Raw genomic sequence first — 57,671 nt, 5'->3', positions numbered from 1 at the left:
GAAGCACGTCGCCAGCGGCAAGCTCCGCTTCACCTCCGACATCGCCTCGGCCGTCGCGGCTGCGGACGTCCACTTCGTCTGCGTCGGCACCCCGCAGAAGGCCGGGTCGCACGCCGCGAACCTGGCCTACGTCGAGAGCGCCACCCGTGGCGTCGCCGAGAACCTCACCCACCCGGGCCTCATCGTCGGCAAGTCGACTGTCCCGGTCGGCACGGCAGCGCGGCTCCGCGGCATCGTCCGCGAGTTCACCCCCGCCGGCATCGACGCGGAACTCATCTGGAACCCCGAGTTCCTGCGTGAGGGCAAGGCCGTCGAGGACACCCTGCACCCGGACCGTCTGGTCTGGGGTGGAGCCTCCGAGGCAGCCGACGCCGTGATCCGCGAGGTCTACGCCGCACCGATCAGCGAGGGCACCCCGGTCATCACGACCGACCTCGCCACCGCGGAGCTCGTCAAGGTGAGCGCCAACGCGTTCCTCGCCACGAAGATCTCGTTCATCAACGCGATCTCCGAGATGTGCGCCATCACCGGCGCCGACGTCTCCACGCTCGCCGATGCCCTCGGCCACGACGCCCGCATCGGCCGGAAGTTCCTGAACGCCGGCCTCGGCTTCGGCGGCGGCTGCCTGCCGAAGGACATCCGGGCGCTCATGTACCGCGCGAACGAGATCGGTGCCGGCCAGGTCGTCGGCCTCATGCAGCAGGTCGACGAGATCAACATGGGGCAGCGCCAGCGGGTCATCGACATGGCGATCGACTCGGCCGGGGGATCGGTGCTCAACCGTCGCGTGGCCGTCATCGGTGCCGCGTTCAAGCCCCTGACCGACGACGTCCGGGACTCCCCGGCGCTCAACGTCGCCGCCGCGCTGCACCTCCGCGGCGCCCAGGTGACGCTCTGGGACCCGGAGGCGATGGAGCCCGCGAAGCGCTCGTTCCCGACGCTGAGCTACGCCGCGTCGATGACGGACGCGATCGAGGGCGCCGACGTCGTCCTCGTGCTCACCGAGTGGGACGACATCATCACCGCCGACCCGGTCGCCCTCGGCGACCTCGTCGGGCGCCGCGTCGTCATCGATGCGCGCAACTGCCTCCCGGTCCTCGACTGGGTGAAAGCGGGGTGGACCGTCCGTTCCCTGGGACGTCCCACGCCGGTCACGGGTGCACCCGTGAGCGTCGCAGCGGGGACGAACGACGCGTTGGCCACGAGCCGCTAGTCACCGTTCGCGAGACGGGGTCCGTGCCGGGCGGCGCGGGCCCCGTTCCCGTGCGCCCGGGGGCTGGTCTGTCCGGGCGGTTCCGGGCGTACCTGGTCGAATCGGGCGTCCCTGGTCGAATCGGGCGTACCTGGTCGAATCGGGCGTAGCTGGTCGGGACTTCTGACCAGGTACGCCCGATTCCGCTTTCCAGTCCGGCTGCGATGGGAAGGAACGTGCGTCGCGACCGCCTGGAGGCCCGGTGCCCGCCCGCCGGACCGGCACCGGGCCTCCAGGCGGTCGCGTCCGTACCCCGCGCGCACGGTGGCAGCGTCGTCACGCGCTGAGCGACCGCTCACGGGCGGCGCAGCCCGTGAGGTGTCGCCCACCCCCTAACGTGGCCGGCACAGCGAAGGGCCCCGCACCTGACGGTGCGGGGCCCTTCGTGTGTCAGCGAGACTCAGACGCCGAAGTACAGCTCGTACTCGAACGGGTGCGGGCGCTGGGCCAGCGGGAGGATCTCGTTCTCACGCTTGTAGTCGATCCAGGTCTGGATGAGGTCCTCGGTGAAGACGTTGCCCTTCGTGAGGAACTCGTGGTCCGCCTCGAGCGCGTCGAGCGCTTCGTCGAGGGAGCCGGGGACCTGCGGGATGCCCTTGGCCTCCTCGGGCGGGAGCTCGTAGAGGTCCTTGTCGACCGGCTCGTGCGGCTCGATGCGGTTCTGGATGCCGTCGAGGCCCGCCATCAGCTGCGCGGCGAAGGCCAGGTACGGGTTGCCGGAGGCGTCGGGCGCGCGGAACTCGATGCGCTTGGCCTTCGGGTTGGTGCCCGTGATCGGGATGCGGATCGCCGCCGAGCGGTTGCCGGCCGAGTAGACCAGGTTGACCGGAGCCTCGAAGCCCTTGACCAGACGGTGGTACGAGTTGATCGACGGGTTGGTGAACGCGAGCAGCGCCGAGGCGTGCTTCAGGATGCCGCCGATGTACCAGCGGGCGAGGTCCGACAGGCCGCCGTAGCCGTTCTCGTCGTAGAAGAGCGGCTTGCCGTCCGACCAGAGCGACTGGTGGGTGTGCATGCCCGAGCCGTTGTCGCCGAAGAGCGGCTTCGGCATGAACGTGGCGACCTTGCCCCACTGGTCAGCCGTGTTCTTGACGATGTACTTGAACTTCAGGATGTCGTCCGCGGCGTGGACCATCGTGTCGAACTTGTAGTTGATCTCCTGCTGGCCGCCGGTGCCCACCTCGTGGTGCGAGCGCTCGAGCTCGAAGCCCGCGTCGATCAGCTTGAGGGTGATGTCGTCGCGCAGGTCGGCGGTCTTGTCGACCGGCGACACGGGGAAGTAGCCGCCCTTGTACGGGGTCTTGTTGGCGAGGTTGCCGCCCTCTTCGTCACGACCGGTGTTCCAGGCGCCCTCTTCGGAGTCGACCGCGTAGAAGGACTCGTTCTGCGTGACCGAGTAGCGGACGTCGTCGAAGATGTAGAACTCGGCCTCGGGGGCGAAGAACGCGGTGTCCGCGATGCCCGTCGACGCGAGGTACTTCTCGGCCTTCTTCGCCACCTGGCGCGGGTCGCGGCCGTAGATCTCGCCGTTCCGCGGGTTGTAGATGTCGAAGATCATGATGAGCGTGCGCTCGGCGCGGAACTGGTCGACGTACGCCGTGGTGACATCGGGGATCAGCTGCATGTCGGACTCGTGGATCGACGCGAAGCCGCGGATGGAGGAGCCGTCGAACAGCTGGCCGACCGAGAAGAAGTCCTCGTCGACGGTGGATGCCGGGATGTTGAAGTGCTGCTGCACACCGGGCAGGTCCGTGAAGCGGATGTCGAGGAACTTGACGTCGGTGTCCTTGATGAAGGCCAGGACCTCGGAGGAATCGCTGAACATGGGGCCGATCTCCAATGGGTTGGGTGATGTCGGAGGCACCGGTCAAGGCACCTCCGACGAGGCTATTGACACGGGGTTTCCCGGACATGACTGGTTTGTTTCGGGCGTGTTACGCCCGGGCTGTCGCCTACGCTGGGGACCATGGCCCGCAGCACCCCCAGTCCGTCCGCGCCCTCCGAGCACCCGGACGGATGGCCGGGCAAGGACCTCGGTCTGCCCGAGTCCGGGCCCCGGAGTGTGGGGCGGATCGGGCGGCGGGTCGTTGCGCTCCTGATCGACGGCGCACTTGCTGACCTGGTCGCCTACGTCACCGGGGTCTGGTCGCCGGTGAACGGTTCGGGCGACATCGCGCACTCCTGGGTCCAGATCGCCATCTTCGCCGTGCTGCAGATCGTGTTCATCTGCCTGCTGTCCGGGTCGTTCGGGCACATCTGCGTCGGACTGCGGGTCGTCCCGATGCGCGGGGGCTACGTGGGGGTGTGGCGGCCGATCCTCCGGACGGTGCTGCTCTGCCTGGTGGTTCCGGCGCTCATCATCGACCGCGACAGCCGTGGTGCGCACGACCGCATCGCCGGGACGGTGCTCGTCCGCCGCTGAGCCGGGGCTCGGCTGGTCGGCTGGTGCGGCGCGCGGGCGGTGGCCGTCGGCACCGTGAGAGGTTGCTCGTCGGGTGCGAGGTTGCGTACTCCGTGCGTGCTCCGTCCATTCGCACCGAGTACGCAACCGCGCACCATGCAGGGCCTCCGCCGATCGCCCTGGCACCGTGCGAGGTAGGGCGCCGGGCATGCGCCGCTCGCCCTCGCACCGTGCGAGGTTGCTCATCGGGTGCGAGTTTGCCCGTCCCGTGCGCCGTCGGAGTCTCGCACCGAGCCGACAACCTCGCACGGTTCAGGGCCGGTGTCGCGCCCTCGCACCATGCGAGGTTGCGCGCCGGGCCTCCGTCGATCGCCCTCGCACCGTGCGAGGTTGCGCGCCGGGCCTTCGTTGATCGCCCTCGCACCGTGCGAGGTTGCGCATCGGGTGCGAGCATGCCGTCCCCGTGCGCCGTCGGAGTCCCGCACCGAGCTGGCAACCTCGCACGGTCCAGCGAAGGTCGCACGGTGCGGGCCTCGCGCACACCCCCCCCACGGCCTAAACACACGAGAACGCCCCCGACCAGATCTGGTCGGGGGCGTTCTCGTTCCGAGGGGCTTCGGTCAGCGCGGCCGTCCGGCGCGAGCCCGCATCGGGTCCATGCCCTTCGGGATCGAGGCCGCAGGGCTCTGCGTCAGCGAGTCGAGACGGTTCGCGACCGCCAGGACCTCGTTGCGGTTGAGCGACTTCTTGAGCTTGTTCATGGCACGGGGCAGCTTGTGCAGCGTCAGGCTCTCACCGGTGCCGTCACCCACGTGCAGCACGTGTACGGCGACGTTCGGGACGATGCGCTGCACCTTGCGGCGCTCCTCGTCGACCTGGCGGTTGAGGTTGCCACGCTGACCCTCGGTGATCAGGACGACACCCGGGCGACCCACGGCGCGGTAGACCGCTGCCTGCGAGCGACCGTGCACCGCGACGGGCATCTCGCTCGAGCGCCACTGGCGACGGAGCGAGTTCGACAGCACGGCACCGACGGCGCCGGGCTGGCCTTCGATCTGCGAGTACGCAGCGCGTTCGGCCAGACGACCGAGCACGATGAGGAAGAGCAGCACACCGAGCAGCACACCGGCGACGATCCACAGGACGATCGCGAGCCAGTTCTGCCCCGGCAGGAGCAGCGCCAGCAGGACACCGAGGACGACCGGGCCGACGAAGGCGAGGGCGAACCACCAGACCGACGACGGGTCGGCCTTTCGGGTCATCTGGAAGACCTGGAACATCTGCTTGAGACGCCCCGGCTCCTTCGCCTTCTTGTCTGTGGAAGAGCTGCGTGCCATGCGAACAGGATACGGCCTCCGTGCGCCGGGGGAGACCGTCGCGTGTCCGGCTGTGCGCGAACACGTCTTGTCCACAGGTGGTGCGGGAAAGCCTGGAGGCCCACCGCGCCACCGCCACGCTGGTCACCATGGAGACGAGCACCGACCACCACCCGGATCGCTGGATCGCGACCGGCAACGAGCACGACGTGCTCACCTGGGTCGCCGACCGCTCCGCGGCCGCCGAGCGGCACCTCGTCCCGGTGGCCGCGGTCGGCCGGACCCCGACGGGGCATCTCGTGGTCGACCTCGACCGGCCGACCGGCACACCGCTCGTGGCGGCGCTCGACCGGCTCGGCACGCCGACCACCGGCGTCGCGGTGACCCTGACGGTCCCGCTCCTGGAGCTCCTGGTGGCGGTGCACGACGGCGCGGTCCTGCTCGGTGCTGCCGGCATCGACGACGTGCTGGTGGACGACTCCGGTGCCGTCGTGCTCTGCGACCGCCCGACGAACGCGGCGAGCCCGGCGAGCCCGACGAACCCGACGAACCCGACGAACCAAACCAACGCGAGGACCCCGACGCGCACCGCACCCCCGACGCGCACCGTGCACTCGACCGACGCGACCCGGACCCTCGTGCTCGCAGCCCGGACGGTGTGGGACCGCGTCGACCCGGCCGATCCCGCTCAGCAACCGGTGCTCGACGCGCTGCAGGACGCCCTCGACGGTGACGGACCGAGCGCACGAACGGCACTCGACGTCGTCCACGGCACCGCCGCGCCCCGGCCGTTCCGCTGGACCCCTGTGCCGAGCGACCTCGTGTTCGCCGAACCGCCGACACCGGACGGGCAGGACGGACTGCTCGGGCGCCTGCGGGACGTGGTCGAGCACGGTGTCCCACTCGGAGCGGACCGACGGCTCCCGCTCCGCCGCGTGCTCGTGGGGCTCGTCGTCGCCGTCGGGTCGGTGGTCGCCGCCCTGACCCTGCTCGGCGGCGGGTGACGCCGAACCCGCCCGAGAACGGGAACCGGAACGGGAACGGCCCCGGCTCCCACGAGGGGAACCGGGGCCGTCGGCCGTGCTGCTGGGATCAGTACCCGAGGTTCGGGGCGAAGTTGCCCTCTTCGAGACGGTTCTTCACCGCGACGAGGTACCGCGAGGCATCCGCACCGTCGATGATCCGGTGGTCGTACGACAGCGCCAGGTAGACGAACGAGCGGATGGCGATGGCCTCCTGGCCGTCGACCTTCACGACCGCCGGGCGCTTCGTGACGATGCCGGTGCCGAGGATCGCCGACTGCGGCAGGAACACCACGGGGGTGTCGAACAGCGCGCCACGCGAACCGGTGTTGGTCAGCGTGAACGTGCCGCCGGCCAGCTCGTCGGGCTTGAGCTGGTTGTTCCGGGTGCGCTCGGCGAGGTCCGCGATGGACTTCGAGAACTGCGCCAGGTCCAGCGAGGCCGCGTCCTTGATGACCGGGGTCAGCAGGCCGCGCTCGGTGTCCACCGCGATGGAGACGTTCTCGGACTCCGGGTAGACGATCTCGTCGCCCTCGACCGTGGAGTTGATCTTCGGGTGGGCCTTCAGTGCCTCGGACGCCGCGAGGGCGAAGAACGGCATGAAGGAGAGCTTCGAGCCGGTCTTCTCGAGGAACTCCGCCTTGTGGGCGTCGCGGAACTGCGCCACCTTCGTGACGTCGACCTCCACGACGCTCGTGAGCTGTGCGGTCGAGGTCATCGACTGCACGGCACGCTCGGCGACCACCTTGCGCAGGCGGGTCATCTTCTCGCGGGTGCCGCGCAGCGGCGAGACCTCGGCGACGAACGGGCCGGACGCGGCGGCGGGTGCTGCTGCTGCCGAGGCGGCCGGGGCCTTCGCGGCGGCGGCGAGGACGTCCTCCTTGCGGATGCGCCCCCCGACACCGGAGCCGGTGACCGTGGACAGGTCCACACCCTGCTCGTTGGCGAGCTTCCGCACCAGCGGGGTGACGTAGCCGGAGGCTGCGCCGTCCTGCGTGGGGTTCGGCACCGCAGCGGCGGCCGTGGTGCTCGGCGCGGACGCCGGAGCCGGAGCGGCCTGGGCCGGCACGGCTGCCGGCGGAGCGGCTGCGGGCGGCGGGACCGGTGCGGCGGCCGGGACCGGCGCTGCCGCGGGCGGGGCGGACGGTGCCTGCGGGGCGGCGGGCTGCGTCTGTCCGGCGGGGGCGGGCTCGGGCTCGGTGGGCTCAGGTGCGGGGGTCTCGGCCTCCTGCTCCGTGCTCGGAGCGGCCTCGGGCTCCTCGGCGTCGGCAGCGGCGGCGTTCGCGTCGTCGGCGCCGGAGTCGGACGAGTCCGAACCGCCGTCGGACGAGCCGGAGCCGTCACCGATCTTCACGAGGGCGGTGCCGACCTCGACGGTCTCGTCCTCGGGAACGAGGATCTCCTCGACGACGCCGGCGATCGGCGACGGGATCTCGGTGTCGACCTTGTCGGTCGAGACCTCGAGCAGCGGCTCGTCGACCTCGACCCGGTCACCGACGTTCTTCAGCCATCGGGTCACCGTGCCCTCGGTGACGCTCTCGCCGAGCGCCGGGAGGTTGACGGATTCGCTCATCGGGTGGACTCCTCTTCGCGGGGGATTGCAGTGGTTGTTGATGTCATTGTCACAGTGCGGCCGGTGCCGGTCACAGCGCGTGCAGCGGCTTGCCCGCGAGGTGCAGGAACGCCTCGCCGAGGGCTTCGTTCTGGGTCGGGTGACCGTGCACCAGGGGAGCGATGTCCTCCGGGTAGGCCTCCCAGTTCACGGCGAGCTGGGCTTCGCCGATGAGCTCGCCGACGCGGGCACCGATCATGCTGACCCCGACGACGGGGCCGTCCACGACGCGCACGACCTTGACGGAGCCGGAGGTCCCGATGATGTGGCTCTTGCCGTTGCCGGCCAAGTTGTACTCGTACGAGTCGACCTTGTCGGCGCCGTACTGCTCCTCGGCCTTGGCCTGCGAGAGCCCGACCGACGCGACCTCGGGGTCGGAGTAGGTGATCTTCGGGATGTTCTTGTCCTCGATGACCACCGGGTTGAGACCGGCGATCTCCTCGGCGACGAAGATGCCCTGCTGGAAGCCGCGGTGCGCGAGCTGCAGGCCGGGGACGATGTCGCCGACGGCGTAGACGTTCGGGATGTTCGTGGCGAGACGCTCGTTCGTGGTGACGAACCCGCGGTCCATCGCCACGCCGACCTCGTCGTAGCCGACGTTCTGCGTGACCGGGCCACGGCCGACGGCGACGAGCAGGACGTCACCGTCGAAGGTCTTGCCGTCCTCCAGTGTGACGACGACACCGTTCTCGTGCTGCTCGACGCCCTGGAACCGGACACCGAGCGAGAACTCGATGCCGCGCTTGCGGAACGCGCGCTCGAGCTGCTTCGACATCGACTCGTCCTCGGCGGGGACCAGGTGCGGCAGGCCCTCGACGATGGTGACCTCGGCCCCGAAGGACTTCCAGACGCTGGCGAACTCGACGCCGATGACGCCGCCGCCCAGGATGACGACCTTGTTCGGGACGTAGTCCATGCGGAGCGCGGTCTCGCTGGTGATCACGCGGCCGCCGATCTCGAGCCCGGGCAGGGACTTCGAGTAGGAGCCGGTCGCGAGCACGATGTTCTTGCCGGTGACGGTCTGGTCGCCGACCTGCACGGTGTTCTGCGAGGTCAGACGACCCCAGCCCTCGACCACGGTGATGCCGCGGGCCTTGATCAGGCCCTGCAGGCCCTTGTACTTGGAGTTGATGACGCCCTGCTGGTAGTCGATGACCTTGGGCACGTCGACACCGGCGAACTCCGCGATCACGCCGTACTTCTCGGCGTCACGCGTGCCGTCGGCGATCTCCGCGGCGTGCAGCAGCGCCTTGGTCGGGATGCAGCCGCGGTGCAGGCACGTCCCTCCGAGCTTGTCGCCCTCGATGAGCGCGACGCTCATGCCGAGTTCGGCGGCCCGGAGCGCAGCGGCGTACCCACCACTCCCGCCACCGAGGACAACGACGTCGTAAGTCTGTTCCGTCACCTGGTGCAACTCCCTCGTGCGTGTCGGGCCGATCGGGCCCTACGTGGACACCGCGGAGGGCGGCGTCCGACGGTCGGACCGCGTGGTTCCGGTCCCGTCCCGTGCAGTACCGGTGGGAGGCGCGTCGGTGCGCCGTTCCCACCGGTACCAAACCTACTACTCGGACTGGAGGTCTTCTGCGAGAGCGATGAGCGTCCGGACCATCACGCCCGTCGCACCCTTGCCCAACCAGGCGTACCCGCCGCCCTTGTTCTCCGACGGACCCGCGATGTCGAGGTGCGCCCAGGGGACACCCTCGCCGGCGAAGCGCTCGAGGAACTTGCCCGCGAGCAGCATGCCGCCGGCCGGGTTGCCGACCGTGGCGTTGACGATGTCGGCGACGTCGCTGGACAGCCGGGCCTCGAGCTCCTCGGGCAGCGGCATCGGCCAGATCGGCTCCGCGACGCCCTCGGCGACGGCACGGACCTTCGCGACGAGGTCGTCGCTGCCCATCAGGCCGGTGGTGCGGTCGCCGAGCGCGACGACCTGGGCACCGGTCAGCGTGGCGACGTCGACGAGCGCGTCGGGCTGCTCGAGCGACGCGGCGGCCATCCCGTCGCCGAGCACGAGGCGGCCCTCGGCGTCGGTGTTCGTGACCTCGACCGTGGTGCCGTTCTTCAGCGTCAGGACGTCGCCCGGGCGGGTCGCGGTGCCGGAGGGCATGTTCTCGGCGAGGGCGAGCCACGCGGTCACGCGCACGTTCAGCCCCAGGCGGGCGGCGGCGACGGTCGCGGCGAGCACCGTGGCGGCACCGGTCATGTCGGTCTTCATGCCGAGCATCGACGCCGCGGGCTTGAGCGAGAGGCCGCCCGAGTCGAAGGTGATGCCCTTGCCCACGAGGGCGAGGTGCTTCGTGGCGGTCTCCGGCGCGTACCGGACGACGACCAGGCGCGGGGGACGCGCCGAACCGCGGCCGACACCGAGGATGCCGCCGAAGCCCTGCTCCTCGAGCGCCTGCTCGTCGAGGACCTCGACGGTGAGCGGCAGGTCCGAGGCGAACCCGGTCGCGACGTCGGCGACGTCCTGCGGCCCGAGGTCGCCCGCGGCGGTGTTCACGAGGTCGCGCACGAGCGACGCGGCGTCGGCGACGATCGCGGGGCGCACGGCGGCGTCGGCTGCGACGTCGGCGGGGGCGACGACCTCGATGCGCTGGTCACCGCGGGCCGGGGCCTTGGTGCCGGTGCCCTTGTGCCGGGTGAAGGCGTACGCGCCGAGCGCCGCGCCCTCGAGGGCGGCGTCGACGAGCTCGGCCGAGTCGGTGGGCAGGGCGAGCGTGATCGAGTCGACCCGGGGGAGCTGTCGCACGGCGCTGCCGGCCGCAGCGCGGATCGCCGCGGCACCCGTGGCGGAGCCGAGGCCGATGAGCGCGACCGACTTCGCACCGACGCCGGCGGCGGGCAGGCGGACGAGCTGGTCCTTCGCGCCGGTGACCCCGATCGCGGCGAGGTCGAGGCCGGCGAGGGCATCGAGCGTGCCGAGGGCGGTGGGAGCGAGCACAGCGGTGCTGTCGGCCTCGCCGGACGGGCCCGGGCGGACCCCGACGACGAGCACGTCGGCGGTGGTGGTCTCGGGGGGTGAACTGGTGGTGGAGAGCGTCGGTCGGACCATGCTCCAACCCTACCGACGGCCTGTTCGCTGTCGGCGTGGTCGTCGCGCACCGGGGACGTCGGAGGCCCCGCCTAGCATGGGGACGGTGAACCACCCCGAGGAGCTCTACACGTTCGACGCGGACGCCCCGACCGTGCCAGCAGGGTTGCACCTGATCGCCGGGTTGACCGGCTTCGCCGATGCCGGATCGGCCGTCGCGCAGGTGACGAACTCGATCCTCGAGGACCTCGACACCGAACTCGTCGCCGAGTTCGACCCGGACGTGCTGCTCGACTGGCGGGCCCGTCGGCCGGTCATCACCTTCGAACACGACCACATCAGCGCCGTCGAGCCGCCCCGTCTGGCGCTGCACCTGGTGCGCGACGAGATCGGCCAGCCGTTCCTGTTCCTGTCGGGCTACGAGCCGGACTTCCAGTGGAACCGCTTCGTCCGCGCCGTCACCGGGCTCGCCGCCGACCTGCAGGTCGCCGACACCACGTGGGTGCAGTCCATCCCGATGCCGGTCCCGCACACCCGTCCGATCAGCCTGACCGTCTCCGGCACCCGGGCCGACCTCGTCGAGCAGATGAGCATCTGGAAGCCCGAGACCCAGGCGCCGGCGAACGTCCTGCACCTGGTCGAGCACCGCCTCGCCGAGACGGGTGCCCAGGTCACCGGGCTCGTGCTGCTCGTGCCGCACTACCTGTCCGACACCGAGTTCCCCGACGCCGCAGTCGCAGCCCTGTCCGGCATCGCCGCCGCGACCGGGCTCATCTTCCCGACCGACGCCCTGCGCGAGTCGGGTCGCGAGTTCCTCACCCGCGTCGAGGAGCAGGTGGCCGGCAACCCCGAGCTGCAGCGCCTGGTCTCCGTGCTCGAGGAGCGGCACGACACGTACATGGAGGGCAACCCCGTCGCGTCGCCGCTCACGGGCGTGGACGGCGAGGTGCCGACCGCCGACGCGATCGCGGCCGAGCTCGAGCGCTTCCTCGCCGACCGGCGCACCCAGGGCGACGCGACCGACTGACCGTCGCGGGATCCGGACGTGCCCACAGGGCGGCCTGGAGGCCCGTGGCGGCCCCGCACCGCGCCTCCAGGCCGTCCTCCGGTCGCCCGCACGACGTGACGCACCTCGACGACGCTCGTCGCGTATCGACGCGGGGACGCGTCGGTAGCCTGGTCCGGTGAACTCCCGTCGTGCCTTCCTGATCTGGGGCGTCGCGGTCCTCGCGTACGTCCTCGCCGTGGTGCAGCGGTCCTCGCTCGGGGTGTCCGGCGTCGACGCGCAGGACCGGTTCGCCGTCTCCGCCGCGGTCCTGTCCACCCTCGCCGTGGTGCAGATCGCCGTCTACGCGGGGCTGCAGATCCCGGTGGGGATCGCCCTCGACCGGGTGGGCCCGCGCCGGCTGGTGCTCCTCGGCGCCGCGCTGCTGGTCGTCGGACAGGCGATCGTCGCCGTGTCCCCGTCGATCGGGCCGGCCATCGCGGGGCGGGTGCTCGTCGGTGCCGGTGACGCGATGACCTTCATCTCGGTGATCCGCCTGGTTCCGATGTGGTTCAGCGGCCGGATCCTGCCGCAGATCTCGCAGTGGACGGGCAACCTCGGGCAGATCGGCCAGATCCTGTCGGCGTTCCCCTTCGCGGTGCTCCTGCACACGGTGGGCTGGACCCCGGCGTTCGGCGTCGCGGCCGCGGCCAGCGCTGTCGGCCTGGTGCTCGCCGCGGTCTTCGTGCGGAACGGTCCCGTGCCGGTGCGGACGGACACGATCCCGCTGCCGCACTCGTGGGGTGCCGCCTTCAGCACCTTCGGGCACGCGCTCCGGCGCCCGGGCACGCAGCTCGGGTTCTGGTCGCACTACGTCACCCAGTCCTCGGGCACGGTGTTCTCGCTGCTGTGGGGCGTGCCGATGCTCCGGGGGCTCGGGTACTCCCCGGGTGAGGCTGCCGGGTTCCTCACGATCATCGTGGTCGTCGGGTTCGTCGCCGGTCCGGTGCTCGGCGTGCTCTGCGCGCGGTTCCCGATGCGCCGGTCGAACCTGGTGCTCGGCGTGGTCGTCCTGCTCGCGGTGCTCTGGACGGCGATCCTGCTCTGGCCCGGGCACCCGCCGACGTGGTTGCTCGTGCTGCTCGTCGTCGCGATGGGGATCGGCGGGCCCGGTTCCCTGATCGGCTTCGACTTCGCCCGGACCTTCAACCCGGTCGGATCGCTCGGCTCGGCGAACGGCGTGGTGAACGTCGGCGGCTTCCTGGCGGCCTTCGTGATGATGTACCTGATCGGCGTCGTCCTCGACGTCGCTGCGCGGGCTTCGGGCACCGAGGTGTTCGCCTGGGAGAACTTCCGGATCGCCCTCACGGTGCAGTACGTCGTGGTCGGTTTCGGCGTCGGGATGCTGCTGCACGCCCGCCGTCGGACCCGCCGGGTGCTGCACTCGGAAGAGGGAATACGCGTCGGGCCACTCTGGGTTGCACTCGTTGCACGCCTGCGGAAGCGGCACGTGCAATAATGATCACGGACCCGTTCGGGACCCCTGTCTGTCGGAACACTTCGGTGCGCCGGTGAACTCGGGGGACTTGACATGGGTCCTAGTGCTGCCCGGAACGGTAGGACTCGTACGACGCGGGGGACTGCGGCGCGGGACCTGGGCGGCGAGGGAGGCCACGACCCCACGAACGTGGCACGACGAGAGAGGTGATCGCATGGCTGCCCGGAGCACGACGATCGATCCCACGAAGGACACCGAGCCCGAGGGCGCTGTGGCAGAGGACGCCACGGACACCGAGGGCACCGCAGCGCCGAAGAAGCGCGCCACGAAGGCCCCCGCCAAGAAGGCGCCCGCCAAGAAGGCGGCGCCCAAGGCGAAGAAGACCGACGCCGTCGACGAGGCGATCGCCTCCGACGAGCCCGTCGAGGAGCCGACCGACGAGGCCGACGACACCGACGACAAGACGGCCAAGCCGGACGCCGCTGCCGCGGTCGCCGCCGGTGCGCTCGTCATCTCGCAGACCGACGACGACGAGGCGCCGGTCTACTCGACGACCATCACTGGTGCCACCGCCGACCCGGTGAAGGACTACCTGAAGCAGATCGGCAAGGTCGCCCTGCTCAACGCCGAGCAGGAGGTCGAGCTCGCGATGCGCATCGAGGCCGGCCTGTTCGCCGAGGACAAGCTGCAGCACGCGACGGGGCTCTCGAAGCCCGCCGAGCGTGAACTGCGCTGGGTCGCCCGTGACGGTCAGCGTGCGAAGTCGCACCTGCTCGGTGCGAACCTCCGCCTGGTCGTCTCGCTCGCGAAGCGCTACACCGGTCGTGGCATGCAGTTCCTGGACCTCATCCAGGAGGGCAACCTGGGCCTGATCCGTGCGGTCGAGAAGTTCGACTACACCAAGGGCTTCAAGTTCTCGACCTACGCGACGTGGTGGATCCGTCAGGCCATCACCCGCGCCATGGCCGACCAGGCCCGCACCATCCGCATCCCGGTGCACATGGTCGAGGTCATCAACAAGCTCGCCCGCGTCCAGCGGCAGATGCTGCAGGACCTCGGTCGCGAACCCACTCCGGAAGAGCTCGCCCGCGAGCTCGACATGACCCCGGAGAAGGTCGTCGAGGTCCAGAAGTACGGCCGCGAGCCGATCTCGCTGCACACGCCCCTGGGCGAGGACGGCGACTCGGAGTTCGGTGACCTCATCGAGGACACCGAGGCGGTCGTGCCGGCCGACGCGGTGGGCTTCACGATGCTGCAGAAACAGCTCGAGAGCCTGCTCGACTCCCTGTCCGAGCGCGAGGCGGGCGTGATCCGCATGCGCTTCGGCCTCGGTGACGGCCAGCCGAAGACCCTCGACCAGATCGGTGACACGTTCGGCGTGACGCGTGAGCGCATCCGTCAGATCGAGTCCAAGACGATGGCGAAGCTCCGCCACCCGTCGCGGTCGCAGTCGCTGCGCGACTACCTCGAGTAAGCCGGCATGCGCTTCTTCATCCCGATCCTGATCGGGCGGATCCTCCGTGCCCTCGCTCGTGCGCGGGGCGGCGGGTCCGCCTACCCGGGGTTCATCGTCCTGAAGCTCGTGCCGGACTTCCTGCAGCACGTGACGAAGCAGTTCCCGAACGGCGTCGTCTTCGTGCTCGGCTCGAACGGCAAGTCGACGACCACGCACATGATCTCCGACATCGTGCGGGCCCACGGGCTGCGGGTCTTCACGAACCCGTCCGGCGCGAACCTGCCGCAGGGCATCGCGTCGGCCCTGCTGTCCGAGGTCTCGCTGACCGGTCGCCTGAAGGCGGACATCGGCATCCTCGAGGTCGACGAGGCCTTCGCGGTCGAGCTCGCCGGGATCCTGTCGCCCTCGACGGTGACGATGCTCAACGTGCAGGTCGACCAGCTGTACCGGTTCTTCGAGACCGAGCGCGTGGCGACGATGATGCTCGACACCGCCGCACTGTCGAGGGCGAACGTCATCACGAACCACGACGACCAGTTCCTCGACGGCTACTCCGGTACCCCCGGGCAGCGCGTGCTGCGGTTCGGTGCGAGCGACGAGGTCATCGCCGCAGCCCCGAACGGTCTGCAGAACGCCGACTCGTTCGACGCCGGTGACCGTGCCCAGCACACCGCCGACGCCGAGGTCGTGGCCCACACGGGCGACGGCGCGACGATCCGCTTCGACGGCGCCGAGATCCCGGTCCGGCTGCCCGCACGCGGCCTGCACTACGCGGTCGACGCCGCTGCGGCCACCGCCACGGCGAGTGCGGCCCTCGGCGCGCAGTTCCGCGCCGATGCCGTGACCAAGGCCTTCGGCACGATGAAGCCGGCGTACGGCCGCGGAGAGCGACTGCCCATCGCGGGCGAGTCCGCCGAGTTCACGATGTTCAAGAACGCCGCGAGCCTCCAGCTCAACCTCGACGCCCTGCCGGACCAGCCCGAACAGGTCCTCATGGCGATCGACGAGGGCACGCCCGACATCTCCTGGATCTACGACATCGACTTCTCGAAGCTCGACCACGTGGACGTCGTCTCCGGTGACAAGGCGTGGCAGATCGCGATCGCGCTCGAGCACGCCGGTGTCCGCATCGGCCGGGTCGAGCCCGACGTCGAAGCGGCCATCAAGCACATGGAGCAGCTCGGCTCGACGACCCGCGGGACGAAGAACTTCATCGTCAACTACGAGATCATGATGATCGCCCGCAAGGCCCTCGGCCACCCGGACATGGAGAAGACCGCATGACGGCCGATCGGCTGACGATCCTGCACGTCTACCCCCGGCAGATGGGCGTCTCGGGCGACCGTGGCAACGTCGCGGCGCTGGTCCGCCGTGCGGCCGCCGCGGACATCGAGACCCAGGTCCTCGAGTACGCGCCCGGTGACGACCTGCCGACCACGGCGGACGTCGTCGTCATCGGCAACGGTCCGCTCAGCGCGATGCGTTCCCTGGGCGACGACGTCACACGCATCGGTGGCGCGCTCCGCGCGTTCGCGACCGACGGTGTGCCGGTGCTCGCCGTCGGCGGTGGGTTCGACCTCGCGACGAACGAGGTCGTGCCGACCGAGGGTGCGCCGGTCGCCGGCTTCGGCGTGTTCGACGCCCGAGCCGTCCGTGGTGCCGAACGTCGCGTGAACTACTTCGTCCTCGAGACCCGGTACCCGCTGCTCCCCGGAGCACCGAAGCGTCTCGCCGGCTTCGAGGACCACGCAACCCGCATCGAGCTCGCAGCCGGGGCCACCCCCTTCGCCGACGTCGTCTCCGGCGGCGGCAACCAGGCCGGCTCCCCGGTCGAGGGCGCGATCGTCGGGAACTCCTTCGGCACGCACACCCAGGGTCCGGTCCTGCCGCTCAACCCGCAGCTGACCGACGGTGTCCTCGCCGCAGCGACCGCGCGCCTCGGCCGCGAGTACGCACCGGACGCCGAGCGCACGGCGACCATCGACCGCTACGCACGCGAAGCGCGCGCCACGGTCGACCGCTACGTCGACAAGGCGTTCAAGCGCATCGCCTGACGCACGAAGACGAAGGCCGGGTCCCGAGGGGGCCCGGCCTTCGTCGTCTCCGCGCGTTCTGAACGGGGCTGCAGACGGACAGGAGGCGCGGTGCCAGCTGGCACCGCGCCTCCTGTCCGTCTGTCGGTCGCGACTACTTCGACTCGTAGAGTCGGCTGCTCTCGTCGTGCCACTCGATGGCGGTCGCCGCGAGCTTGTCCTTGAACTCGGCGCCGTGGTGGGCGCAGAAGTAGAGCTCGCCGCTCGACATGGTGGCTCGGATGTAGGCCTGCGCCCCGCAGCTGTCGCAACGGTCGGCGGCGGTCAGCTGGTGGTTGCTGACTTCGTCGATGGAGGGGTCCTGCACGGTCTGGGTCATTGCTGTGCTCCTCACGGATCGCAGGTGGTGCCGGGTGGTTGCACCATTTCAACACGTGATGCCTGAGAGCGACGCATTGTCGGGGCCTGTTTCGCTCAGCGCGGATCGCTTGGCCCCAGTGCGAGTGTCCACACGGTGCTGTCGGTGCCGCTCGGTAAACTCCGACGGTGAGCTCCGACTACTCCGCACGCCATCTCTCCGTCCTCGAAGGGCTCGAGGCGGTCCGGAAGCGGCCGGGCATGTACATCGGCTCGACGGACTCCCGGGGCCTCATGCACTGCCTGTGGGAGATCATCGACAACTCGGTCGACGAAGCACTCGCGGGACACGGTGACGAGATCGGTGTCGTGCTGCACGCCGATGGCTCGGTCGAGGTCCGGGACACCGCCCGCGGCATCCCCGTCGACGTCGAACCGAAGACCGGCCTCACCGGCGTCGAGGTCGTGTTCACCAAGCTGCACGCCGGCGGCAAGTTCGGCTCGGGGTCGTACGCGGCCTCGGGCGGCCTGCACGGGGTCGGCGCCTCGGTCGTGAACGCGCTGTCAGAGCGCCTCGACGTCGAGGTCGACCGGGGCGGCAAGACCTACGCCATGTCGTTCCACCGCGGCGAGCCCGGCATCTTCGACGACAGCAAGGGCATCGGCCCGGATGCGCCGTTCGCGCCCTTCACCTCCGGCAGCGAACTGCGTGTGGTGGGCAAGGTCAAGAAGGGCGTCACCGGCTCCCGGATCCGGTACTGGGCGGACCGCCAGATCTTCACCGCCGACGCCCGGTTCAGCACCGATGACCTGGTCACCCGTGCACGCCAGACCGCGTTCCTCGTGCCCGGGCTCGGCATCACCATCACCGACGAGCGCGCGGCGTCGATCGAGGCTGCTGCTGCCCGGGCCGAGGCGACGGGCACCACCGTGGCCGCCGGGCCGGTGGTCGAGCGCTTCCGGTACGAGGGCGGGATCGGCGAATTCGTCGAGCACCTCGCCGTCGACAGCCCCCTCACCGACGTCTGGCGCGTGCAGGGGACCGGTACCTTCACCGAGACCGTGCCGATGCTCGACGACAAGGGCCACATGGTCTCAACCTCGGTCGAGCGCGAGTGCGAGGTCGACCTGGCGCTCCGCTGGGGCAGTGGCTACGAGACGGTGTTCCGCAGCTTCGTCAACATCATCGCGACGCCGAAGGGCGGCACGCACCAGGCCGGGTTCGAGTCGGGGGTCGTCAAGGCCGTCCGTGCCCAGGTCGAGGCGAACGCCCGCAAGCTCAAGGTCGGGCAGGACAAGCTCGACAAGGACGACGTGCTCGCCGGCATGACCGCCGTGCTGACCGTGCGGTTGCCCGAGCCGCAGTTCGAAGGACAGACGAAGGAGATCCTCGGCACCCCGGCGGTCCGCAAGATCGTCGACCAGGTCGTGTCGAAGCGCATCACCGAGATCCTCACCTCGACGCAGCGCACCGAGAAGGCACAGTCGGCCGCCCTGCTCGAGAAGGTCGTGTCCGAGATGAAGACCCGCATCTCGGCGCGGGCACACAAGGAGACGCAGCGCCGCAAGAACGCGCTCGAGAACTCCTCGCTGCCGACGAAGCTCGCCGACTGCCGCTCGCAGGAGACCGAGGGCACCGAGCTCTTCATCGTCGAGGGTGACTCGGCGCTGGGCACCGCGAAGCTCGCCCGCAACAGCGAGTACCAGGCGCTGCTGCCGATCCGCGGCAAGATCCTGAACGTGCAGAAGGCGTCCGTGTCGGACATGCTCTCGAACGTCGAGTGCGCGTCGATCATCCAGGTCATCGGCGCCGGTTCGGGCCGCACGTTCGACATCGACCAGGCCCGCTACGGCAAGATCATCATCATGTCGGACGCCGACGTTGACGGCGCCCACATCCGCACGCTGCTGCTGACGCTGTTCTTCCGGTACATGCGGCCGATGATCGAACAGGGCCGGGTCTTCGCCGCCGTGCCGCCGCTGCACCGGGTCGTCGTGGTGAACCGCGGCAAGCCGAACGACACGCTCTACACGTACTCCGAACAGGAGCTGCAGACGGTGCTGAAGAAGCTCGAGAAGACGGGCAAGAAGTACCAGGAGCCGATCCAGCGGTACAAGGGCCTCGGCGAGATGGACGCCGACCAGCTGGCGGAGACCACGATGGACCGCGCGCACCGCACCCTGCGCCGGGTGAACGTGACCCATGCCGAGGGCGCCGCGAAGGTCTTCGAGCTGCTCATGGGCAACGACGTCGCGCCGCGCAAGGAGTTCATCCTGGCCGGCGAGGGCCTGGACCGCGACCGCATCGACGCGTAGCGCGTCTTCACGCCCGGGCCGCGCAGCGGCCTGGCGTGCTCACGCGCTGGGCGACAGTCCACGCGGCCGCCGGTCCGTGAGGTGTCGCTCAGCGCGAAACCGCGCCGCGTCCGCGACACGGCGATGGCGGACGGGAGGCCCGTGGCGGGGCCGCCCCGCGCCTCCAGGCCGGTGCGCCCTGCGTGCTCACGCGCTGGGCGACACCTCACGGGTGTCGCAGGGTGTGAGGTGTCGCCAGGCGCGAAAGGTGGCGCGCGCCAGCGGACGCCAGCGCGCGCCAGCGCGCGCCTACGCCTCGCCGGCGGTGCCGTCGAGCGTCGCGGCGCTGCCGCCGATCGAGCCGATGACGGCCTCGAGCGGGGCACCCGACCCGTCGCGCTTCGACAGCCAGTCGGGCAGGGTCCGCGCGGCGCCGTCCGTGCCGACGGCGTGCGGCGGCGCGATGCCCGCCCAGCCCACGGTGAGCCCGTCCTCGCCCTTCAGGAACGCGTGCGCACGGACACCCTGGGTGGCACGGCCCTTCGCCGGGAACTCCGACAGGGCGGAGACCTTGGCGCGGCCGGCGTCCGTGCCGGGCAGGGCGGTCGAGGTGGTGGACACCGTGGCGACCACGGCGTCGTCGGAGCGTGCGACCGAGCCGAACCAGATCACCGAGGCGCCGTCGGCGAGGGCCATGCCGGCCACACCACCGGCGGGCAGCCCCTGCGCCCGGACGACCGACGCCGGGAACCGCAGCAGCTGCGCGTTCGAGCTGATGAACACGAGGTCGTCGGACTCCGGGGCCTGGGCAGCGCCGACCACGTGGTCGCCGGGCTTCAGGCCGATGGCGACGAACTCGGGCTTGTCCGGCCAGGCACCGGGGACGACGCGCTTCACGACGCCGTGTGCGGTGCCGATCGCCAGCGAGTCCGAGGACGCGCCGGACAGGTCGACGATCGCCACGACCGTCTCGCCCTTGGTGAGCGCCAGGAAGTCGGTGACCCGGACGCCGGCGTCGAGCCGGACCGCGGCGGGCGGTACGGCGGGGACGTCGACGGGGGAGAGCCGGAGGACACGACCGGTCGAGGTGATCGCGCCGATCTGCCCCCGCACCGTGCTCACCACGGCGGAGCGGACGGCGTCGTGCTTCGAGCGCTTCGGCACGCGGACGATGCCGAGCTCCGACGTCGGGATGTCGACGCGGATGAGCCGTCCGGTGGTGGAGAGGAGCACGCGGCAGGGGGAGTCGGCGATCTGCAGGGACTCCGGGTCGACCGCGGCCTTCCGACCGCCCTTCACCGGGGCGTCGGCCTCGGTGAGCAGGGTGCGGCGCGGGGTCGCGAACTTGTCGGACACCTCGGTGAGCTCGAGGGCGACCTGCACGCGGAGCCGTTCGTCGGACGCCAGCAGTTCTTCGAGCGCGGCGATGTCCGCGAGCAGCTGGTCGCGCTCGGCCTCGAGCTCCATTCGCGAGAACTTCGTCAGGCGGCGCAGGCGCAGCTCGAGGATGTACTCGGCCTGCACCTCGGACAGGTCGAAGACGTCGCGCAGGCGGTTGCGCGCCGCCTCGGAGTCGTCGGAGGTGCGGATGACCTGGATGACCTCGTCGATGTCGAGGATCGCGATGAGCAGGCCCTCGACCAGGTGCAGCCGTTCCTTGCGTCGTGCCAGCCGGTACTGCGACCGGCGGGTGACGACGTCGAGCCGGTGCTGCACGTAGACGTCGAGCAGCTCGCGGAGCCCGAGGGTGCGCGGTGACCCGCCGACCAGCGCGACGTTGTTGATGCCGAAGCCGTCCTCGAGCGGGGTGTGCTTGTAGAGCTGCTCGAGCACGGCGGTGGGGTTGAAGCCGCTCTTGATGCCGATGACGAGCCGGAGCCCGTGGTTGCGGTCGGTCAGGTCGTTGACGTCCGAGATGCCGACGAGCTTCTTGGACTGGACGCCGTCCTTGATCTTCTCGATGACGCGTTCGGGGCCGACCAGGTACGGCAGCTCGGTGACGACGAGTCCCACCTTGCGCGGGGTGAGGTTCTCGACGCTCACCTTGGCGCGGGTGCGGAACGAACCACGGCCGGTGGCGTAGGCGTCGCGGACCCCGGAGAGCCCGACGATCGTGCCGCCGGACGGCAGGTCGGGGCCGGGCACGAACTCCATGAGCTCTTCGAGGCTGGCCTGCGGGTTCATGAGCAGGTGCTTCGCGGCCTCGACGACTTCGCCGAGGTTGTGCGGCGCCATGTTCGTCGCCATGCCGACCGCGATGCCGGAGGCGCCGTTGACGAGCAGGTTCGGGAACGCCGCCGGCAGCACGCCCGGCTGCATGATCTGGTTGTCGTAGTTCGGGACGAAGTCGACGACGTCCTCGCCCAGGCCCTCGGTCATCGCCATCGACGGTTCGGCGAGCCGCGCCTCGGTGTACCGGGCGGCCGCGGGGCCGTCGTCGAGCGAGCCGAAGTTGCCGTGGCCGTCGACGAGCGGCACGCGCATCGTGAACGGCTGGGCCATGCGGACCAGCGCGTCGTAGATCGCGCCGTCGCCGTGCGGGTGCAGCTTGCCCATCACCTCGCCGGTGACGCGAGCGCTCTTGACGTGTCCGCGGTCGGGCCGCAGCCCCATCTCGGCCATCTGGTACAGGATGCGACGCTGCACCGGTTTCAGGCCGTCGCGGGCGTCGGGCAGTGCCCGCGAGTAGATGACGGAGTACGCGTACTCGAGGAAGGAGCCCTGCATCTCCTCGGAGACGTCGACGTCCTCGATGCGCTCACCGTCGGGCAGGCCGACTACGTCCGTGCGTGCCATGGCACCTTTCTGGAGAACCGGAGTCGTCTGGGAGACTCGTGGGATGGGAACAAGCGTACCGACGGCCCCCGACGCCGTCGCGAACCTCGCCGACGTCTTCCCGAGTTGCCTCGTGGCGCTCGGCGCTGCGGACGACGCGTGGTTGCGGAACGACGGCCTGGAGGCCCGGATCACCCTCCGCCCCGCCCGCTCGGCGATCGTCGTGCTGGTCGACGGCCTCGGTTCCGCCGCGCTGGCGGCGCGCGCCGGGCACGCCCGCTGGCTGACCGGCGCGAAGGGCACCGGCACCGCGAAGAAGCTCCGGAGCGGGTTCCCGACGACGACCGCGGCGGCGCTGAGCACCCTGACCACGGGCCGGTCGCCCGGCACCCACGGCGTCGTCGGGTACAGCGGCTGGAACCCGGACACCGGTGCCGTGATGAACCTGCTCGGCGGCTGGGACACCGAGGTGCCCGCCGACTGGTTCCTGACGCAGACCCTGTTCACCCGGGCCGCGGAACTCGGACTCGAGCCGGTCGTCGTCGGGCCGGACCGGTACCGCTCGTCCGGGATGACCGCGAACGTGCTCGGCGGCGCCCGGTACGTGTCGGCGGACACCATCCCGCAGCGTGTCGACGCCGCACTGGCCGAGACCGCCACCGGCCGCTCGCTCGTCTACCTGTACGTGCCGGAGCTCGACTCGATCGGGCACAAGTACGGCTGGCAGTCCGACCGGTGGACGGCCGCCCTCGAGCTGCTCGACGGGGAACTCGCCCGCCTCGATGCGCGGACCGCCGACGACGTGGGGGTCCTGGTGACGGCGGACCACGGTGTGCTCGACGTGCCGGACCACGCGAACATCGCCATCGACCCGCTGCTGCTCACCGACGTCGTCGGCGTCGCGGGTGACCCGCGCTGCCGCCAGCTCACCGTCGCACCCGGTACCGACGTCCGAGCCCTCGTCGGCGCGTTCCGGGCCCGCTACGGCAAGAAGGCCTCCGTCGCCAGCCGTGCCGAGGCGATCGAGGCCGGGTGGTTCGGGCGGGTGTCCGACGAGGTGCTGCCGCGCATCGGCGACGTGCTCGTCGTGGCACGCGGCTCGTGGGCGTTCAACGACGACCGTGCCCTGCGCGAGGACGAGACGCCGAAGCGCATGATCGGCCAGCACGGGGCGATGACCGACGAGGAGACGATCGTGCCGCTCCGGCTCGCCGGCGCGTTCGCCCACTGAGGACGCCAGTGCTCACGAGGGGCAGCGCCGACGGCCGGTGAGCATGCCGATCAGGCGGGGTCGTCGTCCGGGCGGGTGCCGAAGACGATCTCGTCCCAGCTCGGCATCGAGCGGCGGTTGCGCTTCTTGCGTTCGCCACGGCTCTCGGGCTCCGGCGCCGATGCAGGACGGGCGTCGGCGGACTGCGGTGCGGTGTCGTGCGCACCGCTGTCCTCGAAGCCCTGCAGCGGGATGTCGACGACGCTGATGGAGGTACCGCGGGCGGATTCGTCGCGCTGCTCGCCGAACGACGCTGCTTCGCGCTCACCGCGGCGGCGGCGGAGCGCCTCGAGCAGGTCGGCGGTCTCGTTGCCGGGAGCACGCTCTTCCACGGCGGCCTGGCCGATGCGGGGCAGCGGTGCACGGAGCGGCGCGTGCTGGGACAGCTCGGGCTCGGCGGCCGGCTGCTCCGGCTCGTCGACGCGGAAGGCGCCGGAGTCGAAGCGGGTGCCGTCGTCGTCCTGCTGCTCGAACTCGACCGCACGCAGGCGTGGGGCGATGCCCTCGTCGTCGGTGTGCGAGAGCCGGTGCGCGTCACCGTTGTCCGGCACGAGGGTCGAGGTCTTGGGGTCGAAGTGCCACTGGGCGTCGTGCTCGACCTCGCCCGCGGTGTAGCGGACGCGGACCTGCCAACCGCTCTCCGGGTGCTTCCAGGAGCCCCAGGTGATCGCGGTGGCCTCGCCGGCCTCGAGCTTCGCGGTGATCGCGGGGCCGAAGGTGTCGGGGGCCTCGTCGTCGACCGGGGTGACCGGCACGCGGTGCGAGGCGTCGAGGATGAAGGCGCGCTCGGCGAGGACCGGGCCCTCGAAGCGGCGGACGTACTCGACGTCGACGTCGAGCGCGGCGGCCACGTCGGCGGCGTCGGCGCCACCACGGATGCGCGCCTGGACGTCCTTGGGGGAGACCCGCTTCTGCGGACCGGCGTCGGGGTTCGCCTGGCGCACCTGGCCTGCCAGCGACGACGTGACGGGCAACCGGAACTCGGTGCCGCCGTCGGTCGCCAGGAGGAGTGCGCCGGACTCGACTCCGATGACTCTCACGTCTTGCATGGTTCCGCCTTCCCAGCGTCGCGTACGGTCCTGCTGTCGTACCCCGTGAGTATGCAGGGACGACGGGCGGTTTCCGGGGAGGCGCACGGGCGTGCCGCGGACATCCGCACGGCCGATCCCGGGCGGGCGGCGCTCCGGCAACGGGTGTCGGGAATGTCCGGTTCCGGTCATGGGTTGCACAGCCAGCACGACCCGCCGCAGCACTCGGTTTGCGCTCTGGCGGGGCGTGGTGCAAACTGTCGCCGCCGATCACCCGGCGACGACCTCTCGATACGAGAAATGGATGGGCATGGCCACCGATTACGACGCCCCCCGGAAGACCGACGACAACTCTGACTCAGAGTCGATCGAGGCCCTCAAGGAGCGCGTTCCCGACAAGATGTCGGGGGTCGTCGACGATGATTCCGACAACCCCGGCAGCTTCGAACTCGCCGGGCAGGACCTCAGCGACGTCGACCTCGACGTCGTGGTGCTGCCCCCGCAGGTCGATGAGTTCACCTGCGTCGAGTGCTTCCTCGTGAAGCACCGCTCCCAGCTCGACCACGAGTCGAAGCTCGGACCGGTCTGCGCGGAGTGCGCTTCGCTCTAGCGAGCACAGCCGCGTCGCTCTCGACGCAACGATCAGCGAAGGCCCCGCATCCTCCAGGGATGCGGGGCCTTCGTCGTGTGCTGCGAGGCGGGGCCGAGCCGCGCCTCCAGGCCGTGGGCCGTGGTCCGTCAGGACCGCAGCGCCTCGACGACCTTGCCCGGGTGCCGGACGCTGACCAGCCAGTAGGGCGTCGGGTCCGCGTCGTCGCGCACCTCGACCTTGACGACCCCGCGGACGTAGCCGCGGAAGAGGGTCCAGGCGCGGGCGTCGAGTGCCGGCCCGCGCTGCTCGGTGGCCGCTGCGCCCTCGAACGCCTCGGTCGTGCCGACGAGCGTTCGGGGGAGGTGTGCCTTGCCCGCGCGGAAGTCGGTGTCGGTGACCTCGATGGTGGGTGCGAGTGCCCACAGGAGGACCAGGACCCCGAGCTCCATCCCGATCGCCACGAGGACGCCGGCCAGGACGCTGATGGGGAGGAAGACGAGCAGGGTGGCGGGGATGACGAGCGCCGTCGCCAGGTAGAGGGCGGGCGGGGCCCAGAGTCGTTCGCGGTACAGGGTCACGGGTCCATTCGATCACGAGCGAGCGAGGTCACGGAACGGTCACGGCTGCACTACCCTCGTCACGTGACCGAACCAGTCGACGTCCTCTGGACCGGGGAGCACGCTCCCGGCCACGCCCACCCCGGCGACGCGGGTGCCGATCTCGTCTCCACCGAGGCCTTCGTGCTGCAGCCGGGGGAGCGACACCTGGCCGCCACGGGCCTGCGCATCGCGCTGCCCGAGGGGTACGCCGCGTTCGTGGTCCCGCGGAGCGGCCTGGCGGCGAAGCACGGCATCACGATCGTGAACAGCCCCGGCACCGTCGACTCCGGCTACCGCGGGGAGATCAAGGTCGCCCTGCTCAACACCGACCAGACGGAACCGTACGAGGTGCACGTCGGCGACCGCATCGCCCAGCTGATCGTGATGCCGGTGCCGCAGGTGACCTACACCCGGGTCGACGACCTGCCGGACAGCGTCCGCGGACAGGGCGGGTTCGGCTCGTCGGGCTACGGTGACCGGAGCGACGCCGTGACCGGTGCCGCCGCAGACGCTCAGGAAGGAACGCGCGCATGAAGTTCGGCCGACGCAAGCGGGACGAGGTCGAGGTGGCGGACGCCGTCGCCGACGACATCGAGGTCGCAGACACGTCCCCCGAGGTCGACATCGCGACGGATGCCGACGCGGACCTCGACGAGGTCGACGCGGTCGCCCCGACGGACAAGTCCGCTCCGGAGGACCGGGCCGAGAACGGCCCCCACGACGAGACCGAGGCGAACCTGGTCCGCCCCTACGTCGACCTGGGCGGGGTGAAGGTGCTCCCGCGCGAGGGCCTGCACCTGCGCCTCGAGGTCGAGGAGGGCTCGCAGCGCGTCGTCGCGGTCGGGCTCGACTACGACGAGTCCACGCTGCAGGTCCAGCCGTTCGCAGCACCGCGCTCGACCGGCCTCTGGCACGAGATCCGCGCCCAGATCGCCGAGCAGATCGAGCGCCAGGGCGGTGTCGTGACCGAGGTCGACGGCCCGTTCGGCCCCGAGCTCCGCGCGTCCGTCCCGGTCGCGGTGGACGGCGACGGCGGCACCGCCGGCTCCCGTCCGGCCCGCTTCGTCGGCGTCGACGGCCCGCGCTGGTTCCTGCGCGGCGTGATCGCCGGCAAGGCCGCCGAGCAGCCCGACGACGCGAGCGAGATCGAGGAGCTGTTCCGCAGCGTCGTCGTCGTGCGCGGCACGACGCCGATGCCGCCGCGCGACCTCATCCCGCTGCACATGCCCAAGTCGACGCAGACCGCGATCTGACCGACAGACGACCAACCCCGCCTGGAGGCACGGTGCCGGACCACGACGACACCCCACGACCCGAGACGGCTGGCTCCGACCCCGTTGCACCGGCTGCTGAGTCATCGGTGGCGCCGGCGGCTGAGCCCTCGGTGGCGCCGTCGTTCTCCGCGCAGTTCCGTGACGCCGTGCAGAACGCCGGGATCGCCCGCGTGGCACCCGGTGAGGCACCGTCCGGCCGGGCGCTGCTCGGCGCGGTCGGCGGGGTGCGTGGGCTCGCCGAGTCGGTGCTGCCCGGGTTCGCGTTCCTGGTCGTCTACGCGATCACGAAGGAGCTCGTGCCGAGCGTCGTGATCCCGGTGGCGGTCGGCCTGGTGTTCGTGGTGCTCCGGCTGCTGCAGCGGCAGTCGGTGACGATGTCGTTCGCGGGCATCCTCGGCGTCGCGGTCTCAGCCGGCCTGGCGCTCGTCACCGGCCGCGCGGAGAGCAACTTCATCCCCGGGATCGTCATCAACGCAGTCTGGCTCGTCGGACTGCTCATCACGCTGGCGATCCGCTGGCCGCTCATCGGGCTCGTCGTCGGGTTCCTGCTGCCCGCGAACGAGGACGGCTCGCACGTCGACTGGCGCGCCGACCCCGTCAAGCGCCGGGTGCTGACGGTCGCCACCTGGATCTGGGTCGGGCTGTTCGCGGTCCGGCTCGCGGTGGAGGTCCCGCTGTACCTGACGGCGCAGGTCGAGCTGCTCGCCGGGCTGAAGCTCATCCTCGGTGTGCCGCTCTACGCGGCGGTGCTCTGGGTGACCTGGTTGCTGGTCCGCACCGTGTTCGTCCGACGCGACGACGTCGCCCCGGTGTAGAGTTCTCTCGACATCAAGATAGTTCTCGCAGGGCGCGCACGCGTCCTCGGGATTAGGTTTGCCTTGCTGGTGGGACGGTCCACGGCCCGCGAGGATGAGGGCAAACCGATCAGTAGGGAGGCGGCACGGTGGCTGCAGTCAATAGCTTCGGCTCGAAGGACACACTGTCGGTTGGGGGTGTCGACTACGCGATCCACCGGATCGACTCGGTTCCCGGGCACGAGAAGTTGCCCTACAGCCTGAAGGTGCTGCTCGAGAACCTCCTCCGCACCGAGGACGGCAAGAACGTCACCGAGGGACAGATCCGGGCGCTCGGCTCCTGGCGTCCCGACGCGGAACCCGACACCGAGATCCAGTTCTCGCCGGCGCGCGTCGTCATGCAGGACTTCACGGGTGTGCCGTGCATCGTCGACCTCGCCACCATGCGCGAGGCCATGGCGGACATCGGCGGCGACCCGAACAAGATCAACCCGCTGTCCCCGGCCGAGATGGTCATCGACCACTCCGTCATCGCCGACCTGTTCGGCAGCACGGACGCCCTGCAGCGCAACACGGACCTGGAGTACGAGCGGAACGGTGAGCGCTACCAGTTCCTCCGCTGGGGCCAGACCGCGTTCGAGGACTTCAAGGTCGTCCCGCCGGGCACCGGCATCGTCCACCAGGTCAACATCGAGTACCTGGCGAAGGTCACCTACACGCGTGACTTCGACGGCGAGACCTACGCGTACCCGGACACCCTGGTCGGTACCGACTCGCACACCACGATGGTGAACGGCCTCGGCGTGCTCGGCTGGGGCGTCGGTGGCATCGAGGCCGAGGCCGCGATGCTCGGCCAGCCCGTGTCGATGCTCATCCCGAAGGTCGTCGGCTTCAAGCTCTCCGGTGAGATCCCGGCCGGCGTGACCGCGACCGACGTGGTGCTCACCATCACCCAGGAGCTCCGCAAGCACGGCGTCGTCGGCAAGTTCGTCGAGTTCTACGGCGAGGGCGTCGGCGCCGTCCCGCTCGCCAACCGCGCCACCATCGGCAACATGTCGCCCGAGTTCGGTTCGACGGCGGCGATCTTCCCGGTCGACGACGTCACGCTGGACTACCTGCGGCTGACCGGTCGCGACGAGGCACAGATCGCCCTGGTCGAGGCGTACTCCAAGGCCCAGGGCCTGTGGCACGACGCCTCGGTCGAGCCGAACTACTCCGAGTACATGGAGCTCGACCTCTCCACGGTCGTGCCGTCCATCTCCGGCCCGAAGCGTCCGCAGGACCGCATCGAGCTCACGAACGCGAAGAGCCAGTTCGAGCTCGACCTGAACAACTACACGACGCCGTCCGAGCAGACCGATCTCGACGACGCGGTCGAGGAGACGTTCCCGGCCTCCGACCCGATCGCCGCCGGTTCGACCAACGAGGACACGGCGCTGCACGAGCACGTGCACGTGTCGAGCGCACCGTCGACCGCCTCGGCGCCGACGAAGGTCGCGATGGACGGGGCCGACCCGTTCACCATCGACCACGGTGCCGTCGCGATCGCCGCGATCACCTCGTGCACGAACACGTCGAACCCGTCGGTCATGATGGCCGCCGGCATCCTCGCCCGGAACGCCGCGAAGAAGGGCCTCACCGCGAAGCCCTGGGTGAAGACCACCCTCGCGCCCGGGTCGAAGGTCGTCACCGACTACTACGAGAAGGCCGGTCTCACCACCTACCTCGAGCAGCTCGGCTTCTACACGGTCGGCTACGGCTGCACCACCTGCATCGGCAACTCGGGCCCGCTGCCCGAGGAGATCTCGCAGGCCGTGCAGGACAACGACCTCGCCGTCACCGCGGTGCTCTCGGGCAACCGCAACTTCGAGGGCCGGATCAACCCCGACGTCAAGATGAACTACCTGGCGTCCCCGCCGCTGGTCATCGCCTACGCCCTCGCCGGGTCGATGCACTTCGACTTCGACAAGGACGCCCTCGGCACCGACCAGGACGGCAACGACGTCTACCTGACCGACATCTGGCCCGACGCGGCCGAGGTGCAGCAGGTCATCGACGAGTCGATCGACACCGAGATGTTCACCCACGAGTACGGCTCCGTGTTCGAGGGCGACGACCGCTGGAAGAACCTGCCGACCCCGACGGGTGACACCTTCGAGTGGGACCAGGAGTCGACCTACGTCCGGAAGCCCCCGTACTTCGAGGGCATGACGATGCAGCCCGACGCGGTGTCGGACATCTCCGGCGCCCGGGTGCTCGCGAAGCTCGGCGACTCGGTCACGACCGACCACATCTCGCCGGCCGGTTCGATCAAGGCCGACAGCCCCGCCGGCCAGTACCTCGCCGAGCACGGCGTCGACCGCAAGGACTTCAACTCCTACGGCTCGCGTCGCGGCAACCACGAGGTCATGATCCGTGGCACGTTCGCGAACATCCGTCTGCGCAACCAGCTGCTCGACGGCGTGGAGGGCGGGTACACCCGTGACTTCACGACGCCGGACGGTGCGCAGTCGTTCATCTACGACGCCTCGCAGCACTACCAGGAGCAGGGCATCCCGCTCGTCATCTTCGGTGGCAAGGAGTACGGCTCCGGCTCGTCCCGTGACTGGGCTGCCAAGGGCACGAACCTGCTCGGTGTCCGCGCGGTCATCACCGAGAGCTTCGAGCGGATCCACCGCTCGAACCTCATCGGCATGGGCGTCGTCCCGCTGCAGTTCCCGGCGGGCGAGACGGTCGAGTCCCTCGGGCTCGACGGCACCGAGGTCGTCTCGATCTCCGGGCTGACCGAGCTGAACGAGGGCCGCACCCCGAAGACGGTGCACGTCACCGCGACGCCGAGCGAGCACTCGCCGGCCGGCAAGCAGCCGATCGAGTTCGACGCGGTCGTCCGCATCGACACCCCCGGCGAGGCCGACTACTACCGCAACGGCGGCATCCTGCAGTACGTGCTCCGCTCGCTCGTCTGACGCGACCCGGATACGGACTGGAGGCGCGGTGCCAGCTGGCACCGCGCCTCCAGTCCGTCTGCCGGTTCCGCGCATAGAGTGGGCCGATAGCCCCACGAAAGGAGCGCCCGTGAGCCTGCTCGCCAGCATCACGTCGCCGCGCGACCTGAAGCGTCTCTCCGACGCGCAGATGACCGACCTCGCCGCCGAGATCCGGCGCTTCCTGGTCGCCGAGGTCGCGAAGACCGGTGGGCACCTCGGGCCGAACCTGGGCGTCGTGGAGCTGACGCTCGCGATGCACCGCGTGTTCGACTCGCCGAACGACCCGTTCGTCTTCGACACCGGGCACCAGTCGTACGTGCACAAGCTCGTCACGGGGCGCCAGGACTTCTCGAAGCTGCGCGAACGCGGTGGCATCGCCGGCTACCCGCAGCGGAGCGAGTCCGAGCACGACATCGTCGAGTCCTCGCACGCGTCGTCGTCGCTGTCGTGGGCTGACGGCATCTCCCGCGCGTTCGGGCAGACCGGGCAGACCGACCGCACCGTCGTCGCGGTGGTCGGGGACGGCGCCCTCACCGGCGGGATGACGTGGGAGGCGCTCAACAACATCTCCGACGACAACGACCGTCGACTGGTCATCGTCGTCAACGACAACGGCCGCTCGTACGCCCCGACGATCGGTGGCATGGCGCGGTTCCTCAGCTCCGTGCGCACCCGCCGCGAGTACCGCGCCCTGTACGAGGGCACGCAGGCCGTGGCGGCGCGGTTCGGCGCTCCGGGCCGTGCGGTGTACCGGGGCATGCGCGGGGGCCTGCACGGCTTCCTGTCGCGGCTGACGAACAACGAGGCGCTGTACTCGAACCTCGACATCAAGTACATCGGCCCGGTGAACGGGCACGACCAGCAGGCGATGGAGGCAGCACTCCGGCAGGCGAAGGAGTACGGCGCTCCCGTGATCGTGCACGCGATCACCGAGAAGGGCCACGGCTTCGAGCCCGCCCTGCGCGACCAGGCCGACCAGTTCCACGCCGTCGGGCACATCGACCCGGAGACGGGGGAGTCGCTCGACGCCGCATCGGGCCCGTCGTGGACCTCGGTGTTCGCGTCCTCCTTGGCCGATGCCGGCGCCTCGGATCCCCGGATCGTCGCCATCACGGCGGCGATGCTCCGGCCGACCGGGCTCCACCTGTTCCAGGAGCAGCACCCCGACCGGGTCTACGACGTCGGCATCGCCGAGCAGCACGCCGTGACGACCGCCGCGGGCCTGGCCTACGGGGGACTCCACCCCGTGGTGGCGCTCTACGCGACCTTCCTGAACCGCGCGTTCGACCAGGTCCTGATGGATGTCGCCCTGCACAAGGCCGGCGTGACGTTCGTGCTCGACCGTGCCGGGATCACCGGCCCGGACGGCCCCTCGCACCACGGCATGTGGGACCTCGCGCTGCTGCAGGTCGTGCCGGGGATCCGGATCGCCGCGCCCCGCGATGCTGCGACCCTGCGCGAGGAGTTCCGCGAGGCGATCGCCGTCGACGACGCCCCCACCGTGCTGCGGTGGTCGAAGGGGCAGGTCGGGCCGGACATCCCCGCGGTCCGTCGTCTCTCGGATGGCGTGGACGTCCTGCACGCAGCCGCGGACGACGTCGAGGACGTGCTCTTCGTCGCCGTCGGGTCGATGGTGCCGGTGGCACTCGAGGCCGCGGCGCTGCTCGAGGCGCAGGGCATCGGCGTCACCGTCGTGGACCCGCGCTGGGTGGTCCCGATCCCCGCGTCGCTGATCGAGCTGTCGCGGACGCACCGACTCGTGATCACCATCGAGGACGGCGTGCGGGTCGGCGGCGTCGGGACCCGGCTGCGGCAGGACCTCCGTGCCGCCGGGGTCGACACCGGGGTGAACGAGCTCGGGCTGCCCGACGCGTTCATCGACCACGCGACCCGGTCGCAGATCCTCGCCGACGCAGGGCTGACGGCGCAGGCCATCGCCCGCGACGTCATCGACCAGGTCGTCGGGACGAAGTTGCCGCAGGCGAAGCCCGCGCGGTCCCGCGAGTCGGCGGCGTCCGACCGCTGACGCCTGACGGCTGACGGCTGACCGCTCGGAACCAGGTTCCGGACACGGCACCACGTTCCTCCGCGGTGCTGTGTCCGGCACCTGGTTCGGTGGGAGGCCGCCTTGCCGCCGTGCTGCCATGCCGCGAGGGGCATGTGCCACGGGGACGTCTGGCAGGATCGCCACATGCGACGCGGGCTCAGGACGGTGACGGTGGGGCTCTGCCTCGCCGTGTTGGCGCTGACTTCGGCGTGTTCGGCGATGAACGACGGTTCGGTCGCGCCGGAGCTCGGTGCTGATGCCCGGGTCGGTGCCAGACAGACGATGCACCGCGTGATCGACTGGGATGGCGGGGAAGCGGTCCACCGGGTCGATGCCACCTGGACCGACTCCTGCGGGCACGCGAGCAACTCCGGCTTCTTCCAGCCCGCTGCAGGAACCACGTGCCGGATCGACGCCGGAGCGGTCTACACGATCGACGGTGCGACCACACCGGTCGACGCGGTGCGCATCGTCGGCCCAGCGCTTCGTGCAGGCGGCCTGACCGACGAGGACCTCGTGGCGCAGGCGATCCGGCCGGACGGATCGACACCGTCCTTGATCGATGTCGGTGGGCGGCAGTCGATCGCACTCGGCAGCGATGTCGGCCAGGACCGGTTCGCCGTCGTCCGGGTCCGTGGTTGGGACCAGTCCCTCGGACTGTGGCAACCGGACGGATCGTCCGTCGTGCAGTCCGCGCCGGGACTCGGTGTCGACGGACGAGACGACGCCGTGCGGGCGAGCGGGGCGGACTACGTGCTCGTCGTGACGCACAGCGGTGCCTACTTCACGTCGTACGACAACGAGCCGCCCGATCCGCCGGCGCCCCGGTCGTCGGTGCCACCGTGCTTCAGCGGCAGCAACGACTGCGTCGGTGGCTGACGGCGGCGCACGGTAGCAGACGCCCGGGCTGCTGTCGGAGACGGTGGCACGCCTCGGCGCCGCACAATCAAAGTCACCCCGAACCACGGCGATCCGCGGTTCGGGGTGACTTTGGTTGTGCGGCGGTGCCGCCTTCGAGACCGAGTCGGCTCTAGCGGGAAGCGGGGCCGACGATCCGGGGCTCGTGGAACGTGCCGCCGAAGACCCGCTCGGACGCACCGGAGCGGTCGAGGTACGGGCTGATCCCACCGGCCTGGAACGGGTAGCCGGCACCGAGGATGAGCCCGAGGTCGATCTCCTCGACGTGCTCGACGACCCGGTCCTCGAGCATGCGGTGCAGCTCGTCGGCCAGGGCGTCCTCGAACCGGCGCTGCATCTCGGCGGCGTCGACCGGCTTCGCGTCCTTCTTGGACGGCGCGACGAGCTTCACGGCGGCGGGGTCGTACCCGGTCGCGTTGCCCTTCTTGTCGCGGGTCAGGATCGTCCCGTGCTCGGCGATCTTCTTCAGCCCGTCACCGGGGTAGAAGCGCTCCGGCCAGGCCGCGTGGTGCGAATCGAGCACGTGCGCGCCGACCGGCAGCCCGACGAGCTCGAGCAGCTCGAACGGCGACATCGGCAGGCCGAGCGGTGCGGCACCCTGGGCGACGGTGTCGAACGAGGTCCCTTCCTCGACGCCGCGCATCGCCTCGCCGAGCACCCGGGCGAGCACCCGGTTGACGACGAAGCCCGGCTGGTCCGCGGTGATGATCGCGGTCTTCTTCAGGGTCTTCGCGACGGCGAGGGCCGTGACGAGGGCCTCGTCCGAGGTCTTCGGCGCACGCACCACCTCGAGCAGCGGCATGACCGCGACCGGGTTGAAGAAGTGGAAGCCGACGAGTCGCTCCGGGTTGGTGAGGACCGATGCCATCTCGTCGACGGAGAGCGACGACGTGTTCGTGGCGAGGATGGCGTCCGGTGCGATGACCTGCTCGATCTTCCGGAGGACCTCCTGCTTCACGGTCATCTCCTCGAAGACGGCCTCGATCACCCAGTCGGCGTCGGCGAAGGCGTCGTAGGACACCGACCCGCTGACGAGTGCCGCGATGCGGTTCGCGTCGTCGGGGGAGATCCGGCCCTTGTCGAGCAGCTTCGCGACCTCGCCGCGGATCCGCTCGACGCCGGCGTCCACACGGGACTGGTCGACGTCGGTGATGACGACGGGGACGCCCAGACGTCGGGCGAACAGCAGCGCGAACTGCGACGCCATCAGCCCGGCGCCGAGGACGCCGACCTTCGTGATCTTCTTCGGTTCGACGCCCTCGGGAGCGCCGACGGGCTTCTTTGCACGCTTCTGCACGAGGTCGAAGGCGTACATCGACGCGGCGAACTGGTCGCCCGAGATGAGGTCGGCGAGGGCCTCGTCCTCGTCGGCGAAGCGTTCGTCGAGCGAACCCGACTTGGCGGCCGCGACGAGGTCGAGCGCCCGGAACGGCGACTTCGGCACGGTGCCGATCTTCGACGCGACCTGTCCGCGGGCGACCTTGACGACGGTGCCCCATGCGGCCTTCTCGAGCATGCCCGGCTCGTTCTTCCGCACCACCTTGGTCGTTCCGGTGATGACGCCGTCCGCCCATGCCACGGCCGAGGGCAGGAACGTGACGGACGGGACGAGCACGTCGCCGATGCCGATCTCGACCGCGGCCGGACCGTCCATCAGGCGGTTGTTCTTGAGCGGGTTCTCGACGATGACGCGGAGCGCGCGCTCCGGTCCGATCAGGCGGGGGAGCAGCGTCGCGCCGCCCCAGCCGGGGATGATGCCGAGGAACACCTCGGGCAGGCCGATGCCCTGCGCCGCGGACGAGAACGCCCGGTAGGTGCAGTGCAGGGCGATCTCGAGCCCACCACCGAGCGCCAGGGTGTTCACGAACGCGAACGACGGCACCCCGAGGTCGGCGAACTTGCGGAGCGTGGCGTGCCCGAGCGCGGCCAGGTCGTGGGCGGCCTCGCGCGACGGGACTGCGGCTGCCTGGGACAGGTCGGCCCCGGCCGCGAAGCAGTACTCCTTGCCGGTGATCGCGACGCCCTGGATCGTGCCCGCGGCGGCCTCGGTCTTCAGGGTGTCGAGCACGCCGGACAGCTCACGGAGCGTGCGGGGCCCGAGGGTGTTCGGCCGCTTGTAGTCCTTGCCGTTGTCGAGCGTGATGAGCGCCAGCGTGCCACCCGAGGGCATCGTGACGTGCTTGACGAACGAGTGCGTGACGACCTCGTCCTCGCTGAGTTCGGCCAGTCGGTCGTTGTCGACGATGGTCATGGTCACGCCCCCTTCCGAGCCGAACGCTCGGCCGACTTGCTGTGGTTCGGGTTCTCCCAGATGACGGTGCCGCCCTGGCCGAGCCCGATGCACATCGTGGTGATGCCGTACTTGACGTCCGGTCGCTCGGCGAACTGTGCGGCGAGCTGGTTCATCAGCCGGACACCACTCGACGCGAGCGGGTGGCCGACGGCGATCGCGCCGCCCCAGGCGTTCACGTTCGGGGAGTCCTGGGCGATGCCGTAGTTGTCGAGGAACGCGAGCACCTGGACGGCGAACGCCTCGTTGATCTCGAACAGGCCGATGTCGTCGATCGACAGGCCGGCCTTCGACAGGGCCTTGTCGGTCGCGGGGACCGGTCCGACGCCCATGACCTCGGGCTCGACACCGGCGAAGGCGAACGAGACCATGCGCATCTTCGTCGACAGCCCGTGCTGCTTCGCACCGTCCTCGGACGCGAGCAGGCTCATGGTCGCACCGTCGTTCAGACCGGCGGCGTTGCCGGCGGTGACCCGTCCGTGGGGCCGGAACGGCGTCTTCAACGCGGCCAGCGCCTCCAGGGTGGTCCCCGGCCGCGGCGGCTCGTCGGTGCTGACGACGTCCCAGCCGTCGCCCTTGTTGACCTCGACCGGGATCACGTCCGGCTGGAGCTTGCCGTTCGCCCAGGCGGCGGCGTAGCGCTGCTGGGACTGGACGGCGTAGGCGTCCGTGCGGTCCTTCGTGATCGCGGGGAAGCGGTCGTGCAGGCGCTCGGCGGTGGCACCCATGACGAGGGCGTCGCTCGAGACCATGCGCTCCGCGACGAAGCGCGGGTTCGGGTCGGCGTTGAAGCCCATCGGGTGCCGGCCCATGTGCTCGACGCCACCGGCGATCGCGATGTCGGCGGCGCCGAAGGCGATGGCGCCGGCGAGCGTCGTGACGCTCGTCATGGCACCGGCGCACATACGGTCGATCGCGTACCCGGGCACCGACTTCGGCAGACCAGCGAGCATGCCGACCGTGCGCCCGAGCGTCAGCCCCTGGTCACCCTGCTGCGTGGTGGCCGCGACGGCGACGTCGTCCACCGCTGCGGTGTCGAAGGCGTTCCGGTCGAGCAGTCCGCGCATCGCGTGCACCGCGAGGTCGTCGGACCGGGTCTTCCAGAACACCCCCTTCTCGCCTGCTCGTCCGAACGGTGTGCGAACGCCGTCCACGAACACGACGTCTGATGCCTTTGGCAATCCGGGCCTCCCAGATCCTCATCGATCGGGCCGGAACGCAGGTCGCTCCGGCCTGGCCGGGCCTCGCCCGGCGACCCTCCCGACGCTATGCCCCCAGCCTGGGCGGCCGCATGCCGGTTGGGCAGTTCCTACGACTCGTCGTCGTTCGTCGCCGCGGGCCGCTGTGCAGCAGCCACAAAGGCCGAGGCGATGATCGACGCGAGTTCCTCGACCTGCCACGGGCGGGCGTCGTGCTCGGCGAGGGCGGCGCCGACCAGTTCGGTCGACGGCGGCGACGGCGGGGCCCACGACACGAGCCGGAGCGTCTCCGGCGTGAGCAGGTTCTCGAGCGGGATGTCGAGCTCCTCGGCACGCTTCGTGACCGCGGCGCGCGCGGCCTTGTACCGGCGGTCGGCGGCCGGGTTGCGGTCCGCCCAGGCGCGGGGCGGGGGCAGGGTGGCCTCGCCGGCACCGCGGAGACGGGGGAGGTCCTCGGTGGTGCGACCTTCCTCGACGGCGGCCCACCAGCGGTCGAGCTCGGAACGGCTGGCGCGGCCCGTGAACGTCTTCAGCGCACCGAGTTCGGCGCGGGACTCGGGTGCAGCGGCCGCAGCGGCGACGATCGCCGAGTCGGGGATCGTGCGCCCGGGGGCGATGTCCGCCTGGCGGGCGTACTCGTCACGGGCGAGCCAGAGCGACCGGGCGATCGCCAGCGCTCGCGCACCGCGGAGCGCGTGCATGCCGGACAGGCGACGCCAGGGCTCGGCACGGGCGGGCTTCGGCGCGCGGTGCAGGACCGCGTCGAACTCCTCCTTGGCGATCCGGGTCTTGCCCGCCTCGTCGAGCTTCTCGGCGAGGGCGTCGCGGAGGTCGGGCAGCAGCTCGACGTCGAGCGACGCGTAGACGAGCCACGACTGCGGCAGGGGACGGGTCGACCAGTCGGCGGCCGAGTGCGCCTTGGCCAGGGTGATGCCGAGCAGCTGCTCGACGACGGCGCCGAGGCCGACGCGGGGGAACCCGGCGATGCGAGCGCCGAGCTCGGTGTCGAAGATGCGCGTCGGGACGAGGCCGACCTCCTGCAGGCACGGCAGGTCCTGCGAGGCGGCGTGGAACAGCCACTCCTCGTCGACGATGGCGGCCTGCAGCTCCGAGAAGTCGCCGATCGGGATCGGGTCGAACAGGAACGCTCCGGCACCGCGGCGGAACACCTGGATCAGGTAGGCGCGCTGCGAGTAGCGGTAGCCGCTGGCGCGCTCGGCGTCGACCGCGACGGGGCCGTGGCCGGCGGCGATGGCGGCGACCGCCTCGAGGTAGTCCTCGCGCGTGTCGATGACCTTGACGGCGTCGTGCGATGCCTCGAAGGCGGGGCTGGCAGCGGGAGCAGTCGAGCCGGCAGCCGTGGCTGCGGACGCAGCCGGGCCGGTCGATCCAGCGGCGTCCTGGGGAGCGGGGTCGGTCACTTGGCGAGCCTCCTCGGGGCCAGCAGGGTCACGCCGTCCGATGCGGGCGGCAGACCGGCGAGCATGGCGACGATGTCCTGCCAGGCCCGGACGTGTGCGGTGAGGTCGTCGCCGCGTGGTGTCCACGACGCGCGGAGTTCCAGCTGGGCGCCGTCGCCCTGTGCGGCGAGGTCGCCGTACCCGCGCGAGATGATCTTGGTGGCCGTGCCCGAGGCGTGGTCGTACGTCGCACCGTGCGACTCGAGCGCGTCGACGAGCCAGCTCCAGGTGACGTCGGCGACGAACTCGTCGACCCCGATCTCCGGCTCGAGCGGCGCCTGGGCGAACGAGACGACGCGGAACGCGCCGCCCCAGCCCTCGGGTTCTTCCGGGTCGTACAGGGCGATGAACCGACCGGTCCCCAGGTCCGACTCGACGCCGTGCGCGGTGCCGGACACGTCCGCCGCCAGGGCGATCGAGAACGGTGCGATCCGGGTCGGCGAGGGGATCTCGGTGACGGTGGTCTCGGCACGGCCGCTGCCGCCGGACACGAACGCGCGGAGCCGCGCGAAGGCGTCGGGCTCTCGGGTTTCGGACACACATGCAGACTAGGCTCCGGGCCATGTCCCGATCCGCGCGACCCGCCGAGGACGTCGTCCAGGAGACCGCTCGATCGGCCGGGTTCATCGCACTCGGCGCCGGTCTGGCAGCTGCCGCGGTGGGGACGGCCGTCATCGGTGGCTTCGTCGCCGCCGTCGCCCGTGCCGTCGTCACCCCCGACCGCAAGCGCAACGAACGCGTCCCGATCCACGCCGTCGACCCGGTCCGGAAGACCGTCACGATCGAGCGCACCGCCGACACCGAGCTGCAGGGCCGCTACTCGCTCTGGTTCGGCGGCGGCACCGGCCACATGCGCGTCGGCGAGGTCCTCGGCACGACCGACACCACCGTCACGCGCCGCATCATCGCGATCGACGCCGGCGACCCCACCGCCGCCCGTCGCGGTCGCTGGGGTGGCTGGTTCTACCTGACCCCCGGCGAGCTCGACGTGCCCGTCGAGGACGTCGACATCCCCACCCCGAACGGCCCCGCCCCCGCCTGGGTCGTCCGCGCCGACGACCCGGCAGCGCCGTGGGCCGTCCTGGTGCACGGCCGCGGTGTGACCCGTGCCGAGACGATCCGCGCCGTCCCCGTCTTCCGCGCCGCCGGGTACTCGGTCGTGCTCGCCTCGTGGCGGAACGACGGCGTCGCCCCACCGAGCGTCGACGGCCGCTACGGCCTCGGCAGCACCGAGTGGGAGGACATCGACTCCGTCCTCCGCTGGCTCACCGCGCAGGACGCCCAGAGCGTCGTGCTGATGGGCTGGTCGATGGGCGGCGCCGTCGTGCTGCAGACCCTGCTCCGCTCGCGCTTCGCCGGTCTGGTCGACGGGGTGGTCCTCGAGTCCCCGGTGGTCGACTGGCACGCGGTGCTGAAGTCGCAGAGCCAGCTCCTGCGTCTGCCACGTCCGGTCCGCAAGGTCGCGCAGCGGCTGCTCCGCACGCCGGTGCTGTACCGGCTCGCCGGGCTCCAGCAGCCCGTCGACCTGCGCGAGCTCGACATGGTGACGCGCTCCGACGAGCTCACGGTGCCGATCCTGCTGCTGCACAGCGACGACGACGGCTTCGTGCCGTCCTCGGCCTCGCACGACCTGGCCCGCGCAAGGCCCGACCTGGTGCGGCTCGAGATCCAGACCACGGCCCGGCACACCAAGCTCTGGAACCACGACGCCGACTGGTTCGATGCCCGGATCCTCGCGTGGCTGACCGAGGTGGTCCAGCGGCGCGGGGCGGCCAGCGCGCGGTAGACACGACCGAAGGACGGACGGGAGGCGCGGTGCCAGCTGGCACCGCGCCTCCCGTCCGTCAGTGGGTCGCGTCTACGCGACCGCCGCCTGCACCTGCCGCTGGACGCGGCCGAGCATGCCCACCATGCCGCGGATCCGCAGGGGGCTGACCGCCTCGGACAGGCCGATGGTCAACGGGTAGTCCGTCGGGACGGCGAGCACCTGCTCGACGGTCAGGCCGGACAGTCCCTGTGCCAGGATCGAGGCGAAGCCGCGGGTGGTCGGCGCCTCGCGCGGGGCGGTGGCGTGCATCCGGACCACGTCCGGGGCGTCGCCGTCCTCGCCCACCGTCACCGTGATGAAGACGGGGGACTGGCACTCCTCGACGCGTTCGAGCTCGTCCTCGTGCCCCTGCAGGCGTTCGGGCAGCGCGGGCAGCTCGTTCGAGAACTCGAGCAGGAGCTGCAGGCGGTCCTTCTGGCCCAGGGCGAGGAAGTCGTCGCGGATCTCGGCGAGGGTGGCGGGGAGTGGTGCGTCGGTGCTGGCGTTCATCGGTTCGGAACAGTACCCGGCTCGGATCCCTGCACGATGGGGACGCGGACGGCGCTGCCCCACTCGGTCCACGAGCCGTCGTAGTTGCGGACGTTGTCGTAGCCGAGCAGGTGCTGCAGGACGAACCAGGTGTGGCTCGAGCGCTCACCGATGCGGCAGTAGGCGATGACCTCGTCGGCGTCACCGATGCCGGCGCCGTCACGGTAGACGGCGTCGAGCTCGTCGCGCGTCTTGAAGGTGCCGTCGGGGGCGGCGGCCGTCGCCCAGGGGATGTTCACGGCGGTGGGGACGTGGCCGCCGCGCAGCGCACCCTCTTCCGGGTAGTCGGGCGCGGTCGTGCGCTCCCCGCTGTACTCGGGGGCGCTGCGGACGTCGATGAGCGGCTTGCCGAGGTGGGCGAGGACGTCGTCCTTGAAGGCGCGGACGGCCTCGTCGTGGCGCTCGACGACGGGGTACTCGACGGGCGTGACGGGGGTCTCGTCGGTGGTCAGGGCGCGGTCCTCGGCGATCCACTTGCCGCGACCGCCGTCGAGCAGGCGGACGTCCTCGTGGCCGAACAGGGTGAACACCCAGAGGGCGTACGCCGCCCACCAGTTGTTCTTGTCGCCGTAGATCACGACGGTGGTGTCGCGGCCGATGCCCTTGCCGCCGAGGAGTTCGGCGAACGCGGCGCCGTCGATGTAGTCGCGCTGCACCGGGTCGTTGAGGTCGGTGTGCCAGTCGATCTTCACGGCGCCCGGGATGTGGCCCGTCTCGTAGAGCAGGACGTCCTCGTCGGACTCGACGACCACCAGGTCGGGCGCGCCGGCCCCGGCGTCGAGTTGCTCCTGCAGCCACTCGGTGGAGACGAGGCGCTCCGGGTGCGCGTAGGCGGCGAACTTCTCGGACGGGTCGACCGGTGCGGTCATCGGGGGTACCTCCAGGGGTGCGGGGGAGCGTGGTGCGGGGCGGGCTTGGTGCCCGGGTGCGTGCTGCCGGCGCCGGACTAGGATCGGGCGTCGGTGCCTGTGGGCAACGGTACGCGGACGTACCGTGCTCCTGACGCAACGTGACACCCCACGACATGCTTCCCGGAAGGGTTCCCCGATTGCCCGCTCACCTCGTCGACCGTGATCCCCAGGTGACGCCGCAGCAGATGGCTGCGGCGCTCGTGCCCCCGCCGCAGTTCACGGACGCGTCGTTCGACTCGTACCGGCCGGACCCGGACTACGACTCGCAGGCCTCGGTCCGCGATGCCGTCGCCGCGTTCGTGGCCGCCGGTCCGGCGGAGGCTCCGCGGCGCGGGCTGTTCGGGCGTCGGAAGCAGGCGGCGGAACCCGCGGCGAAGTCCGGCGTGTACCTGGACGGCGGGTTCGGTGTCGGCAAGACCCACCTGCTCGCAGCCGCCTACCACGCGGCCACCGGCCGGAAGACGTTCGGCACCTTCATCGAGTACACCGCGCTCGTGGGCGCCCTGGGGTTCCAGGGGGCCGTCGACCTGCTCCGCGGCACCGCGCTGGTGTGCATCGACGAGTTCGAGCTCGACGACCCGGGCGACACGATGGTGATGACCCGGCTCATCAAGGAGCTGACCGAGACCGGCACCCGCTTCGCCGCGACGTCGAACACGCCCCCGGGCGCCCTGGGTGAGGGACGCTTCGCCGCGCAGGACTTCCTGCGCGAGATCCAGGCGATGTCGGACCGCTTCGACACCATGCGCATCGACGGCCTCGACTACCGCCGACGTGCCGTGGACGAGTCGGCGCAGGTGGTGTCCGACGTGCCCGCCGCGCTGCCGTCCGGCTCCGTGACGCTCGACGACTTCGGTGCGGTGGTCGCGCACCTGGGTTCCGTGCACCCGTCGAAGTACGTCGCGCTGGTCGAGGACCTCGACGCCGTCGGGCTCACCGACGTCCGGGCGTTCACCGACCAGACCGACGCGCTGCGCTGGGTCGCCCTGGTGGACCGGCTGTACGACGCGCAGGTGCGCATCGTCGCGTCGGGCACGCCGCTCGACCAGGTGTACCCCGACGTGATGCTCGAGGGCGGGTACCGCAAGAAGTACCTGCGCGCGGCGTCCCGCGTGGTGGCGCTCACCCGCGCCTGAGCGTCGCTCGCCGTCAGACCGATCTGTCCACGGCGGTCTCCTGCCCCTCGCGCAGGGGACATCGGGCCGCTGGAAACACGACGTTTACAAACGGCGCGGTCGCGTTACATCCGCGAAACAGTTCGTGCTCCCTCGTGAAACCTCGCCTCGCCAGACTCTGTGACACCCGAGGCGGTCCAAGAGCCGCTCGTGCAATCGAGAGGTGAGCAGATGCTTGATCAGGGCAACACGACGTTCGTGTTGGTGATGGCTGCGCTGGTGTTGTTCATGACACCCGGCCTGGCCTTCTTCTACGGCGGCTTGGTGAAGGCCAAGTCCGTCATCTCCATGATGATGATGTCGTTCGGTGCGATCGCGCTCGTGAGCGTGCTCTGGGTGGTCTACGGCTACGCGATCGCCTTCGCCAACCACGGCGACGGCACGGCGGTCTCCGGTGTGGTCGGGTTCTTCAGCATCGACTGGAACCAGATCGGCCTCGGCCAGGCCTTCGAGGAAGCGCAGTCCTCGAACATCCAGGCGGCGTACCCGTCGATGGCCTTCGTCGGGTTCCAGGCGACGTTCGCGATCATCACCGTCGCGCTCATCTCCGGTGCCATCGCCGACCGCGCCAAGTTCGGCGCGTGGATGGTCTTCGCCGGCGTCTGGGTCACGGTCGTCTACTTCCCGGTCGCCTCGTGGGTCTTCAACCTGACCTCGGGCTGGGCCGCCACGTGGGGCGTCATCGACTTCGCCGGTGGCACAGCGGTGCACATCAACGCCGGTGCAGCGGGTCTCGCCCTGGCGATCGTCCTCGGCAAGCGCGTCGGCTTCGCCAAGGGCGCGCACAAGCCGCACAACCCGCCCTTCGTCCTGCTCGGTGCCGCCATCCTGTGGTTCGGCTGGTTCGGCTTCAACGCCGGCTCCGAGGGCGCCGCTGACGGCATCGCCGCGATCGCCTGGGTGAACACCCTCGCCGCCCCGGCCGCCGCCATCCTCGGCTGGCTGCTCATCGAGAAGCTCAAGGACGGCAAGGCCACCTCCGTCGGTGCCGCATCGGGTGCCGTCACCGGCCTCGTCGCGATCACCCCGGCCTGTGCCGCGCTGACCCCGGGCTGGGGCATCCTGCTCGGCTTCCTCGCCGGTATCGTCTGCTGCTTCGCGATCGACTGGAAGTACCGCCTGGGCTTCGACGACTCGCTCGACGTGGTCGGCGTCCACCTGGTCGGCGGCATCTTCGGCACGCTGTTCCTCGGCTTCTTCGCCAACGACACCGGCCTGATCTACTCCGGCTCGTTCGAGCAGCTCGGCAAGCAGGCCGTGGCGGCCCTCGCCGTCGGCGTCTACTCGTTCGTGCTCGCCCTGGTCATCGGGTTCGCCATCGAGAAGACGATGGGCTTCCGCGTCAAGACCGAGGACGAGGTCGCCGGCATCGACACCGCGGTCCACGGCGAAGAGGGCTACGTCCTCTACGAGCAGACCGACGACAGCCCGGTCAGCGTCCGCTAGTCACCAGGCACCACCCGCACGACGACGGGCCCCGCGCACACAGCAGCGCGGGGCCCGTCGTCGTTGCGTTGGTCGCGTTCTCGACGTGACCACGGCCGGGAGGCGCGGTGCGGGTCGGGCCCGCACCGCGCCTCCAGGCAGATGGTCGCGTCAGCGACCCGTTGGTTCCGTTGGTTCCGTTGGTTCGATCACCAGGCGTAGTCCTCCGGCGACGTCTCGTGCCCCGGGAAGATCTCGTCGAGACGGTCCAGCGCACGCTGGTCGAGGCGGATGTCGACGGCGCGGACCGCGGACTCCCACTGCTCCATCGTGCGGGGGCCGGTGATCGGCGCGGTGACGCCGGGCTGGTGCAGCAGCCAGGCGAGGGCCAGCTCGCCGGGCGTGTGGCCGAGCTCCTTCGCGAACGACTCGTACGACTGCAGCTGGTCGCGGTGCGCGTCGACGTACTCGGCGCTGCGGCCGGACAGACGGCGGGAGCCGTTCTCGGTCTTCTCGATGACGCCGCCGAGCAGGCCGCCCTGCAGCGGCGACCAGGGGATCACGCCGAGGCCGTACGCGCGGGCGGCGGGCAGGACCTCGCGCTCGACGTCGCGGACCACGAGGTTGTAGATCGACTGCTCGCTGACCAGGCCGAAGGTGTTCCGGCGCTTCGCTGCCTCCTGCGCCTGGGCGATGTGCCACCCGGCGAAGTTCGACGAGCCGACGTACAGGACCTTGCCCTGCTGCACGGCGACGTCGATCGCCTGCCAGATCTCGTCCCACGGCGTCGCACGGTCGACGTGGTGGAACTGGTATAGGTCGATGTGGTCGGTCTGCAGCCGCTGCAGGCTCGCGTCGAGCGACTGCCGGATGTTCAGGGCGCTCAGCTTGCCGCCGTTCGGCCAGTCGGTCATCTCGCCGTAGACCTTCGTGGCGAGGACCGTCTTCTCGCGGCGACCGCCACCCTTGGCGAACCACCGTCCGATGATCTCCTCGGTGGCACCCTTGCCCACCGAGCCGCCGTAGCCGTTGGCGGTGTCGAAGAAGTTGACGCCGAGCTCGTGGGCCCGGTCCATGATCGCGTGCGAGTCGTCCTCGCTGGTCTCCGGGCCGAAGTTCATCGTGCCGAGCACGGCGCGGGAGACGGACAGACCGGTGCGACCGAGGTGTGTGTAGTCCATGAGACGGGTCTACTCGTGACGCGCTGGTGGCGCCAGGCCCTGGGAGTACCGGTCGAGTGGTGGGGAGTAGTCAGGGAGGACCACTCGAGAGGAGCAGCCATGCCAGCCAAGGACGAGATCCCCAGCACCCTGCAGCGGTCCCCGGAGCACGCGCAGGAGATCTTCGAGAAGACACTGGACTCGGCGAACGAGACGTACGGCCCGGGTGAGCGGGCGCACCGCACGGCGTTCGCCGCCGTGAAGCACGAGTACGAGAAGGTCGGCGACCACTGGGAGGAGAAGGAGTCCTCCGGGCCGTCCGACTCCGGTGCCGCCGGCTCCCGCGGTTCCGGGAAGACCGAGGGGGGTGTCGACGCGAACGCCTCGAAGGCGCACCTGATGGACGTCGCGAAGCGGCTCGACGTCAGCGGCCGCTCCAAGATGACGAAGGACGAGCTGGTCGAGGCGATCGGTAAGGCGAACGACCGCGCGACCGCTGCCGCGCGGAAGTGACCGCGGGTGGGGCGCCGTCCATTCCCCGGTCGGCATGCGGCGGTGGGGTGAGGGGGTAACGTGCCGACGATGAACATCCCAGCACTCCGCGGCAGCCGGATCCTCGGGTTCGGACACCACCAGCCCGAACGCGTCCTGACCAACGACGAGCTCTCGACGATGGTCGACACGAACGACGAGTGGATCCGCACCCGCACCGGGATCCAGACCCGTCGGATCGCCGGTCCAGACGACACCGTCACGTCGTTGGCCATCGAGGCCGGACGCCGTGCCCTCGCCGACGCTGGGGTGTCGCCCTCGGCCGTCGGACTCGTCATCGTCGCCTCCACCACCCACCAGGACCGCGCCCCGTACACGGCAGGCCGCGTCGCCGCCGCACTGGGCATGACGAACGGCCCGGCGCCGATCGACATCAACACCGCGTGCAGCGGGTTCGAGTACGCGCTCGGGCTCGCCGACCAGTCCATCCGCACCGGTTCGGCCGACGTCGCGCTCGTCATCGGGTCCGAGGTGCTGTCGGGGATCGCCGACTGGACCGACCGGTCGACGTGCGTGCTCGTCGGTGACGGGGCCGGTGCCGCCGTGCTCGGGGTCGCCGAGACGCCCGAGATCGGCCCGGTGTCGTGGGGGAGCGTGCCGCACCTGCTCGACGCCGTGCGTGTCGAAGGGTCGCCGGGGCGCTTCAACCAGGAGGGTCGCTCGATCTACCGGTGGGCCATCACCGAGGCCGAGGGGCACGCCCGCAAGGTCGTCGAGGCCGCCGGACTCACGATGGACGACATCGAGGTGTTCGCGTTCCACCAGGCGAACCTTCGGATCATCGAGCCGCTCGTCACCGCGCTCGGTGGGGAATCGAAGTTCGTCATCCGCGACGTCGTCGAGTCCGGGAACACCTCGGCCGCGAGTGTGCCGCTCGGCCTGTCGAAGGCCTGGGAGCGCGGCGACCTCCCGGAGGGGGTGCCGGCCCTGCTGTTCGGGTTCGGTGGCGGGTTCGCCCACGCCGGGCAGGTCGTGACGACGCCGGTGCGGTCCTTCTAGGGCGCAGCTGCACGAACGGCCCGGGCTCGGGTGATCAGCATCCGTGCCCGGACCCTGCTCGGTCGTCGCGCCGGGCCGTTCTCGGTCGGCGTGCCGGACCGTTCTCGGTCGTCCTGGCTAACGCTTCGAGCGGGGGGCGTCCTGCCCCGGCTCGGTCCAGAGGTCCTGGTCCTTGCCCGCGCCGCGCTTCCACGGCAGGGCACGCCGGGTCTTCTCGGCAGTCGGTGTGACCGTCAGCACGATCGGGAACTCCGCCGGCGGCATCCCGAACCCGGTCCGCGACGCCTGGATGACCTTGCGCCCGAGGGCGTGGTTCCCCAGACCGCCGACGGCCGCTCCGATGCCGAACGGGAGCGCGCGGCCGAGGACCGAACCGCCCTGCCGGATGGCGAAGCGCTTGATGAACTGGTCACGGACCTGTCCGCCGATGCCGTTGACGACCTGCTTCGGCAGCGAGGACGTCACCATCTCGCCCCAGAACGCCGTCCGGGCCTGACCGCCGGCGGCCTGTCCGGCGAGCTGCTTGATGAGCTGCGTGCCCGGTGCGCCGAGGATCATCGCCATCACCAGCGTGCGGGCGCGCTCCGGGTCGTCCAGCGCGATGCCGTGGACCTCGGTCACCGACTGTGCGAACAGCGCGGTGGTCTCGAGGAACCCGACCGTCTCGGCGCCGCTCAGTCCGAGCGCAGCGGCCATCCCGACGCCGGGGATCACCGCACTCGCACCGACCGCGGCGCCACCGGTCGTGACGGCGGCCAGGTACTGCCGCTCGAGGATCTGGATCACCTCGGCGGGGGTCGCGTCGGGCTTGCGGCGACGGATCGCGTTGACGTGCGCGACCACGACGGGACGCTGCACACTGATGACCCGATCGAGCCACTTCGCCCAGCCCGTGGGCTGGACCTGCTGCGTTCGGGGGTCGGACGTGGTGGGGGAGACCGGTGCGGTCGGCAGGGGCACGATCGACTGGTCCTTCGGGGCGCGGGCCATGCGCTCACCGTACGCCGCACACGTGAGAGGCTCGCTGGATGGACACCGACCCCGCGCAGCGAGCACTTGACGACGCCCGTCGTGCGGCGGGGTTCCTGACCGTCCGGCAGGTGGCCGCTCTGTCGCCCGAGGTCCGGGTCCTCGATCCGGCGTCCGTCCTGATCGGGGTTGGCGTGTCGATCCTGCCCGGAGTGCAGCTGTACCCGTCCACGACGCTCGAGACCCGTCACGGTGGGGCGATCACGCTGGCTGCCGGTGCCTGCCTGGGCCCCGGCCCCGTGACCGTCGTCGCGTCTGCGGCGACCGTGCACATCGGGGCGGGCGCCGAACTCGGCCCGGGCCCCGTCACCGTCGTCGCGGACGGGTCCGACGTCGTGATCGGTGGTCGGGCTCGCCTGACGGCCGGTTGTCTCGTCGAGGGGCCGGCGCGGATCGGTGCGGGCGCGCAGGTGCTCGGTCCGGTGTCCGTGCGTGACGTCGAGCTCGAGGACGGCGGCGACCACCGCGAACCCGACCCGGACCACCGCGGCGGCGTGGTCAAGGGCACCGGGCCGGTCCGTGGGGTGCGCGTGGGGCTCGGCGAGGTCGTGGTCGGTGGCGCAGTGGACATCGGGGCGTCCTCCGGTCGGCCGCGGATCGAGCGTCAGCGCACGTACCACCCGGATGCGCCGCGTCGTCCGCGCTGATCGTCGAACACGCAGCCTCAGCACGGGACACCCGCACGCCGCAGGGCAGCCCGCACCCGGTCGGGCTGCATCAGGTCGGCCCACGAGAGCCGCACGACCGCGCGGACCTCGGGGAACGACCGGATGAAGTCCTCACGCCGCTTCTCGCGCCAGTGCGCGTCCGCGGTGGAGCGCCCGTCGAGCAGCACCGGGTCCTCGTACTTCGCGCGGCCGTCGACCTCGACCACGACGCCCTGGTCCGGGAACCAGAAGTCCACGACCGCCGTGGCCGATCCGGCCCGGGCGAACACGTGCTGCTGCACCGGCTCCGGCACACCGAGCTCCCGGAACCGCACGCGGCACACCGACTCCGCGGGTGACCCCGACAGCGCCGACCCCATCCTCACCGCGATCCCCGCCTTCGTCCGGGCGAAGACCAGCGATGTGAGTTCCGCGTCCAGCGCCTCACGGTCGGCGAGCCGACGGGAGAGCACGGCATCGACGACGGGGAGTGCTTCGCGCAAGGAGCGCGTGGCAGCGACGTCGATGGCGGTCCTCGCGGCCGTCGTCGTGGGGGTCGCCTGCTGATCGACGAGGACTGCGGGTGGTCGCCCCTGTGCACCGTGCCGGACGAACCACGCCGTGACACGGGTGTGCGTCGTGGTCGGATCGGTGAGGTGCACCTTGGGTGGTGCTGCCCCGATCAACGGGAGCCCGAGGACCGCGCAGGCAGACTGGTGTGAGACGACGTCGGTCGCTCGGAGTCGGTGCGCCGAGGCACGAACGAGCACGTGGTGCTGCTCACCCGGGTGCATCCCGTCGAGTGCACCCGGGCGGACGAGGACGCCGGGGCGGAGGCGTTCGTACCGTCCGCGGCGGGCATCGCGCTCGAGTGCGCGGCGTTCGGCGGAGGTCGCCCCCGTCGTGCGGATCAGTTCGACGTCGTTCGCTCTGGACATGCCACCAGGCTCGCCGAAGATCGTGGTCCAGCTCCCGCCGTCGTCCGATCTGTGGAGAGACGGGCGGCGACGACGACCTGTGCAGGACTGACCAGCTGCAATGCGCGTGCATCTTGCGACGATCCACGCGTCGAACGACTCGTGTCTTGTCGTCACATGCACACGCAGCCTCTGCGTGCACATCTTCCGACGATCCACGCCGTGAACGACTGGTGGAATGTCGCAGAACGGGTGCGAAGCAGCCGCGCCCGCCCGGCGCGCCCGCGCTACACTCGCGCGAGCTCCGCCCGCAGCGGCAGGTCCTGCTCCTCGAGGATGACCTGTGCGCCCACGGCCGTCCGGGCGTTCACGACGATCGGCGCGAGCAGGTTGACCGTGGTGCCGGACGCGCCGGGGTTCGCGACGACGAGCAGCATCGCGTCCGCGGGGTCGGTCAGCCCGAGCCCGGCAGCCTGCTCGTCGGTGAGCTCCGGCGCGTACGACGGCAGGTGCACCGCTGCGTCGAGCAGGAACAGCCGTGCGTCGTCGCCGACGAGCGTGAACAGCCCCTCGGCGCCCTCGACCGGCGAGAGCTCGAAGGCCGCGGCGGGGGCGAGCCCGAACGGCGGGACGGCGAAGGTCAGGGAGATGCTCATCGGAGGTAGTCCATCAGGGTCGGCTGCAGGACCTTCGCGGTGACGGCGAGGGCTGCCTGGTAGTTGGTCTGCTGCACCTGCAGGTCGAGGACGGCCTTCGCGAGGTCGACGTCCTCGATGTCGGCGCGACGGCTCTCGAGCGAGACGGTCGCCGACTTCAGCGAGTCCTGCGCCGTGAGCGCGGCGGCGTGCCGGATCCCGACGTCGGCCTGGGCGCCGCGGACGGTCCCGAGTGCGCCGTCCACGTCGTTGATCCGAGCGTTCACGTTCACCCCGTTCTGCAGGTCGTTGACGATGGAGTCGATCACCGCGAACACCGAGTCGTCGCCTGACCCGAAGACCGCGGTGCCGGCGGTGTCGACGCGCACGGTCGTGCCGTCACCGATCCGCCGGGACACGTCGGTGCCGGCGGCCGCCCAGCCCGTGGCGGGGTCGTAGGCAGCAGCGGCCGTTGACGATCCCGCGAACACCGAGCGGGTGCCGTAGGTGGTGTTGGCCCGCGCCTCGAGGTCCGCCTTGAGCGACTTGAACTGCGTGACGAAGGCGTCGCGGTTCGTGTCGCTCATGGTGCCGGAGTTCGCGGCCTGCACGGTGAGGTCGCGGACGCTGTTGAGCACCGAGTAGACGCTGGACAGGGCACTGTCGGTCGTCGCGAGCCAGGCCGCGGCGTCGTTCGCGTTCCGCGAGTACTGCGCTGCAGCGGCCTGCTCCTTGCGCACCTGCATCGACGACGCGGTGCCGACCGGGTCGTCCGAGGGCTTCTGGATCGCACGCAGCGTCGTGGCCTGGTCGGTGAGCTCGGCGACCCGCGCGGCACCGGCCTGCAGCCGGGCCGACGCGGCCGCCATCGACATCTGGGTGGTCACACGGGTGATCACGATCAGCCCCTCCCGACGAGTCCGACGCGGTTGATGATGGTGTCGAGCATCTCGTCGACCGCGGTCAGGACGCGCGCCGCGCCCTGGTACGCGTGCTGGTAGCTCAGCAGGTTGACGTTCTCCTCGTCGAGGTCGACGCCGGCGCTCGACTGCTGCTGGGTGCGTGCGTTGGTGAGCGCGAGTCCGGTCATCGTGGATTCCGACGTCGCCGACCTGGAGGCGGTGCCCACCCCCGCCACGAACGTCGCCCAGACCTGGTCGGCACCGTCCGACGACGCCCCGAGTCGCGCGAGCGCGTCGGCGAACGAGTCGTCCAGTTGCCCCGCCGCGTTCCGCGTCGCCAGTCCGCCGGCGTCCGTGGGGACGACGCCGAGCGCCTGGGCGGCGGGGACGCCGGTCGCCAGGGAGAAGAAGGGTGCGCCGGTGGCGCCGGTCGGGGTGGTCCCGGCGGCGTGCAGGGTGTTCACGGTGGTGGCGAGCCGCGTGGCCACGGCGTCGTAGGACGCGGAGGCCTCGGCGAGTGCGCCGCCGGTACCGGTGCCGGACGCCGGCGCGAGGACCGCGAGGGCGCCGCCGATGGAGCCGCCGCTCAGCCCGACCGCCCCGGCCGTTCCGGTGGTCCAGGTCAGGGTGACGGCGGTGCCGTCGGCGAGACGCTCGCCGCCGCCGAGGGCGACCGAGCGGGCGTCGGTGCCCTGCACGAGCGGGTTGCCGCCGAGGAGCACGTCGACCGTGCCGTCGGCGTTCGTCCGGGTGGTGCCGCCGGCGAGCGTGGCGATCTGCTGCGTGAGTTGGTCGCGCTGGTCGAGCAGCTCGTTGGCGGTGCCGCCCGAGGCGAGCGCGGTGCGGATCCGGCCGTTCAGGTCGGCGACCTGCTCCGCGGCACCGTTCAGCTGGGCGACCTGCCCGGTCAGGGTGCCGCGCACCGAGGACCACTGCGCGTCGACGGCCTTCGAGCCGGCGGCCAGCGCGGAGACCACGGTGCCGGCGGCCCCGAGTACCGCGCTGGCGGCACCCGGGTCGTCGGGGTGGCTGGCGAGCTCGCTCCAGGACGACCAGAACGCGTCGAGCTTGGCGCTCAGGCCGTCCTTGCCGGGCTCGTGCAACCCGGTCTCGAGGGCGGAGAGCGCCGTGGCGCGGGCGTCGGAGTAGGCGGACGAACCGGCGGCGACGCGGACGCCGGCGTCGAGCGTGAGGGACGCCAGGCGGGCGATGCCGTCGACCGAGACACCCTGGCCGGCGAGGGCCGCGGTGCCCCGCATGAACCCGGTCTGGGTCGCGGGGATCGAGTTCTGCGTGACGCGCTGCCGCGTGTACCCGGCGGTGCCGGCGTTCGCGATGTTCTGGCCGGTGACGTCGATGCCGGCACGGGCGGCGGCGAGGCCCGAGTACGCGGTCGCGAGGGATCCGAAGGTGCTGACCACGGTGCTACAGCGTCCCCTCGAACAGGCGGGCGCCGTCCTGGCCCGCGCCGGACGTGCCACTGGCGTCGTAGGTGGCGGCACCGGTGACGGTCCCCGCCAGGGTCTCCTCGGTGGCCTGGGCGGCGGCACGGAGGAACCGGTCGTTCTCGTCGCGCAGGGCGCCGATCTGGGTGGTCAGTTCGACCATCGCGGTGAGGTGCGACGACAGGATCTCGCCCCACGGCCCGTTCGGTGCCGCGGCGACGACGTCGCGCAGGGGAGCGTCGGCGGGGACGCCCCACTCCTCGGCGACCTCGGCGCTCTGTGCGGCGCGTTCGAGACCGGTGCTGCGGAGCCGGTCGAGGACCTGCTCGACCTCGCGGCTGGCGTGCGACACCCAGCGGGAGCGGCCCGCGGTGAGCAGGAGCTGCTCCTCCTCGAGCTTGAAGGTGAGCAGTTCGAGCAGCTCGCGTTCGCGCCAGAGCACGGCGGACAGGTCGTTCACGCTCATCAGCTCCTCCCAGGTGGTGGTTCGTCGGGGTGGCCCCCGGTCCGTCATCCTGCGGACACCGGGACCTATCGACTCGGTGACCGCGACCGTAAGCCCCGGCGGCCGAGTGCCGTCACCCGTACTCGTCGACGCTGTGACCCGATGACCCCCGTCGGGGGACAAGAACGAGCGTTCCCGACCCCGGGTCCCCCCAAATGCCGACCGGAAACGGGGCCTGACACCCCCGCACTGGGGACGGTTGTGCACCTGTTCAGCGCATTGCCAGCCGATACATTCAGAACGCACCCCGGGGGACACCCGGAACCGCTCGGGAACGACGCGGGGTGCACCGCTCGGAGGGACCCGGGCGGGTCTTCGGCGTACGCACCGGCCATCCGAGGCCGGCGTCCGTCGCGCCCACGGACGGGTGAGCCGACACACGTCAGGTCGACCAGGGGAACAGCATGGACCGCACCGAACGCAACGCGATGATCGTGGAGCACCTCCCGCTCGTGGGCTACATCGTGGCCGACGTCCGCTCCCGGGCGACGCACCTGGACCGCGACGACCTCGCCGCCGTCGGGTCCCTCGCACTCGTCGCAGCCGCCGAGGCCTTCGATCCGACCCTCGGCGTGCCGTTCGGCGCCTACGCCCGCACCCGGATCGCCGGCGCGCTGGCGGACGACATGCGCTCGGCCGACTGGGCGTCCCGCGGCACCCGGAAGCGGATCCGCGAGACCCTCGCCACGCAGGAGGCCCTGTCCGCGCGCCTCGGACGGAGCGTCGGTGCGCAGGAGATCGCCGATGCCATGGGCGTCGACAAGCAGACCGCCGTCGACGCGATGAGCGACGCTGCCCGCACCGTCGCGCCGCTCGACGAGACTGTGCACGACCTCGTCGCCGCAGACCTGCCGCTCCCCGGGGACGACCTGCTCGAGACCGAGAAGCGCCGGTACCTCCGCGCCGCGGTCGAGGCCCTGCCGGAGCGGATGCGCTTCATCGTCGAGACCGTCTACTTCGGTGACCGCTCGGTCACCGACGTCGCCGCCGAACTCGGCATCACGCACTCGGCCGTCTCGCAGCAGCGCTCCGAGGCGATGCGCCTGCTCCACGACGGTCTCGCCGCCCACTACGGCGACGGCACGACCGTCGAGCCGGCGAGCCGTACCACCGCGGCCCGTCGCAGCGCCTACCTCGCCCGTGTCGCCACGAACGCCGCCGCCGGTGTCGCACGTGCCGTGCACGACGCCGCAGCAGGATCGGCCGTCGCGGCGAGTTGAGACGTCGGCGGAAACTTCTCCGCCGATCCCCTAACGACTCCCGGCAACCGGTCGAGAGTCATCCATGTCAGCCCACGGACGGGCCGACGCACGACCCACATTCACGGAGGAAACCATCATGGGTATGTCCATCAACACCAACCTCTCGGCACTCAACACGTACCGGAACCTGAACTCGACGCAGAACGACCTGTCGAAGTCCCTCGAGAAGCTCTCGAGCGGCCTCCGCATCAACCGTGCTGCCGACGACGCGTCCGGTCTGACGATCTCCGAGGGGCTGAAGTCCCAGGTCGGTGGCCTCACGGTCGCCGCCCGCAACGCGCAGGACGGCATCTCCGTCGTGCAGACCGCTGAAGGTGGCCTCACCGAGACCCACTCGATCCTCCAGCGCATGCGCGACCTGGCCGTCCAGGCCGGCAACGACTCGAACAACGCGGACTCCCGCACGGCGATCACCACCGAGGTCGGCGAGCTCACCAAGGAGCTCACCCGCATCTCGGCGTCGACCAACTTCAACGGCATCAACCTGCTCGACGGCTCCGCCGGCGCCGCAGGCGTCCTGAAGTTCCAGGTCGGCGCGAACGGCGACGCGGCGAGCCAGATCGACGTGGACCTGTCGAAGTCGAACGTGGAGTCCGTGTCGACCGCGGTCGGCGCGCTCACCTTCGACTCGGCGACGAACGCTCAGGCTGCCATCACCGCGATCGACGAGCAGATCAAGTACGTCTCCGCCGCCCGTTCGAGCATCGGTGCAGTCCAGAACCGCTTCGACCACGCCATCAACGTGACGAACGTGGCCAAGGAGAACCTCACCGCTGCCTCCTCGCGCATCACCGACGTCGACATGGCGGAGGAGATGGTCAAGTACACGCGCGACAACATCCTCAGCCAGGCCGGCACCTCGATGCTCGCGCAGGCGAACCAGAGCACCCAGGGCGTGCTCTCGCTCCTGCGCTAGCCATCACGACGTCCGTCCTCCGGGCCCCTTCGGGCGCGGAGGACGGACGCCGCCGTCCTGACCACCTCCACGACGCCAGGGAGTGTCGACGATGTCCTCGTCCGTGTCATCGAGCACCAGCCTCGCGATCGACGGTCTGGTCAGCGGTCTCAAGACGACCGACCTCATCAACTCACTGATGAGCGTCGAGGGGGTCCCGCAGACCCTGCTCAAGAACAAGCTCACCACCACCAACTCGTTCATCTCGTCACTGCAGACGCTCAACGGGTTGATCCAGGGGCTCGCCACGAAGGCCGCGGACGCCGCGAAGGCCTCGTCGCTCGACCTCTTCGCCGCGACGAGCACCGCGCCGAGCGTCACCGCCGTCACCGGTACCGGAGCGACCGCGGGCTCCATCAGCTTCACCGTCGGATCGACCGCCTCGGCCCAGGTCGGGGTGACCGCCGCGATGTCGACGTGGTCGACCGGTGCGCAGCCGATCACGATCGTCGGCGCGGACGGCAAGTCGACCACCGTGACGCCGGCGTCCGGCTCGCTCGACGACGCCGTGTCCGCCCTGAACAAGTCCGGTGCGGGCGTCACCGCGACGAAGGTCTCCGCCGGCACCGATGTCGACGGCACCAAGCTCTACCGCCTGCAGCTCACGTCCGCGAAGACCGGGGCGGCCGGCGGGTTCCAGGTGTACCGGGGCGGCGCCGACGAGGTGGCAGCGGGCACCGCGACGAACGTCCTCACCGAGACCGGCGCCGCCGTCGTCACCGCGGCGACCGACGCCAGCGTCACCCTCTGGGCCGGCACCGCCGCCGCGCAGACGGTCACGAGCGCCACGAACACCTTCACCGGGCTCGTCCCGGGGCTCGACGTCACCGTCTCGAAGGCCACCACCGACCCCGTCACCGTGACGATCGCGCAGGACACCACCAAGGCCCAGTCCGTGGCCTCCGGGCTCGTCGACGCGATGAACGCGATCGCGGCCTACTACAAGACGAACACCGCGGTGTCGAGCTCGACCAGCGCGACGTCCGGCACCACGACGACGAAGGCCGGTGTCCTGCTCGGCGACGGTGCGTCCCGCGACGCCGTGCAGCGGCTCACGAGCACGATGTCCGCCCCGGTCGACGGCAAGTCCCCGTCGACGATCGGCATCGTGATCACGAAGGACGGCACGTTCACCTTCGACCCCGAGGTCTTCCAGAAGGCCCTCGCCACCGACCCGAAGGCCGCCCAGGCGATGCTCTCCGGGGTCGCCGCGAACGTCGGCGCCGCGGCCACCGCCGCGTCCGACAAGTACGACGGCTCGGTCACCACATCCATCACCGGGCAGCAGGCCGTCGCGAAGGACCTCACCACCCAGATCGACAGCTGGACCGACCGGCTGGCGATGCGCCGGGCCTCGCTGCAGACCCTCTACTCATCCCTCGAGACCAGCCTCAGCAAGCTCCAGTCGCAGTCGAGCTGGCTCGCCAGCCAGCTCGCCTCGACGTCGAGCTGACGGGAACGACCATGACCTTCGACTTCCAGGCAGCCGCCTTCCGGCAGGCCGCCCAGCCGCGCACCGTCACCGACCAGCGTCGTGCCCAGTACACGAACGAGGCCGTGCTGTCGGCGACGCCGGCCCAGCTCGTGACGATGCTCTACGACCGGCTGCTGCTCGACCTGCACCGTGCCGAGGCCGCCCAGGTCGCCGCCGACTGGGAGGCGGCCCGCGAGCAGCTCCTGCACGCCCAGGCGATCGTCGGTGAGCTCTCGAGCACCCTCCGGATCGACGTCTGGGACGGCGGCGAGGGCCTGCTCGCCGTCTACAACTACGCCTCCACCTCGCTCATCACGGCGAACGTGCACCGCGACGTGCAGGCCACCCGCGACTGCATCCGGATCCTCGAGCCGTTGCGTCAGTCGTGGCACGAGGCAGCCGCGTCGCTGCCCGCGACGCCCGCCACGCAGCAGCCGACCGGGGGAGCCCTCGGTGTCGCCTGAGCCGTCCGCAGAGCTGTCGCCTGAGCCGTCCGACGGACGAGCCGCATGGGAGGCCCTGCTCACGTCCCTGGAGCACGACGCCGCCGGGCAGGCGGCTGACTCCACGGCCGTGGCCGGGTGGTCGGAGCCGGCCGGGCTGGGACCGCTGCCGCGTGATCTGGTGGGACGGGCCTCCCGGCTGCTCGCCGCGCAGCGGGACCGCATGACGGTGCTCGAAGCGGACCGCCGCTCGACGCTGGAGCACCTCGGTGCCCTGCGCGCCGTCGACGCCACGCGCGAGCCCCGTGGCTCCGTGTACCTCGACGCTTCCGCCTGACCCGCGCCCCCGCACCAGTTCTGCGACAGAGCACCCGTCGATCGACGGGTG

50 protein-coding genes (1 of these 50 only partly in view) are annotated in these 57,671 nt (G+C 70.9%); 28 read left to right on the top strand and 22 right to left on the bottom strand.

Translation table 11 applies throughout. From position 1 onward, the window contains the following. Window positions 1–1,213, top strand: the 3' portion of a protein-coding gene (locus BIU91_RS01965) for a UDP-glucose/GDP-mannose dehydrogenase family protein (RefSeq protein WP_071403961.1). 215 nt of this gene lie to the left of the window's left edge; only the last 1,213 of its 1,428 coding nucleotides appear in the window; its start codon lies beyond the left edge, outside the window; its stop codon occupies window positions 1,211–1,213. 439 nt (window positions 1,214–1,652) lie between these two features. Here BIU91_RS01965 and glnA read toward each other — a convergent pair whose 3' ends face one another. Then, window positions 1,653–3,077 (bottom strand): type I glutamate--ammonia ligase, encoded by a 1,425-nt coding sequence (gene glnA, locus BIU91_RS01960; RefSeq protein WP_027465453.1) that lies wholly within the window; start codon window positions 3,075–3,077, stop codon window positions 1,653–1,655. Window positions 3,078–3,218: 141 nt separating this feature from the next. On the opposite strand from glnA, the gene BIU91_RS01955 reads away from it, so the two are divergent. Then, complete coding sequence (locus BIU91_RS01955; protein WP_071244549.1) at window positions 3,219–3,674, top strand: RDD family protein; 456 nt, start codon at window positions 3,219–3,221, stop codon at window positions 3,672–3,674. Between the two features lie 599 nt (window positions 3,675–4,273). On the opposite strand, the gene BIU91_RS01950 is transcribed toward BIU91_RS01955, so the two are convergent. Then, window positions 4,274–4,990: a DUF4191 domain-containing protein gene (locus BIU91_RS01950; RefSeq protein ID WP_027465455.1), complete on the bottom strand. Its 717-nt coding sequence runs from the start codon at window positions 4,988–4,990 to the stop codon at window positions 4,274–4,276. Window positions 4,991–5,118: 128 nt separating this feature from the next. Here BIU91_RS01950 and BIU91_RS01945 point away from each other — a divergent pair, with 128 nt between their 5' ends. After that, window positions 5,119–5,973, top strand: a complete 855-nt coding sequence (locus BIU91_RS01945; RefSeq protein ID WP_139196718.1) for a hypothetical protein — start codon at window positions 5,119–5,121, stop codon at window positions 5,971–5,973. A gap of 88 nt (window positions 5,974–6,061) precedes the next feature. Here the strand turns inward: BIU91_RS01945 and sucB are convergent, their stop codons facing one another. The 3 genes from sucB to BIU91_RS01930 all read right to left on the bottom strand — a co-directional run bounded on the left by sucB (window position 6,062) and on the right by BIU91_RS01930 (window position 10,655). Continuing rightward, complete coding sequence (gene sucB / locus BIU91_RS01940) at window positions 6,062–7,564, bottom strand: 2-oxoglutarate dehydrogenase, E2 component, dihydrolipoamide succinyltransferase (protein WP_071403959.1); 1,503 nt, start codon at window positions 7,562–7,564, stop codon at window positions 6,062–6,064. A 70-nt stretch (window positions 7,565–7,634) separates the two neighbouring features. Beyond that, window positions 7,635–9,008, bottom strand: a complete 1,374-nt coding sequence (gene lpdA, locus BIU91_RS01935) for a dihydrolipoyl dehydrogenase (RefSeq protein ID WP_027465458.1) — start codon at window positions 9,006–9,008, stop codon at window positions 7,635–7,637. A gap of 156 nt (window positions 9,009–9,164) precedes the next feature. After that, window positions 9,165–10,655, bottom strand: coding sequence for a leucyl aminopeptidase (locus BIU91_RS01930; protein WP_071403958.1), 1,491 nt, complete (start codon window positions 10,653–10,655; stop codon window positions 9,165–9,167). Between the two features lie 76 nt (window positions 10,656–10,731). Here BIU91_RS01930 and BIU91_RS01925 point away from each other — a divergent pair, with 76 nt between their 5' ends. The 5 genes from BIU91_RS01925 (at window position 10,732) to BIU91_RS01905 (ending at window position 16,627) form a co-directional block, all read left to right on the top strand. Beyond that, window positions 10,732–11,661: a PAC2 family protein gene (locus BIU91_RS01925; RefSeq protein ID WP_071403957.1), complete on the top strand. Its 930-nt coding sequence runs from the start codon at window positions 10,732–10,734 to the stop codon at window positions 11,659–11,661. 157 nt (window positions 11,662–11,818) lie between these two features. Then, window positions 11,819–13,138 carry an MFS transporter gene (locus BIU91_RS01920; protein WP_071403956.1) on the top strand — a complete coding sequence of 440 codons (1,320 nt, stop codon included), beginning with the start codon at window positions 11,819–11,821 and terminating at the stop codon, window positions 13,136–13,138. 193 nt (window positions 13,139–13,331) lie between these two features. Then, entirely contained in the window at window positions 13,332–14,591 is a 1,260-nt protein-coding gene (locus BIU91_RS01915; protein ID WP_027465462.1) for an RNA polymerase sigma factor, read from the top strand. Between the two features lie 6 nt (window positions 14,592–14,597). Beyond that, on the top strand, window positions 14,598–15,857 hold the full coding sequence (locus tag BIU91_RS01910; protein WP_071403955.1) for a MurT ligase domain-containing protein: 1,260 nt from the start codon (window positions 14,598–14,600) through the stop codon (window positions 15,855–15,857). Next, window positions 15,854–16,627: a type 1 glutamine amidotransferase gene (locus BIU91_RS01905; RefSeq protein WP_071403954.1), complete on the top strand. Its 774-nt coding sequence runs from the start codon at window positions 15,854–15,856 to the stop codon at window positions 16,625–16,627. The genes BIU91_RS01910 and BIU91_RS01905 overlap by 4 nt, the downstream gene beginning before the upstream one ends. A gap of 133 nt (window positions 16,628–16,760) precedes the next feature. On the opposite strand, the gene BIU91_RS01900 is transcribed toward BIU91_RS01905, so the two are convergent. Next, window positions 16,761–16,985, bottom strand: a complete 225-nt coding sequence (locus BIU91_RS01900; RefSeq protein ID WP_017886093.1) for a hypothetical protein — start codon at window positions 16,983–16,985, stop codon at window positions 16,761–16,763. 167 nt (window positions 16,986–17,152) lie between these two features. On the opposite strand from BIU91_RS01900, the gene BIU91_RS01895 reads away from it, so the two are divergent. Further along, window positions 17,153–19,279: a DNA topoisomerase IV subunit B gene (locus BIU91_RS01895; protein WP_071403953.1), complete on the top strand. Its 2,127-nt coding sequence runs from the start codon at window positions 17,153–17,155 to the stop codon at window positions 19,277–19,279. Window positions 19,280–19,567: 288 nt separating this feature from the next. On the opposite strand, the gene BIU91_RS01890 is transcribed toward BIU91_RS01895, so the two are convergent. After that, on the bottom strand, window positions 19,568–22,054 hold the full coding sequence (locus tag BIU91_RS01890) for a DNA topoisomerase (ATP-hydrolyzing) (protein ID WP_071403952.1): 2,487 nt from the start codon (window positions 22,052–22,054) through the stop codon (window positions 19,568–19,570). A 43-nt stretch (window positions 22,055–22,097) separates the two neighbouring features. Here BIU91_RS01890 and BIU91_RS01885 point away from each other — a divergent pair, with 43 nt between their 5' ends. After that, on the top strand, window positions 22,098–23,264 hold the full coding sequence (locus tag BIU91_RS01885; RefSeq protein WP_071403951.1) for a nucleotide pyrophosphatase/phosphodiesterase family protein: 1,167 nt from the start codon (window positions 22,098–22,100) through the stop codon (window positions 23,262–23,264). A 50-nt stretch (window positions 23,265–23,314) separates the two neighbouring features. Here BIU91_RS01885 and sepH read toward each other — a convergent pair whose 3' ends face one another. Further along, window positions 23,315–24,343, bottom strand: coding sequence for a septation protein SepH (gene sepH, locus BIU91_RS01880; RefSeq protein ID WP_171907751.1), 1,029 nt, complete (start codon window positions 24,341–24,343; stop codon window positions 23,315–23,317). A 298-nt stretch (window positions 24,344–24,641) separates the two neighbouring features. Here sepH and BIU91_RS01875 point away from each other — a divergent pair, with 298 nt between their 5' ends. Continuing rightward, window positions 24,642–24,941 (top strand): DUF4193 domain-containing protein, encoded by a 300-nt coding sequence (locus tag BIU91_RS01875; protein WP_017886098.1) that lies wholly within the window; start codon window positions 24,642–24,644, stop codon window positions 24,939–24,941. 128 nt (window positions 24,942–25,069) lie between these two features. On the opposite strand, the gene BIU91_RS01870 is transcribed toward BIU91_RS01875, so the two are convergent. After that, entirely contained in the window at window positions 25,070–25,501 is a 432-nt protein-coding gene (locus BIU91_RS01870; RefSeq protein WP_071403949.1) for a DUF3093 domain-containing protein, read from the bottom strand. A 63-nt stretch (window positions 25,502–25,564) separates the two neighbouring features. On the opposite strand from BIU91_RS01870, the gene dut reads away from it, so the two are divergent. From dut to BIU91_RS01840, 6 genes are all read left to right on the top strand, one after another. After that, window positions 25,565–26,056: a dUTP diphosphatase gene (gene dut / locus BIU91_RS01865; protein ID WP_071403948.1), complete on the top strand. Its 492-nt coding sequence runs from the start codon at window positions 25,565–25,567 to the stop codon at window positions 26,054–26,056. Beyond that, the gene (locus tag BIU91_RS01860; RefSeq protein ID WP_027465470.1) at window positions 26,053–26,775 is read left to right on the top strand and encodes a DUF3710 domain-containing protein; all 723 of its coding nucleotides are present in this window, start codon (window positions 26,053–26,055) and stop codon (window positions 26,773–26,775) included. Before dut ends, BIU91_RS01860 begins: the two co-directional genes overlap by 4 nt. Window positions 26,776–26,906: 131 nt before the next feature. Next, complete coding sequence (locus BIU91_RS01855; RefSeq protein ID WP_253183661.1) at window positions 26,907–27,611, top strand: DUF3159 domain-containing protein; 705 nt, start codon at window positions 26,907–26,909, stop codon at window positions 27,609–27,611. A 128-nt stretch (window positions 27,612–27,739) separates the two neighbouring features. Beyond that, complete coding sequence (gene acnA / locus BIU91_RS01850; RefSeq protein ID WP_027465472.1) at window positions 27,740–30,556, top strand: aconitate hydratase AcnA; 2,817 nt, start codon at window positions 27,740–27,742, stop codon at window positions 30,554–30,556. A gap of 109 nt (window positions 30,557–30,665) precedes the next feature. Further along, window positions 30,666–32,603, top strand: a complete 1,938-nt coding sequence (gene dxs, locus BIU91_RS01845; RefSeq protein ID WP_071403946.1) for a 1-deoxy-D-xylulose-5-phosphate synthase — start codon at window positions 30,666–30,668, stop codon at window positions 32,601–32,603. A gap of 165 nt (window positions 32,604–32,768) precedes the next feature. Then, entirely contained in the window at window positions 32,769–33,503 is a 735-nt protein-coding gene (locus BIU91_RS01840) for a hypothetical protein (protein WP_171907750.1), read from the top strand. Window positions 33,504–33,654: 151 nt separating this feature from the next. Here the strand turns inward: BIU91_RS01840 and BIU91_RS01835 are convergent, their stop codons facing one another. The 4 genes from BIU91_RS01835 to BIU91_RS01820 form a co-directional block, all read right to left on the bottom strand. Then, complete coding sequence (locus tag BIU91_RS01835) at window positions 33,655–35,793, bottom strand: 3-hydroxyacyl-CoA dehydrogenase NAD-binding domain-containing protein (protein WP_071403944.1); 2,139 nt, start codon at window positions 35,791–35,793, stop codon at window positions 33,655–33,657. A gap of 2 nt (window positions 35,794–35,795) precedes the next feature. Continuing rightward, window positions 35,796–37,013 carry a thiolase family protein gene (locus tag BIU91_RS01830; RefSeq protein WP_027465475.1) on the bottom strand — a complete coding sequence of 406 codons (1,218 nt, stop codon included), beginning with the start codon at window positions 37,011–37,013 and terminating at the stop codon, window positions 35,796–35,798. Between the two features lie 128 nt (window positions 37,014–37,141). Then, window positions 37,142–38,323, bottom strand: a complete 1,182-nt coding sequence (locus BIU91_RS01825) for an HRDC domain-containing protein (protein ID WP_071404018.1) — start codon at window positions 38,321–38,323, stop codon at window positions 37,142–37,144. Window positions 38,324–38,448: 125 nt separating this feature from the next. Next, the gene (locus BIU91_RS01820; RefSeq protein ID WP_017886108.1) at window positions 38,449–39,030 is read right to left on the bottom strand and encodes a DUF3000 domain-containing protein; all 582 of its coding nucleotides are present in this window, start codon (window positions 39,028–39,030) and stop codon (window positions 38,449–38,451) included. A gap of 23 nt (window positions 39,031–39,053) precedes the next feature. Between BIU91_RS01820 and BIU91_RS01815 the strand changes: the two genes are divergently transcribed. After that, window positions 39,054–40,277 carry an alpha/beta fold hydrolase gene (locus tag BIU91_RS01815; RefSeq protein ID WP_071403943.1) on the top strand — a complete coding sequence of 408 codons (1,224 nt, stop codon included), beginning with the start codon at window positions 39,054–39,056 and terminating at the stop codon, window positions 40,275–40,277. A 72-nt stretch (window positions 40,278–40,349) separates the two neighbouring features. Here BIU91_RS01815 and BIU91_RS01810 read toward each other — a convergent pair whose 3' ends face one another. Then, window positions 40,350–40,808 (bottom strand): SufE family protein, encoded by a 459-nt coding sequence (locus BIU91_RS01810; protein ID WP_027465483.1) that lies wholly within the window; start codon window positions 40,806–40,808, stop codon window positions 40,350–40,352. Then, window positions 40,805–41,716, bottom strand: a complete 912-nt coding sequence (locus tag BIU91_RS01805; RefSeq protein WP_071403942.1) for a sulfurtransferase — start codon at window positions 41,714–41,716, stop codon at window positions 40,805–40,807. Before BIU91_RS01805 ends, BIU91_RS01810 begins: the two co-directional genes overlap by 4 nt. A gap of 227 nt (window positions 41,717–41,943) precedes the next feature. Between BIU91_RS01805 and zapE the strand changes: the two genes are divergently transcribed. Next, window positions 41,944–42,894 carry a cell division protein ZapE gene (zapE, locus tag BIU91_RS01800; RefSeq protein ID WP_253183663.1) on the top strand — a complete coding sequence of 317 codons (951 nt, stop codon included), beginning with the start codon at window positions 41,944–41,946 and terminating at the stop codon, window positions 42,892–42,894. A gap of 210 nt (window positions 42,895–43,104) precedes the next feature. Then, on the top strand, window positions 43,105–44,379 hold the full coding sequence (locus tag BIU91_RS01795) for an ammonium transporter (protein WP_071403940.1): 1,275 nt from the start codon (window positions 43,105–43,107) through the stop codon (window positions 44,377–44,379). A 188-nt stretch (window positions 44,380–44,567) separates the two neighbouring features. On the opposite strand, the gene BIU91_RS01790 is transcribed toward BIU91_RS01795, so the two are convergent. Then, window positions 44,568–45,539 carry an aldo/keto reductase gene (locus BIU91_RS01790; RefSeq protein WP_071403939.1) on the bottom strand — a complete coding sequence of 324 codons (972 nt, stop codon included), beginning with the start codon at window positions 45,537–45,539 and terminating at the stop codon, window positions 44,568–44,570. A 99-nt stretch (window positions 45,540–45,638) separates the two neighbouring features. On the opposite strand from BIU91_RS01790, the gene BIU91_RS01785 reads away from it, so the two are divergent. Next, on the top strand, window positions 45,639–46,031 hold the full coding sequence (locus BIU91_RS01785) for a ChaB family protein (protein ID WP_071403938.1): 393 nt from the start codon (window positions 45,639–45,641) through the stop codon (window positions 46,029–46,031). A 69-nt stretch (window positions 46,032–46,100) separates the two neighbouring features. Further along, a complete protein-coding gene (locus BIU91_RS01780; protein ID WP_071403937.1) occupies window positions 46,101–47,069 on the top strand; it encodes a beta-ketoacyl-ACP synthase III in 969 nt (322 codons plus the stop codon). Between the two features lie 117 nt (window positions 47,070–47,186). Here the strand turns inward: BIU91_RS01780 and BIU91_RS01775 are convergent, their stop codons facing one another. Then, window positions 47,187–48,059 carry a hypothetical protein gene (locus BIU91_RS01775; protein ID WP_175473017.1) on the bottom strand — a complete coding sequence of 291 codons (873 nt, stop codon included), beginning with the start codon at window positions 48,057–48,059 and terminating at the stop codon, window positions 47,187–47,189. 38 nt (window positions 48,060–48,097) lie between these two features. Here BIU91_RS01775 and BIU91_RS01770 point away from each other — a divergent pair, with 38 nt between their 5' ends. After that, window positions 48,098–48,745 carry a hypothetical protein gene (locus tag BIU91_RS01770; protein WP_071403936.1) on the top strand — a complete coding sequence of 216 codons (648 nt, stop codon included), beginning with the start codon at window positions 48,098–48,100 and terminating at the stop codon, window positions 48,743–48,745. Between the two features lie 17 nt (window positions 48,746–48,762). Here BIU91_RS01770 and BIU91_RS01765 read toward each other — a convergent pair whose 3' ends face one another. The 5 genes from BIU91_RS01765 to BIU91_RS01745 form a co-directional block, all read right to left on the bottom strand. Next, window positions 48,763–49,683: a hypothetical protein gene (locus BIU91_RS01765; protein ID WP_071403935.1), complete on the bottom strand. Its 921-nt coding sequence runs from the start codon at window positions 49,681–49,683 to the stop codon at window positions 48,763–48,765. Between the two features lie 266 nt (window positions 49,684–49,949). Beyond that, the gene (locus BIU91_RS01760; protein ID WP_071403934.1) at window positions 49,950–50,318 is read right to left on the bottom strand and encodes a flagellar assembly protein FliW; all 369 of its coding nucleotides are present in this window, start codon (window positions 50,316–50,318) and stop codon (window positions 49,950–49,952) included. Beyond that, window positions 50,315–51,196, bottom strand: a complete 882-nt coding sequence (gene flgL / locus BIU91_RS01755) for a flagellar hook-associated protein FlgL (RefSeq protein WP_071403933.1) — start codon at window positions 51,194–51,196, stop codon at window positions 50,315–50,317. Before flgL ends, BIU91_RS01760 begins: the two co-directional genes overlap by 4 nt. Before the next feature lie 2 nt (window positions 51,197–51,198). Continuing rightward, window positions 51,199–52,620, bottom strand: a complete 1,422-nt coding sequence (flgK, locus tag BIU91_RS01750) for a flagellar hook-associated protein FlgK (RefSeq protein ID WP_071403932.1) — start codon at window positions 52,618–52,620, stop codon at window positions 51,199–51,201. A gap of 4 nt (window positions 52,621–52,624) precedes the next feature. Next, the gene (locus tag BIU91_RS01745; protein WP_071403931.1) at window positions 52,625–53,110 is read right to left on the bottom strand and encodes a flagellar protein FlgN; all 486 of its coding nucleotides are present in this window, start codon (window positions 53,108–53,110) and stop codon (window positions 52,625–52,627) included. A gap of 443 nt (window positions 53,111–53,553) precedes the next feature. Between BIU91_RS01745 and BIU91_RS01740 the strand changes: the two genes are divergently transcribed. From BIU91_RS01740 to BIU91_RS01720, 5 genes are all read left to right on the top strand, one after another. Continuing rightward, on the top strand, window positions 53,554–54,369 hold the full coding sequence (locus BIU91_RS01740; RefSeq protein WP_071403930.1) for a sigma-70 family RNA polymerase sigma factor: 816 nt from the start codon (window positions 53,554–53,556) through the stop codon (window positions 54,367–54,369). 118 nt (window positions 54,370–54,487) lie between these two features. Continuing rightward, window positions 54,488–55,327, top strand: coding sequence for a flagellin (locus tag BIU91_RS01735; protein WP_071403929.1), 840 nt, complete (start codon window positions 54,488–54,490; stop codon window positions 55,325–55,327). Window positions 55,328–55,430: 103 nt separating this feature from the next. Further along, window positions 55,431–56,819 carry a flagellar filament capping protein FliD gene (fliD, locus tag BIU91_RS01730; protein ID WP_253183660.1) on the top strand — a complete coding sequence of 463 codons (1,389 nt, stop codon included), beginning with the start codon at window positions 55,431–55,433 and terminating at the stop codon, window positions 56,817–56,819. Window positions 56,820–56,830: 11 nt separating this feature from the next. After that, window positions 56,831–57,304, top strand: a complete 474-nt coding sequence (fliS, locus tag BIU91_RS01725; protein WP_084740422.1) for a flagellar export chaperone FliS — start codon at window positions 56,831–56,833, stop codon at window positions 57,302–57,304. After that, complete coding sequence (locus BIU91_RS01720) at window positions 57,294–57,620, top strand: hypothetical protein (protein WP_071403928.1); 327 nt, start codon at window positions 57,294–57,296, stop codon at window positions 57,618–57,620. Before fliS ends, BIU91_RS01720 begins: the two co-directional genes overlap by 11 nt. Window positions 57,621–57,671: the final 51 nt, after the last annotated feature.

The organism is Curtobacterium sp. MMLR14_002 (assembly GCF_001864975.1).
Lineage (GTDB): Bacteria > Actinomycetota > Actinomycetes > Actinomycetales > Microbacteriaceae > Curtobacterium > Curtobacterium flaccumfaciens.
Note: the sequence above shows the minus strand (reverse complement) of the source record. Positions and strands in the feature narration are given on the sequence as shown.

Bases quoted from the DNA above. Each gene is read 5' to 3' on its own strand.
- glnA (WP_027465453.1), bottom strand. From the start codon at position 3,077: ATGTTCAGCGATTCCTCCGAGGTCCTGGCCTTCATCAAGGACACCGAC.
- BIU91_RS01955 (WP_071244549.1), top strand. From the start codon at position 3,219: ATGGCCCGCAGCACCCCCAGTCCGTCCGCGCCCTCCGAGCACCCGGAC.
- BIU91_RS01950 (WP_027465455.1), bottom strand. From the start codon at position 4,990: ATGGCACGCAGCTCTTCCACAGACAAGAAGGCGAAGGAGCCGGGGCGT.
- BIU91_RS01945 (WP_139196718.1), top strand. From the start codon at position 5,119: ATGGAGACGAGCACCGACCACCACCCGGATCGCTGGATCGCGACCGGC.
- sucB (WP_071403959.1), bottom strand. From the start codon at position 7,564: ATGAGCGAATCCGTCAACCTCCCGGCGCTCGGCGAGAGCGTCACCGAG.
- BIU91_RS01930 (WP_071403958.1), bottom strand. From the start codon at position 10,655: ATGGTCCGACCGACGCTCTCCACCACCAGTTCACCCCCCGAGACCACC.
- BIU91_RS01925 (WP_071403957.1), top strand. From the start codon at position 10,732: ATGGGGACGGTGAACCACCCCGAGGAGCTCTACACGTTCGACGCGGAC.
- BIU91_RS01915 (WP_027465462.1), top strand. From the start codon at position 13,332: ATGGCTGCCCGGAGCACGACGATCGATCCCACGAAGGACACCGAGCCC.
- BIU91_RS01910 (WP_071403955.1), top strand. From the start codon at position 14,598: ATGCGCTTCTTCATCCCGATCCTGATCGGGCGGATCCTCCGTGCCCTC.
- BIU91_RS01905 (WP_071403954.1), top strand. From the start codon at position 15,854: ATGACGGCCGATCGGCTGACGATCCTGCACGTCTACCCCCGGCAGATG.
- BIU91_RS01900 (WP_017886093.1), bottom strand. From the start codon at position 16,985: ATGACCCAGACCGTGCAGGACCCCTCCATCGACGAAGTCAGCAACCAC.
- BIU91_RS01890 (WP_071403952.1), bottom strand. From the start codon at position 22,054: ATGGCACGCACGGACGTAGTCGGCCTGCCCGACGGTGAGCGCATCGAG.
- BIU91_RS01885 (WP_071403951.1), top strand. From the start codon at position 22,098: ATGGGAACAAGCGTACCGACGGCCCCCGACGCCGTCGCGAACCTCGCC.
- BIU91_RS01875 (WP_017886098.1), top strand. From the start codon at position 24,642: ATGGCCACCGATTACGACGCCCCCCGGAAGACCGACGACAACTCTGAC.
- BIU91_RS01860 (WP_027465470.1), top strand. From the start codon at position 26,053: ATGAAGTTCGGCCGACGCAAGCGGGACGAGGTCGAGGTGGCGGACGCC.
- BIU91_RS01840 (WP_171907750.1), top strand. From the start codon at position 32,769: ATGCGACGCGGGCTCAGGACGGTGACGGTGGGGCTCTGCCTCGCCGTG.
- BIU91_RS01835 (WP_071403944.1), bottom strand. From the start codon at position 35,793: ATGACCATCGTCGACAACGACCGACTGGCCGAACTCAGCGAGGACGAG.
- BIU91_RS01815 (WP_071403943.1), top strand. From the start codon at position 39,054: ATGTCCCGATCCGCGCGACCCGCCGAGGACGTCGTCCAGGAGACCGCT.
- BIU91_RS01810 (WP_027465483.1), bottom strand. From the start codon at position 40,808: ATGAACGCCAGCACCGACGCACCACTCCCCGCCACCCTCGCCGAGATC.
- BIU91_RS01805 (WP_071403942.1), bottom strand. From the start codon at position 41,716: ATGACCGCACCGGTCGACCCGTCCGAGAAGTTCGCCGCCTACGCGCAC.
- zapE (WP_253183663.1), top strand. From the start codon at position 41,944: ATGGCTGCGGCGCTCGTGCCCCCGCCGCAGTTCACGGACGCGTCGTTC.
- BIU91_RS01795 (WP_071403940.1), top strand. From the start codon at position 43,105: ATGCTTGATCAGGGCAACACGACGTTCGTGTTGGTGATGGCTGCGCTG.
- BIU91_RS01790 (WP_071403939.1), bottom strand. From the start codon at position 45,539: ATGGACTACACACACCTCGGTCGCACCGGTCTGTCCGTCTCCCGCGCC.
- BIU91_RS01785 (WP_071403938.1), top strand. From the start codon at position 45,639: ATGCCAGCCAAGGACGAGATCCCCAGCACCCTGCAGCGGTCCCCGGAG.
- BIU91_RS01780 (WP_071403937.1), top strand. From the start codon at position 46,101: ATGAACATCCCAGCACTCCGCGGCAGCCGGATCCTCGGGTTCGGACAC.
- BIU91_RS01775 (WP_175473017.1), bottom strand. From the start codon at position 48,059: ATGGCCCGCGCCCCGAAGGACCAGTCGATCGTGCCCCTGCCGACCGCA.
- BIU91_RS01770 (WP_071403936.1), top strand. From the start codon at position 48,098: ATGGACACCGACCCCGCGCAGCGAGCACTTGACGACGCCCGTCGTGCG.
- BIU91_RS01765 (WP_071403935.1), bottom strand. From the start codon at position 49,683: ATGTCCAGAGCGAACGACGTCGAACTGATCCGCACGACGGGGGCGACC.
- BIU91_RS01760 (WP_071403934.1), bottom strand. From the start codon at position 50,318: ATGAGCATCTCCCTGACCTTCGCCGTCCCGCCGTTCGGGCTCGCCCCC.
- BIU91_RS01745 (WP_071403931.1), bottom strand. From the start codon at position 53,110: ATGAGCGTGAACGACCTGTCCGCCGTGCTCTGGCGCGAACGCGAGCTG.
- BIU91_RS01740 (WP_071403930.1), top strand. From the start codon at position 53,554: ATGGACCGCACCGAACGCAACGCGATGATCGTGGAGCACCTCCCGCTC.
- BIU91_RS01735 (WP_071403929.1), top strand. From the start codon at position 54,488: ATGGGTATGTCCATCAACACCAACCTCTCGGCACTCAACACGTACCGG.
- fliS (WP_084740422.1), top strand. From the start codon at position 56,831: ATGACCTTCGACTTCCAGGCAGCCGCCTTCCGGCAGGCCGCCCAGCCG.